The sequence below is a fragment of the Parasedimentitalea maritima genome (genome assembly GCF_005771405.1).
GTDB lineage: Bacteria > Pseudomonadota > Alphaproteobacteria > Rhodobacterales > Rhodobacteraceae > Parasedimentitalea > Parasedimentitalea maritima.
The window spans coordinates 1-55161 of the sequence record NZ_VAUA01000003.1 but is presented as its reverse complement, the minus strand read 5'-3'; the positions used below and the strand labels follow the sequence as shown (position 1 = coordinate 55161).

The 55161-nt window shown below is 54.3% G+C and carries 56 protein-coding genes, 2 tRNA genes and 2 pseudogenes (1 of these 60 only partly in view); 22 read left to right on the top strand and 38 right to left on the bottom strand.

The features are described from left to right. Both FEE96_RS06475 and FEE96_RS06470 read right to left on the bottom strand, forming a co-directional pair. Positions 1–1242 carry the 5' portion of a hybrid sensor histidine kinase/response regulator gene (locus FEE96_RS06475; RefSeq protein ID WP_138162213.1) on the bottom strand. The gene continues 753 nt to the left of window position 1, outside the view, so 1242 of the gene's 1995 nt are visible here — the first part of the coding sequence; it begins with the start codon at positions 1240–1242; the stop codon falls past the left edge of the window. A 285-nt stretch (positions 1243–1527) separates the two neighbouring features. Beyond that, on the bottom strand, positions 1528–3069 hold the full coding sequence (locus tag FEE96_RS06470) for an adenylate/guanylate cyclase domain-containing protein (protein ID WP_138162212.1): 1542 nt from the start codon (positions 3067–3069) through the stop codon (positions 1528–1530). A 142-nt stretch (positions 3070–3211) separates the two neighbouring features. On the opposite strand from FEE96_RS06470, the gene FEE96_RS06465 reads away from it, so the two are divergent. Further along, on the top strand, positions 3212–3538 hold the full coding sequence (locus FEE96_RS06465; protein ID WP_138162211.1) for a hypothetical protein: 327 nt from the start codon (positions 3212–3214) through the stop codon (positions 3536–3538). Positions 3539–3603: 65 nt separating this feature from the next. Here the strand turns inward: FEE96_RS06465 and FEE96_RS06460 are convergent, their stop codons facing one another. The 3 genes from FEE96_RS06460 to FEE96_RS06450 all read right to left on the bottom strand — a co-directional run bounded on the left by FEE96_RS06460 (position 3604) and on the right by FEE96_RS06450 (position 5682). Beyond that, the gene (locus FEE96_RS06460) at positions 3604–4620 is read right to left on the bottom strand and encodes a Hint domain-containing protein (RefSeq protein ID WP_138162210.1); all 1017 of its coding nucleotides are present in this window, start codon (positions 4618–4620) and stop codon (positions 3604–3606) included. 331 nt (positions 4621–4951) lie between these two features. Further along, the gene (locus FEE96_RS06455) at positions 4952–5374 is read right to left on the bottom strand and encodes an SRPBCC family protein (protein ID WP_138162209.1); all 423 of its coding nucleotides are present in this window, start codon (positions 5372–5374) and stop codon (positions 4952–4954) included. Next, positions 5371–5682 (bottom strand): ArsR/SmtB family transcription factor, encoded by a 312-nt coding sequence (locus FEE96_RS06450; RefSeq protein WP_138162208.1) that lies wholly within the window; start codon positions 5680–5682, stop codon positions 5371–5373. Before FEE96_RS06450 ends, FEE96_RS06455 begins: the two co-directional genes overlap by 4 nt. Positions 5683–5801: 119 nt before the next feature. On the opposite strand from FEE96_RS06450, the gene FEE96_RS06445 reads away from it, so the two are divergent. Then, positions 5802–6275 carry an MmcB family DNA repair protein gene (locus FEE96_RS06445; RefSeq protein WP_138162597.1) on the top strand — a complete coding sequence of 158 codons (474 nt, stop codon included), beginning with the start codon at positions 5802–5804 and terminating at the stop codon, positions 6273–6275. 71 nt (positions 6276–6346) lie between these two features. On the opposite strand, the gene FEE96_RS24040 is transcribed toward FEE96_RS06445, so the two are convergent. The 3 genes from FEE96_RS24040 to FEE96_RS06430 all read right to left on the bottom strand — a co-directional run bounded on the left by FEE96_RS24040 (position 6347) and on the right by FEE96_RS06430 (position 8782). Beyond that, the gene (locus tag FEE96_RS24040; RefSeq protein ID WP_138162207.1) at positions 6347–7921 is read right to left on the bottom strand and encodes a methyl-accepting chemotaxis protein; all 1575 of its coding nucleotides are present in this window, start codon (positions 7919–7921) and stop codon (positions 6347–6349) included. Beyond that, positions 7909–8208 carry a hypothetical protein gene (locus tag FEE96_RS06435; RefSeq protein ID WP_138162206.1) on the bottom strand — a complete coding sequence of 100 codons (300 nt, stop codon included), beginning with the start codon at positions 8206–8208 and terminating at the stop codon, positions 7909–7911. The genes FEE96_RS24040 and FEE96_RS06435 overlap by 13 nt, the downstream gene beginning before the upstream one ends. A gap of 385 nt (positions 8209–8593) precedes the next feature. After that, entirely contained in the window at positions 8594–8782 is a 189-nt protein-coding gene (locus FEE96_RS06430; protein WP_138162205.1) for a DUF6324 family protein, read from the bottom strand. Between the two features lie 88 nt (positions 8783–8870). Here FEE96_RS06430 and FEE96_RS06425 point away from each other — a divergent pair, with 88 nt between their 5' ends. After that, positions 8871–9353, top strand: coding sequence for a GNAT family N-acetyltransferase (locus tag FEE96_RS06425; RefSeq protein ID WP_138162204.1), 483 nt, complete (start codon positions 8871–8873; stop codon positions 9351–9353). Between the two features lie 43 nt (positions 9354–9396). Beyond that, positions 9397–9473, top strand: a tRNA-His gene (locus FEE96_RS06420). A gap of 54 nt (positions 9474–9527) precedes the next feature. On the opposite strand, the gene FEE96_RS23670 is transcribed toward FEE96_RS06420, so the two are convergent. Next, on the bottom strand, positions 9528–9863 hold the full coding sequence (locus FEE96_RS23670) for a hypothetical protein (RefSeq protein WP_212744748.1): 336 nt from the start codon (positions 9861–9863) through the stop codon (positions 9528–9530). 180 nt (positions 9864–10043) lie between these two features. Between FEE96_RS23670 and FEE96_RS06410 the strand changes: the two genes are divergently transcribed. After that, positions 10044–10628, top strand: a complete 585-nt coding sequence (locus FEE96_RS06410) for a hypothetical protein (RefSeq protein WP_138162203.1) — start codon at positions 10044–10046, stop codon at positions 10626–10628. Between the two features lie 15 nt (positions 10629–10643). Here the strand turns inward: FEE96_RS06410 and FEE96_RS06405 are convergent, their stop codons facing one another. Further along, on the bottom strand, positions 10644–10943 hold the full coding sequence (locus FEE96_RS06405; RefSeq protein WP_138162202.1) for a DUF6476 family protein: 300 nt from the start codon (positions 10941–10943) through the stop codon (positions 10644–10646). On the opposite strand from FEE96_RS06405, the gene FEE96_RS06400 reads away from it, so the two are divergent. After that, the gene (locus tag FEE96_RS06400) at positions 10942–11979 is read left to right on the top strand and encodes an RluA family pseudouridine synthase (RefSeq protein ID WP_138162201.1); all 1038 of its coding nucleotides are present in this window, start codon (positions 10942–10944) and stop codon (positions 11977–11979) included. The genes FEE96_RS06405 and FEE96_RS06400 overlap by 2 nt on opposite strands. Positions 11980–12063: 84 nt before the next feature. Here the strand turns inward: FEE96_RS06400 and FEE96_RS06395 are convergent, their stop codons facing one another. Continuing rightward, positions 12064–12486: a hypothetical protein gene (locus FEE96_RS06395; protein ID WP_138162200.1), complete on the bottom strand. Its 423-nt coding sequence runs from the start codon at positions 12484–12486 to the stop codon at positions 12064–12066. A 101-nt stretch (positions 12487–12587) separates the two neighbouring features. On the opposite strand from FEE96_RS06395, the gene FEE96_RS06390 reads away from it, so the two are divergent. Both FEE96_RS06390 and rpoH read left to right on the top strand, forming a co-directional pair. Continuing rightward, positions 12588–13406 (top strand): LysR family transcriptional regulator, encoded by an 819-nt coding sequence (locus tag FEE96_RS06390; protein WP_138162199.1) that lies wholly within the window; start codon positions 12588–12590, stop codon positions 13404–13406. Between the two features lie 172 nt (positions 13407–13578). Beyond that, positions 13579–14475: an RNA polymerase sigma factor RpoH gene (gene rpoH, locus FEE96_RS06385; protein WP_138162198.1), complete on the top strand. Its 897-nt coding sequence runs from the start codon at positions 13579–13581 to the stop codon at positions 14473–14475. A 400-nt stretch (positions 14476–14875) separates the two neighbouring features. On the opposite strand, the gene FEE96_RS06380 is transcribed toward rpoH, so the two are convergent. After that, entirely contained in the window at positions 14876–16048 is a 1173-nt protein-coding gene (locus tag FEE96_RS06380) for a dipeptidase (RefSeq protein ID WP_138162197.1), read from the bottom strand. 134 nt (positions 16049–16182) lie between these two features. Here FEE96_RS06380 and FEE96_RS06375 point away from each other — a divergent pair, with 134 nt between their 5' ends. Both FEE96_RS06375 and FEE96_RS06370 read left to right on the top strand, forming a co-directional pair. Next, a complete protein-coding gene (locus tag FEE96_RS06375; protein ID WP_138162196.1) occupies positions 16183–17157 on the top strand; it encodes a Gfo/Idh/MocA family protein in 975 nt (324 codons plus the stop codon). Positions 17158–17188: 31 nt separating this feature from the next. Beyond that, a pseudogene (locus tag FEE96_RS06370) lies at positions 17189–17458 on the top strand (DksA/TraR family C4-type zinc finger protein). Positions 17459–17462: 4 nt separating this feature from the next. Here FEE96_RS06370 and FEE96_RS06365 read toward each other — a convergent pair. From FEE96_RS06365 to FEE96_RS06335, 8 genes are all read right to left on the bottom strand, one after another. Continuing rightward, on the bottom strand, positions 17463–18461 hold the full coding sequence (locus FEE96_RS06365) for a hypothetical protein (protein ID WP_138162195.1): 999 nt from the start codon (positions 18459–18461) through the stop codon (positions 17463–17465). Between the two features lie 91 nt (positions 18462–18552). Continuing rightward, a complete protein-coding gene (locus FEE96_RS06360; RefSeq protein ID WP_138162194.1) occupies positions 18553–19038 on the bottom strand; it encodes a GNAT family N-acetyltransferase in 486 nt (161 codons plus the stop codon). A 171-nt stretch (positions 19039–19209) separates the two neighbouring features. After that, the gene (locus tag FEE96_RS06355; protein ID WP_138162193.1) at positions 19210–19509 is read right to left on the bottom strand and encodes a YciI family protein; all 300 of its coding nucleotides are present in this window, start codon (positions 19507–19509) and stop codon (positions 19210–19212) included. Between the two features lie 141 nt (positions 19510–19650). Beyond that, entirely contained in the window at positions 19651–19974 is a 324-nt protein-coding gene (locus FEE96_RS24200) for a GFA family protein (RefSeq protein ID WP_484237544.1), read from the bottom strand. A gap of 96 nt (positions 19975–20070) precedes the next feature. Next, a complete protein-coding gene (locus FEE96_RS06350; protein WP_138162192.1) occupies positions 20071–21891 on the bottom strand; it encodes a M3 family oligoendopeptidase in 1821 nt (606 codons plus the stop codon). Positions 21892–22177: 286 nt separating this feature from the next. Further along, entirely contained in the window at positions 22178–22699 is a 522-nt protein-coding gene (locus FEE96_RS06345) for a DUF3291 domain-containing protein (RefSeq protein ID WP_138162191.1), read from the bottom strand. A gap of 165 nt (positions 22700–22864) precedes the next feature. Beyond that, positions 22865–23824, bottom strand: coding sequence for an alpha/beta hydrolase (locus FEE96_RS06340; RefSeq protein ID WP_138162190.1), 960 nt, complete (start codon positions 23822–23824; stop codon positions 22865–22867). Next, the gene (locus FEE96_RS06335) at positions 23824–24114 is read right to left on the bottom strand and encodes an SCP2 sterol-binding domain-containing protein (protein WP_138162189.1); all 291 of its coding nucleotides are present in this window, start codon (positions 24112–24114) and stop codon (positions 23824–23826) included. Before FEE96_RS06335 ends, FEE96_RS06340 begins: the two co-directional genes overlap by 1 nt. A 98-nt stretch (positions 24115–24212) precedes the next feature. Between FEE96_RS06335 and FEE96_RS06330 the strand changes: the two genes are divergently transcribed. The 6 genes from FEE96_RS06330 to FEE96_RS06305 all read left to right on the top strand — a co-directional run bounded on the left by FEE96_RS06330 (position 24213) and on the right by FEE96_RS06305 (position 30218). After that, complete coding sequence (locus tag FEE96_RS06330; RefSeq protein WP_138162188.1) at positions 24213–24782, top strand: tetratricopeptide repeat protein; 570 nt, start codon at positions 24213–24215, stop codon at positions 24780–24782. Between the two features lie 14 nt (positions 24783–24796). Then, entirely contained in the window at positions 24797–27697 is a 2901-nt protein-coding gene (locus FEE96_RS06325) for a helicase-related protein (protein ID WP_138162187.1), read from the top strand. Between the two features lie 4 nt (positions 27698–27701). Further along, a complete protein-coding gene (locus FEE96_RS06320; RefSeq protein WP_138162186.1) occupies positions 27702–28076 on the top strand; it encodes an RNA-binding S4 domain-containing protein in 375 nt (124 codons plus the stop codon). A gap of 63 nt (positions 28077–28139) precedes the next feature. Then, complete coding sequence (gene fdxA, locus FEE96_RS06315; protein WP_138162185.1) at positions 28140–28478, top strand: ferredoxin FdxA; 339 nt, start codon at positions 28140–28142, stop codon at positions 28476–28478. A 320-nt stretch (positions 28479–28798) separates the two neighbouring features. After that, entirely contained in the window at positions 28799–29320 is a 522-nt protein-coding gene (locus FEE96_RS06310) for a CarD family transcriptional regulator (protein WP_138162184.1), read from the top strand. A gap of 124 nt (positions 29321–29444) precedes the next feature. After that, positions 29445–30218 (top strand): potassium channel family protein, encoded by a 774-nt coding sequence (locus tag FEE96_RS06305; protein ID WP_138162183.1) that lies wholly within the window; start codon positions 29445–29447, stop codon positions 30216–30218. A 34-nt stretch (positions 30219–30252) separates the two neighbouring features. Here the strand turns inward: FEE96_RS06305 and cobS are convergent, their stop codons facing one another. Next, a complete protein-coding gene (gene cobS / locus FEE96_RS06300; protein ID WP_138162182.1) occupies positions 30253–31002 on the bottom strand; it encodes an adenosylcobinamide-GDP ribazoletransferase in 750 nt (249 codons plus the stop codon). A 99-nt stretch (positions 31003–31101) separates the two neighbouring features. Between cobS and cobT the strand changes: the two genes are divergently transcribed. Continuing rightward, positions 31102–32118, top strand: a complete 1017-nt coding sequence (cobT, locus tag FEE96_RS06295) for a nicotinate-nucleotide--dimethylbenzimidazole phosphoribosyltransferase (RefSeq protein WP_138162181.1) — start codon at positions 31102–31104, stop codon at positions 32116–32118. A gap of 31 nt (positions 32119–32149) precedes the next feature. On the opposite strand, the gene FEE96_RS06290 is transcribed toward cobT, so the two are convergent. The 5 genes from FEE96_RS06290 to FEE96_RS06270 form a co-directional block, all read right to left on the bottom strand. Next, entirely contained in the window at positions 32150–34039 is a 1890-nt protein-coding gene (locus FEE96_RS06290) for a monovalent cation:proton antiporter-2 (CPA2) family protein (RefSeq protein ID WP_138162596.1), read from the bottom strand. A gap of 78 nt (positions 34040–34117) precedes the next feature. Continuing rightward, positions 34118–35338 (bottom strand): PAS domain-containing protein, encoded by a 1221-nt coding sequence (locus FEE96_RS06285; protein WP_138162180.1) that lies wholly within the window; start codon positions 35336–35338, stop codon positions 34118–34120. 237 nt (positions 35339–35575) lie between these two features. Continuing rightward, positions 35576–36799 (bottom strand): PAS domain-containing protein, encoded by a 1224-nt coding sequence (locus tag FEE96_RS06280; RefSeq protein ID WP_138162179.1) that lies wholly within the window; start codon positions 36797–36799, stop codon positions 35576–35578. Positions 36800–36917: 118 nt separating this feature from the next. Beyond that, the gene (locus tag FEE96_RS06275; protein WP_138162178.1) at positions 36918–38138 is read right to left on the bottom strand and encodes a PAS domain-containing protein; all 1221 of its coding nucleotides are present in this window, start codon (positions 38136–38138) and stop codon (positions 36918–36920) included. 75 nt (positions 38139–38213) lie between these two features. Continuing rightward, on the bottom strand, positions 38214–38669 hold the full coding sequence (locus FEE96_RS06270) for an Lrp/AsnC family transcriptional regulator (protein WP_138162177.1): 456 nt from the start codon (positions 38667–38669) through the stop codon (positions 38214–38216). Between the two features lie 145 nt (positions 38670–38814). Here FEE96_RS06270 and hppD point away from each other — a divergent pair, with 145 nt between their 5' ends. After that, complete coding sequence (gene hppD, locus FEE96_RS06265; RefSeq protein ID WP_138162176.1) at positions 38815–39909, top strand: 4-hydroxyphenylpyruvate dioxygenase; 1095 nt, start codon at positions 38815–38817, stop codon at positions 39907–39909. 78 nt (positions 39910–39987) lie between these two features. Here hppD and FEE96_RS06260 read toward each other — a convergent pair whose 3' ends face one another. Beyond that, positions 39988–42528 carry a hypothetical protein gene (locus tag FEE96_RS06260; RefSeq protein ID WP_138162175.1) on the bottom strand — a complete coding sequence of 847 codons (2541 nt, stop codon included), beginning with the start codon at positions 42526–42528 and terminating at the stop codon, positions 39988–39990. Between the two features lie 171 nt (positions 42529–42699). On the opposite strand from FEE96_RS06260, the gene FEE96_RS06255 reads away from it, so the two are divergent. Beyond that, positions 42700–43416, top strand: coding sequence for an SIMPL domain-containing protein (locus tag FEE96_RS06255; protein ID WP_138162174.1), 717 nt, complete (start codon positions 42700–42702; stop codon positions 43414–43416). A gap of 53 nt (positions 43417–43469) precedes the next feature. On the opposite strand, the gene FEE96_RS06250 is transcribed toward FEE96_RS06255, so the two are convergent. Together FEE96_RS06250 and FEE96_RS06245 are read right to left on the bottom strand one after the other, a co-directional pair. Continuing rightward, complete coding sequence (locus FEE96_RS06250; RefSeq protein ID WP_138162173.1) at positions 43470–44762, bottom strand: O-acetylhomoserine aminocarboxypropyltransferase/cysteine synthase family protein; 1293 nt, start codon at positions 44760–44762, stop codon at positions 43470–43472. 199 nt (positions 44763–44961) lie between these two features. Beyond that, positions 44962–45951, bottom strand: coding sequence for a hypothetical protein (locus tag FEE96_RS06245; protein ID WP_138162172.1), 990 nt, complete (start codon positions 45949–45951; stop codon positions 44962–44964). A gap of 143 nt (positions 45952–46094) precedes the next feature. Between FEE96_RS06245 and FEE96_RS06240 the strand changes: the two genes are divergently transcribed. After that, positions 46095–46577, top strand: coding sequence for a hypothetical protein (locus FEE96_RS06240; protein WP_138162171.1), 483 nt, complete (start codon positions 46095–46097; stop codon positions 46575–46577). Between the two features lie 48 nt (positions 46578–46625). On the opposite strand, the gene FEE96_RS06235 is transcribed toward FEE96_RS06240, so the two are convergent. The 7 genes from FEE96_RS06235 to FEE96_RS06205 all read right to left on the bottom strand — a co-directional run bounded on the left by FEE96_RS06235 (position 46626) and on the right by FEE96_RS06205 (position 53224). Continuing rightward, positions 46626–47885 carry a TRAP transporter large permease gene (locus FEE96_RS06235; RefSeq protein ID WP_138162170.1) on the bottom strand — a complete coding sequence of 420 codons (1260 nt, stop codon included), beginning with the start codon at positions 47883–47885 and terminating at the stop codon, positions 46626–46628. Then, positions 47882–48418: a TRAP transporter small permease gene (locus tag FEE96_RS06230; RefSeq protein ID WP_138162169.1), complete on the bottom strand. Its 537-nt coding sequence runs from the start codon at positions 48416–48418 to the stop codon at positions 47882–47884. Before FEE96_RS06230 ends, FEE96_RS06235 begins: the two co-directional genes overlap by 4 nt. 102 nt (positions 48419–48520) lie before the next feature. Beyond that, entirely contained in the window at positions 48521–49507 is a 987-nt protein-coding gene (locus FEE96_RS06225) for a TRAP transporter substrate-binding protein (RefSeq protein WP_138162168.1), read from the bottom strand. Positions 49508–49786: 279 nt separating this feature from the next. Further along, on the bottom strand, positions 49787–50875 hold the full coding sequence (modC, locus tag FEE96_RS06220) for a molybdenum ABC transporter ATP-binding protein (RefSeq protein ID WP_138162167.1): 1089 nt from the start codon (positions 50873–50875) through the stop codon (positions 49787–49789). After that, positions 50872–51567: a molybdate ABC transporter permease subunit gene (gene modB / locus FEE96_RS06215; RefSeq protein ID WP_138162166.1), complete on the bottom strand. Its 696-nt coding sequence runs from the start codon at positions 51565–51567 to the stop codon at positions 50872–50874. Before modB ends, modC begins: the two co-directional genes overlap by 4 nt. Then, entirely contained in the window at positions 51567–52265 is a 699-nt protein-coding gene (modA, locus tag FEE96_RS06210) for a molybdate ABC transporter substrate-binding protein (RefSeq protein WP_246079325.1), read from the bottom strand. The genes modB and modA overlap by 1 nt, the downstream gene beginning before the upstream one ends. Positions 52266–52348: 83 nt before the next feature. Beyond that, a complete protein-coding gene (locus tag FEE96_RS06205) occupies positions 52349–53224 on the bottom strand; it encodes a hypothetical protein (RefSeq protein WP_138162164.1) in 876 nt (291 codons plus the stop codon). Between the two features lie 176 nt (positions 53225–53400). Here FEE96_RS06205 and FEE96_RS06200 point away from each other — a divergent pair. Together FEE96_RS06200 and FEE96_RS06195 are read left to right on the top strand one after the other, a co-directional pair. Next, positions 53401–53476, top strand: a tRNA-Thr gene (locus FEE96_RS06200). Positions 53477–53948: 472 nt separating this feature from the next. Beyond that, complete coding sequence (locus FEE96_RS06195) at positions 53949–54407, top strand: terminase small subunit (protein WP_138162163.1); 459 nt, start codon at positions 53949–53951, stop codon at positions 54405–54407. A 138-nt stretch (positions 54408–54545) separates the two neighbouring features. On the opposite strand, the gene FEE96_RS06190 is transcribed toward FEE96_RS06195, so the two are convergent. Together FEE96_RS06190 and FEE96_RS06185 are read right to left on the bottom strand one after the other, a co-directional pair. Continuing rightward, entirely contained in the window at positions 54546–55028 is a 483-nt protein-coding gene (locus FEE96_RS06190; protein WP_138162162.1) for a hypothetical protein, read from the bottom strand. 49 nt (positions 55029–55077) lie between these two features. Next, positions 55078–55161: pseudogene (locus FEE96_RS06185) on the bottom strand (IS481 family transposase); the annotation flags it as partial.

The following is a 55161-nucleotide window of genomic DNA, read 5'->3' as shown; positions in this document are numbered from 1 at the left end:
GTCTCTGGCGTTTACCAGTAGGTTCAAAAGAGCGCTTTCGGTCGAACTAACATCAACCATGGTGGGACTTAACTCTTCCGACAGTGATGTTTCGATTTCGATATTCGATGGTAAGGTGCGCCCAGCCCAATTGCGGGTCTCCTCCACCAACTTGTTGAGATCAATCACACTGGGGTCCAGGCTTGCCTTGCTTGCAAAGGCCAACATGCTACGTGTCAAATCGGCCCCGCGCTGAGCTGCGGTAAGGCAATTATCTATCAGGGACAGATGGCCTTCATCGATTTCTTCATCGCGTAACATCTCTAGGCTGAACATGATTGCCGCCAATAGATTGTTAAAATCGTGCGCCATACCACCCGTTAGCTGCCCAATGCTGTCAAGCTTCTGGGCGCGGTCAGCTATTTTCCTTTGGGCCTCCAGCTGCTCTTGTGCTTGGACTTCTTTGGTTACATCGAGCACAAACCCGTCTGTATAGGTGTATCCATCTTTGTGTTTGTACGCTTTTGTATTGGTCTCTAACCATTTTTGCTCGCCAGCATATGTGGTGATCCTGAAGCGAAATGAATAGGCTTCAAAATTCTCCAGCGCTTTGCGTACTTTCTTGGAGAAATCTTTTATATCGTCAGTGTTCACCATGGGTTCTGTAAGGCCCCTGATGTCACACATGTCTTTTGCTGAGACTCCCCAAATCTCTGCAGTCTGCGGGCTTGCGTAGACAACTTTTGGGAAATTGGTGTCGTGGTAGGGAAATTCTGAACCATCAAACCTGCGGCTAATTACAGCGCCGGGTAAATTGGAAATAATCCGCTCTAACCGTTCCTCAGCTTCAGCACGTTCTCTCTCGGCCTGACGTTGTTTGGTAATATCACGAACCACCAGAACCATTTCGTCGGATCCAGAGAGCGGGCAGAGATGTGCCTCCCGATCCCACCTCTTTCCCTCCAGATCTATGTGGTATTCCCAAGTCACAACATCCTGCGCGTCATGTTGCTGGCGCATGTGTTCCTTGAACAGGGCGGATGGAGCCGGCGGGAGGATATCGGCGACGTTACTGCCAATGTAAGCAACAGGATCATCAATAAGGCTAACCCCCGGGCGAACTCGATAGCTCAGAATAGTTCCCTGTTGGTCGATGAGAAAATAGTTGTCAGGCAGCGCGGCAAATAGGGCGGACAGTTGCACGGTGCGCTGATCCTTATTCGAGCCGTTGAAGCCAGGTTTTTCGTTGGCCTTTTTTACCATTCCACACCTCAAATACCTGCCATCGGACAAGCAATCAGATTGGCAGCACCCTAAACGGAGGTATCCTCTTCATCTCTTTCTTCCTGTACGCACAAATGAAGCTCTCCAATATATGTTAACCCGTATTAACCAAGGTCAAGTTCTGCACGCGTGTAGGCGGGTATGCAGTTCGGATTGAAACCAAGGTTGTAGGACAGTAACTTGGTGCCGTTCGCCATGAGACGAAGGGGAGAGCTGTGTTTTGCGACCATTGCCGAGGTGGGTCTGCAGATCTTTGAGAGAACTCTACTGGTGATCCTTCAGCAGTTTTTCGAGCGCTTCGCGTGTGTGGTCATCAAGTTGATCTAAATTTACTGTCATGCGCCGCCCGTCCGCCGTGGTTTCGCTAAGCGGTGCGCGGTTGCGACCGGGGTCCACTACATAGGGAATGACCTCGCGGGCTATGCCCTTGAACCGCATCGGGGGCAATTGGCGGGCGCTGACGATGTCACGGACATGGGCGTAGGTTTCGTAACTCATGACGATGCCCCCTGGCTCAGCCGAGGCTTCTAGTCGCGCTGCGAGGTTCGCCTCGGCACCGATGATGGTGTAATCCATCCGGGCCTCTGAGCCAAAGTTACCGACGTTGCAGTAGCCGGTGTTGATACCAATGCGGGCACGGAATGGATGTTCGATGCCCTGCGCCCGCCATTGGCCTGCCAATTCGCCCAAACGCTCTTGCATTTCCTGTGCCATACGCAGGCAGGCGCGGGCGTCTTCAGATGTGCCTTTTGTTTCGGGGTCTCCAAAAAAGGCGACGATGGCATCGCCGATGAACTTGTCGATAGTTGCGCCATGTTTTTCGGCAATCGCTGACATTTCGCTGAAATACTCGTTCAACAATGCCGTCAATTCTTCGGGCTGCAGGGTTTCTGTCGTCTGGGTGAAATCTTTGATGTCCGAGAAAAATACAGTCAGCTTTTTGCGCTCAGTGGAGATCGACGCATCACTCTCGCCGGAAAAAATGGAGCGATAGACCTGTGGTGACAGATAGCGCGAGATCTTCATCGAAATGCCAGCCAGAAACTCGTTGTTTTGTGCCAGCTCTTCACTTTGCGATTTAAACTTGGCGGCCAGACGCAATTGATATCGGGAGAACAGGATGCCAAAGGTTCCTGCCGCGATCATGTAGAGCAATAGATACTTTAGGGCTAAAAGGTTCGATGCAATGGGCTGGCGAACGGTGAAAGACTGCATGCCCAGAATGTCACTTTGCTGCAGGTCAGACGAGGCTGCGCCTAGGCTATCTGACTCACAATCGGCGCAGTTTTCAACTACAACAACAGGGGTGACCATGGATACGGCGTGATCCCATGGACTATCGTTGGCCTTGAAGAAAATGTGATCATCGGGAAAGCCATTGCGGAACCTGTCCAGGGCTCTTTTTTCAGCTTCGGATAATTCGGAAGGCGCGTGATCGGCATAAGGCGTATCCGTGAGAAAGCGATATTCGAAATTGAAGCCTTGGTGGTCCTGATCCGAGTTGATCATTTCGCCCAGCTCAATCGAAAGAGAGTCCAGATGTGGAATGGACCCTTCGTCTTCGTGGTGATCATGTTTGGCTACGGTTGGTGAATCCGAAGCCAATTGGTCGATGACATTGTGTGTGTAGTAGACGCGTAGGTTGTCCATGACAGAGTGAAGCGCGGCGGTCTGACGACGGATACTTTGATCTGTTATCGCCATGACATCGAGCCAGACAGCAAGCGGAAGAGCAAAAACGGCCACCGTGACCAAGACCGAAACGAGATGAGGATACTTGAGAAGCAACTGGCTAATGCGTTTCACTGACTGTCCCTCTTTTAGTGTGCCTGCGGCACTTGGTCAGAGTATAACGGGTGGAGAGATAAAATCCGCCGAAATTTTCTTATTTGGCTGGACCTTGGTCTGCAGAGTGCTAACCTCTGATCTGCTAAACGGAGACACATAAATGCCTAAGCTGATCACGCTCTATATTCGCAATGTGGCCATTGGGTTTGCCATCGCGGCGGCCTTTGTTGGGATGCTGTTGTGGTTCAATGTGATGAACCTGTGGCATCTGGTCTCTACCAGTGATGCGGGGCTACTGGCGGTGTTTATCCTGTGGTTCATGAATGGAATTGTGTTTGCCGGTGTGCAGTTTGGTTGGGCGGTGATGGCACTGGCTGAAAAGGACAGTGGTCCGCGTGGTGGTACACCTGCAGCGCATGAATTTCTGGCCATTCCGGTGCCTGTTAAATCCTCTGACCGAAAGGCGCAGCATTTTCGCAACCGCTAATTCGGTCGCTGCACAAGCTCAAGACCACCTGACCCGATTGAGCCTATGCTCAGGCCGTTGAGACGCTATGCGGCTTTGTTTCTGACCTGTTTTTGGGGGGGATTTCTGATCCCCATAGTCGTTGCAAGAAGTGCCGCTTCAGTTGTGGTCAGCATCAGGCGAGAGCTGTGCATCTTCTGTGTAGCCGGGACAATCTGAGCGATTTCCTCCCTTGCCTGAAGGCCAATCAATCCTTTGGCCACGTCACCAAGATACAGGCTCTCAGTCGAAAGACCGTCTGCAAGTAAAACGTCGTGCTGCGCCAATAGAATATGGTAGTACGTCACCGATTTTCGGTTTTCGATGTGGATTTTCGTGTTGTTTATTAGTGATTTGGCCGGAACCCAGACCTCATTTTCGCCAAAATGCAGATCGGCTTGTTTTGAGCTGAGCATTATTCTGTGCTGTTGGGAAACGACCAGCGTTTGTTCATTGTCGAGCAGTCCTGGATTGATCACAACGGGCGCTGACTTTCCTACACCCAGAATGGTTCGCTTACCCATCCACAGTATCTTTTGCGGACCATTGTCCAGCGTTGTGACCATGTGCCCGGGCCGCAGATCATCCACGCGCGTTAACCCGTCCGGCGTTCTAAGACATGTACCGGCTGCAAAGCACGGATATAGGTAGCTATCGGCATCTTGTTCAGATGTATAGAAACCGGGCGGGTTGGAAGCGCCGCCATTGTCCCAGAACCATTGTTCCAGATCAAAATTCGGCGTCCATACCATCTGGTACAACTCGCCAGAGTTTGAGTTGATCCCTTCGAATACAATCGCGCCTTGTTCTGTCCCCAGGTAGTCACTCCGAATGATCATGGCATCTTCCATCGTGCCGCCGCCGTGGCCGCTCCAGGACAGATCGTAAGTTTCGCCCACTTCGAACAGGGCTGGATTTTCGTCCCCCATGTTTGACGTGATTGTTAAATCCCGGGTCGAGTTCGGTGGATAGTCAAAGGTGCTATAGTAGGAATCAAAATTGACATTCGTTCCACTTGATGCAGCGAATTCATAGTCAGGTGGTGTGAAAGTAAAAACGGGCATCTTTTGATCTCCTGAGAGGTCAAAGTGTCTGATTTACATTTCAATTTCGTGAATTTTTACTGTGTTTTTTTGATACACCTTCACAATCAATAAGCACCAAGAAAGTGTTCGTAAATTGGTGTAGGTGTGGCGGGACCACCAGAGTTCAACCGTCAGACATTTGATTCCCGAGGACCTGTATGTACAGGTGGGCGCCAGGTAATTGGACCAGGATCCAAACAGAGCCAGCTCCCTTGGAAATGCTTAAGGCCACTGGAATGCTTGTCTGTCACGAGAGGGGCAGAACCCGCCACGCCCCTATTTAGGCGCTGACGGGAGCTACGACAAGGGGTCAGGCGGTAACTTCGTGGATTGAGGCCCGCATTCGGCTGATATGATCGTCCCAGCCTTTATCCAGGGCCAGCATCAGATCAAAGGCTTCGGCCTGTTGTGGCAGGCCGCTGTGCTCTAGCGCCAACCGGGTGCCACCAGCCACTGGGGTCAGTGTCCATTTTACCAGGCTAACCGCGTCGCCCATCGGTTTGACGGTGAACGAATACTCCAGATATTCCGGCGGATGGGCCACCAGGACTTCGCCCCAGATCAGTTTGTCGCCGCTTTCAGTGCCATACATCGCCAGTGGTTCACCCTGTTTCATCGGGACTTTGGGGGCGTGGAACCAAAGCGCCAGTTTGTCTGGGTCGGTCAGGTATTCCCAGACAACTGTTGGTTCAGCTTTCAGGTAAATGGATTTGTTCAGGGTCAGGTCAGTCATTGTATGTCCTTTTCAATAAGTGTTTTCAGGGCGCCAAGACGGTCATCCCAGAAGGTGTCAAAGTAGTTCAGCCAGTCAAAAACCGGCGCCATGCCGTCAGGGTTCAGCGAGTTGATCCGCTCGCGTCCATTGGCCTGGATGCGGATCAGGTTGCCCTCGTGCAGGATGGTCAGGTGCTTTTTGACCGCAGGGCGGGTGATGTCGAATTGCTCGGACACTTCGCCGATGGTCATGTCGCGGGTAGCTAAGAGTTGCAGGATATCGCGGCGGGTTGGGTCGGCCAGAGCCCGGAAGGTAAGTTGGGACATGTCAGTCTCTCGCGTTGATATGAAACCATTTGGTGTTCAATTGATATGATGCCAAATGGTTTCATGTCAAGCGCTATCAGGTATTGTCTTTTGTTCTTGAAATGTTCACATTGCCAGTCATGACCGTAGATCTACAGCCAGGACAAAAACTAGCACGAGGCGTGGCGCGCTATCTGCTGAGCTTGGGCTATGTTTCGGTTGAGGAATTTGTCCCAGCAAAAGGGTTGCGGGTGGATGTGATGGCGCTGGGTCCAAAGGGGGAGATCTGGGTGATTGAATGCAAATCCAGCCGCGCGGATTTTCAGTCAGACAGCAAATGGCAGGGATATCTGGAGTGGTGTGACCGGTACTTTTGGGCAGTGGATACGGAGTTTCCGACTGATTTATTACCTGAAGGTACTGGGCTGATTATCGCGGATGCCTATGATGCTGAGGTGATCCGTATGGCCCCCAAAGACAAGCTCGCAGCAGCACGGCGTAAAAAGCTGACGTTGAAAATTGCCCGTGATGCAGCTCGGCGATTGCACTGCCTGCGAGATCCCCGCCCAGGTCAGGACAGTGGGTTGATCATGCGGGGAAATGGTGGGGCCTAACAGAGTGCTCTCCGGGCATCTGACTGTGATCGCCAGATGCCCGAATGTGTTCTTAGGTGCTTGTTAAGGCGTCAGGCGGCCTCTGCGTTGACCATTGGAGGGAACTGATCCAATTGAAAACGTCCCATCAGTTCGGACAGTTTCACAGCGTCCGAGTGTAGCAAATGACCTGCGGCTGTGGCTTCTTCCACCATGGCGGCGTTCTGTTGGGTCACCTGATCCAGTTGAGATACACCAGTGTTGATTTCCCCCAACCCGGTTGATTGCTCAACGGCGCCTTCGGCGATGTTGGAAATCAACTGCGAAATATGGTTGACCCGTTGCACAATGTTGCTGATGGAGTCACCAGCTTTGCCAACAAGACCAACCCCGTGATCTACCTGCTGCGAACTTTCGGTGATCAGGGCTTTGATCTCGGTCGCGGCGTCTGCTGAGCGCTGCGCAAGTCCTCTGACCTCGGATGCAACCACGGCAAATCCCTTGCCTGCATCACCAGCCCGGGCCGCTTCGACCCCGGCATTCAGGGCCAGCAGGTTGGTCTGAAATGCGATGTCATCGATGACGCTGATAATCTGAGCAATCTGGGCGGATGACGTTTCGATGGCGGTCATTGCAGAGACAGCTTCTTTTACGATCTTACCGCTGCTTTCTGCCTCAGTGCGTGCTTCACCCATGGTGTTTTCAACGTTACGCGCACCTTCGGCTGCTGATGTGACCGAGACAGTCAATTCTTCCAGCGCGGCAGCGGTCTCTTCCAGAGTTGCAGCCTGGCTTTCCGTGCGGGTGGACAGGTCATCAGAGGCGCGGCTTATTTCCATGGCACCGTTGTTGATACTGTTGGTCGATTCCATGACTTGTTCAATGGTCTCTTTTAGAGTGCCCAGGGTGGTGTTGAAATTCTCTCGCAGCTGGTCATATTCTGCAGGGAAACTCTCTTCGATGGTGCAGTCTAACCGCCCACTTGCCATTTCGCCCAAGTGTTCACCGACAACAGCAACAACATGTTCCGCGTCTTTCTGGCTTTGGGTTGCCATAGCCTGAGCTTGCTCGGCGGCAGCGGCCTGTTCACGTGCCATGTCCTGTTGGCGTTTCAGTTCTGCATCGGCAGCATTGCTTTTCAACATGCTGATCAAAAGCACCCCAGATTCAAGAAGAACGATGACTGCGTGCAATACGGTGCGTTGCAGATTCTGCATCAGGTCTCCGCTGGGGTAGACCAGCTTGGGCAGTAAGATGCTGAAGGAAATGTGGTGCAAAGCAACCAGCACAGTTGCAAAGATAAGCGCTCGCGGGTTTGAAAGTGTAGACACGATCGCAAGTGTAGCAAAGAAAAGCATATGCGCATCAAGCTGCCAGGCGTGGCCGCTTAGGGCGACCGTAAACAGAATGCAGTGGCCAACGAAACAAAAGCTCAACACATAGTCTCGTGTTGAATGGGGCATCATCTTTGAAGCATAGGCCAAGCCGCCAAGGGTCAGGCTTAGGACAGCAAGCAACATCCAGTTTGCAGCGTCATTCAGATAGAAAGCCGCAAGCGCAGGGGCGGGCATCAAAAGCCAGCTGGAGATCTGCTGAATTCTGCGTTCGCTTGCAAGGTGGGGTGTTGGGGTGTCCTGATTTCCCGTTGCGGGAGTCAAATTGAACATAGTTCTAAAACCTTTTTTCCATCGATAACCAGCCAAGCTCCGTTTGAGTAAAGGCGGTCGACACTTTGAGCGCTGTCTAACGCAACAAGGATTCCAAGAGGTGCGCGCTCCGGCGCAATTTCCTGTACACCCGCCTGAGCGGCGATGCGTGCAGCATTTCCGCCCCAGGGCGCGGCAATCACCAAGGCAATGTCACCCGCTTGAGGCCTTCCCTGAGAGAACAGCGTCAAAATTGGCGCGCTGATCACCAAAGCCGTCGCGGCAGTGATTAGAATGGCATTTGACATTGCTTTCCCTTCGAAAAGGAGCCTTGCAGGGAAAACGTTTTGAAATCGTTTAGAACAGTGACAAACTTCGGTCGTTAATTTGTTAAAGTTTTATAAGTCAAGGTAATCAGGGTTTTGTATAGATCGCAGCCAGCGTTTACACGTTTTTTGCCGCACTTGGCTTGTTAGCCACAGCTGCCATTGGCTTCAACGTTGATGTGGAAATCACAGGCGCTGAAACCGCAATTCGGCAAAGCTGGTGGGACTAGCAAACAGCAGTGGGTCGTCTTTGGTCGAGCTGCGACGCAACTGAAATGCCCACAGGCCGTGGCACCGGGCCCTGCGGCCTGACCACGTTCTAGGCGGGGTAAAACAGTCCGATAGTGTGGTGATCCGGGGGGTGGCCTTAGCCCTTGACCTGACGGGCAGCCTGTGCGGCAGCGCGGATCTCTTCTGCGATTTCTTCAGCTTCTTCGGGCTCGAAATCCATCGGGATCTCTACCCCACCGGCTTCGATGAAAATGCGCACCATACCTGCATCGGTTGGGCCAATTTGCATATTTGCCTCGATGTCACGTTCGCTGTTGATACCCATTTTGCACTCCTGAAGTCACTGGTGGCTGATTGCAGGTGCTACCGCGCGCACCATTGAAAGACAAGCATGCTTCGGTGTTTGATAGCATATGGTTGATGTGAGTTTACGCCGATTCGTTGCTGGCGATTTGCACTGGCTGGCTGCGCGCCACCAGGATCTATATGCGCGCGAGGAAGGATTTGATGCCAGCTATGGCGAGTTGATAGCCGGGGTTTTGCATCAATTTTGCAGTGCACATGACCCACTATGTGAAAAAGGGTGGATAGCCGCCAAAGGTTCACAGAGGATTGGCAGCATTTTTTGTATCAGGGAAACCAAAGAAGTTGCCCGATTGCGATTGTTTCTACTTACCCCCGAGGCCCGAGGTCAGGGATTGGGGCAACGTCTGTTGCGTGATTGTATGGGGTTTTCGCGACAAGCGGGATATCGCGAGATGGTCTTGCGGACTCATAAAAGCCGACGCACCTCTGGGTCATTGTACCGGGCATTCGGCTGGCAGAAGACCGAAACGAAACCTGTGTTTTCCTTCGGAGCAAATTTGATTGAACAAACTTGGCGTGTTATGCTCTAACCCCCTTGCATTTGCCTGGGGGGTTGGCTAAATCGCCCTCAGTGCCGCCATAGCTCAGTAGGTTAGAGCGCCTGATTGTGGATCAGGAGGTCCCCCGTTCGAGCCGGGGTGGTGGTACCACTTCACTTAAAAGTATCAAAAAGTGATCCGGCTGCTACGTTTGTGGCAGCGGATTCAGTTTCCTGTGGTTGTGGTTGTGGTTGCACTGCCACTGCTGCCTGTGACAACGACCAGAGTTGTTACGACCGCTACTAACCCAACTTCTACCGCGGGGGTTAGCCCAGTTCCCTGCAACTCGTTTGGGAGCGATTCATTTGGGACATTCTGCCGACAAGTCACTTGTAGCAGTCCGCCGGGAATATACTGCGCTGAAACAGGTGTTCCGGCACCACAGGCCAAACGAGATTTGGCTTCGTTCAGCGCCTGATCCACCCCCTGTGCATTGGCTATTTGAGTTGTTGCCATTACGGCTGCGCCAATCACAATAGCATTAATATATTCCTTTAACATAAATCTCATCCCTTATTGGCGTTTATTGGGTTATGATAGCCGGGAAACTGCATTGAGGTAATCACCGATATTTGTGTTGTTCTCCAACTTCCGCTTTGTTGCCGAATGTTTCACGGTAATGAATCGAATTTGATCGATGCGGTGTTGGTTTTTCGTTTAACGTAATGAGGAGTTTGGGTAATGTCGAAATGTTTCCATTTTATTGGTCTGGCACTCGGCGTGCTCTCTGTTGGTCACTTGCCAATGGGGGCTCGGGCGCAGGGAAGTGCCAGTGTTTTATATACAGTTGTGGTTCCTGCGGGAGAATTCGGCTCGGTCAATTTTACCCGCCAGCTGGTCTCCAGCTTGGCATCAGCTAAGGTTTTCTGCGGCGGGATAGACAAATCGGCGTACAGGGTTGATTGCCTGGCAGAACGGCTGCAAGTCGTGTCTGACACAATTCCCGAAGGCAGCGATTATGATGAAGTGCGTCAGGTTTTGAACGAAACATCAGCGGATTTGGCCCGGCTTGCGCGCACAAATAGGGACACAAGCCTGCCATCAGCACCGGCTTCGCGTCGCACTGATTCGGCAGATCGGACGACACGGGCCCTCACGCCGGTCTCCAGTGCGGCACAGGCTGAGGTTGGGCGACAGGCGATTGCTATTCTTGAAGAGGCTCAGACACAGCTGCTGCGCAGCGCCGAAGGGTCCAATAGCCGGTCCATTCAATATGCCCAGATTTCTCAGGCTATAGATTCAACCAAAGTGTTGTTGCGCTCTTAATTCTATAGGCCTGTTTTATTCAATGGTAATGGTTTGACGCAGATCACCGCTGTCCGCATCCAGAATTAGAATCTGGTTGCGATCACTGACCACAGCGATCCAGCCGTTGCCAAAGGTCACAGCCGTAGGTGTCGTGCCATCGGGCAGGGTGATGCTGTCGGGAAGTGTCACGCCTTTATCAGACAAACGGATGACAAGCAGGCTGATAACCACTACAAGCCCGCCAATCATGACCGCGGTGAGCGTGGTCACCAGCCGTCGCAGGAATTTCAGCTGTGGTGGCTCTTGGATTTCGGGGTCAGAAGGACGTGTCATGAGCAGCCGCCAGATTGAGTTTGTCATCGCGGATAACCCGCCTAACCGGCTTGATAAGGCGCTTTCGCGGGATGTGCCAGCAGAAGCAACCCTGTCACGCACCCGGCTGGCCAGGCTGATTGTCGCTGGATCCGTCACGGTGGATGGCGTTGTGGTCGATGATCCCAAGGCCAAGGTGGCCGAAGACGCGGTGATTGTTGTCAGCGTCGAAGAGGCCGAAGATAGCCACATTGGTCCCGAAGAGATCCCATTGGATGTTGTCTATGAAGACGACGACCTGATTGTGATCAATAAGCCCGTTGGCATGGTGGTGCATCCGGCACCGGGCACGCCGTCGGGCACCTTGGTCAATGCTTTGCTGCATCACTGTGGTGAAAACCTGTCAGGGGTAGGGGGCGTGAAACGCCCTGGTATTGTGCACCGTATCGATAAGGAGACCAGCGGGCTGTTGGTGGTGGCCAAGTCGGATGTTGCCCATCAGGGGCTGGCAAAGCAGTTCGAAAAGCACACTGTTGAGCGGTACTACCGGGCCATTTGTTACGGTGTGCCGGATGCCAACGATCCCCGTCTGCGCGGAATCAAAGGCACCAGTTTTGAGCCAGGCAATATTCTGAAGTTGACCACTCAGTTGGCACGACACAAACACGACCGCCAACGTCAGGCGGTGATGTTTCAGGGCGGGCGCCATGCGGTGACGAGGGCGCGGATTGTTGAACCCTTTGGCAACCCAGGTGTTGTCGCGCTGATCGAATGCTGGCTGGAAACTGGCCGCACCCATCAGATCCGGGTTCATATGGCACACGCAGGTCACGGTTTGGTGGGCGACCCGACTTATGGTGGCAAGCGCAAGCTGGCGGCTAAGTCATTGGTCCCGGCGGCACATGACGCGCTGCGCGCCTTCCCACGTCAGGCACTGCACGCGGCGGTTCTGGGGTTTGTGCATCCGGTTACCGGTGAGGAAATGCGGTTTGAAGCGCCAATGCCGGAAGACATGGAAGCGCTGATGGCGAAGCTGCGGCTTTCGACTGGGGCTTGATTTCAGAACCTTGCGGCTAAAATGAACCGCTTCGGGCAGAGCCTGAAGCAGGGATGAGGGTGAGCATCCTGTAAACTATGGCGGTTAGGCTTGGGGAGCCTCGTCGACATTGACGATGTTGGTTACAGTCTCGCGGAAATAGTCCACCTGGCCGTTGCTCTCGTGGGACAAGATAAGGGTCACACTCGTGCAGATACGCCCGCGCACCCCGTAAAAGAACTTTTGCTCAAAGGTGGTGAACATCCAGCCGTCTTGCGGCAGCGCCTGGGTTGTGATTGCCAATGCTTCGGTGCCTTTCGGAAAAATGTCAGAGGCCAAACGGGTGAGAATTTTGCCAATATCTTTCATACCTTTGCCGACTTGCCAGCTCACGTCTGATTCATCGCGAAAGTGGTCGATGCGAAAGTCGATGTCAGGCGCCATATAGCTGATCAGTGTAGGGTCGTTGGCGACAAACTTGCGCAGTAAACTTTCAATGGCGCTGGTAGGGGATTGGTTCGGGAGCATTGAGACATTCCTTTGGTTGTACTTGCAGTAATCAAAGAAGTGGCAGAACTTTCAGATATAAGATATTCTGGCGTTAACTATAGGCAGTATAGGCGTTAGCTATGTTAGAACTGACACCGCTGAAGTATTTTCTGAGCGCTTTTGAAACCGGTTCGTTCAGCCATGCGGCCAAGGCAAATGGGGTGAGCCAGCCGACGATCTCGGCCGCGATCCAAAAGCTGGAGGGGGTGATCGGGGGCAGCTTGTTCCATCGTCATCGACGCGGGTTGACCGCGACCCCACTGGGCGATCGGCTTTATGCCGAGGTGGCAGGAAGCGTTGCCCAACTCAGCGGGGTGGTACATCGACTACAGCCAGAGACCCGCCGCGATCTGCGGATATATTGCCACCCGGATGTGCTGCTCAGCCCGTTTGCAGCAGGGATAAACTTGCTGAAGCGGGCCCACCCAGAGCTGTTCCTTGGCTTTACGCCGCATGTTGACGAGGCTGATTTGGCGTTTGTTTGTGATGGATGTGCTCCGGAGGGCCATATGTTTCAGCCGCTGCGCCGTGATCCCTATGGGGTCGCACTGAATCGGCAGCATCCGCTTGCTGACGGGGAGAGCGTCGATCTGGCCGAATTGGCAGCGGAGGCGCGGATTCACCGCCCCTATTGTCCCCATGCCGACAGGTTGCCGAGCGAGCCCGATCTGCCTCCATTGCCGCCGGCCCAAGCGGTTCATGATCAACAGGTCCTGGACCTTGTGGCGGCGGGGCTTGGCATTGCCTTTGTTCCGATGTCGCACGACGGTGCGCACACAGATGTCGTGCTACGGCTCTTGCGCAATGCGCCGCAGGTCTTTCGAACACTTGGGATTTCCGCCCGAAAGACCGTATTTGCGCGCGACTGCGCACAGTTCTTGATTGAAGTAACGCAGTAGCCTGAGAGCAGAACATAATTTGGCAACTTTTTGCACATCCCTGTGAAGCAGGTCACAGACGGTGTTTCCCGTGATAGGTTATCAGAAAGTTACAGCACCCCTTGAAAGGGACACAGTGCTGACCCATATGCTGATATGTTAAGTCCTTATACATTAGGGAGAGGCACACCAAATGGCGAACTATAAGAACCTACCGGCCCCAACACCCGAAGGCGGTCTAAACCGCTATATGCAGGAAATTCGTAAGTTTCCGCTGCTGGAGCCAGAAGAAGAATACATGCTGGCCAAGGCCTGGGTGGAAAAGGAAGACAGCGGTGCGGCGCACCGTATGGTCACCTCGCACCTGCGGTTGGCAGCAAAAATTGCTATGGGATATCGCGGCTATGGGTTGCCCCAGGCCGAAGTGATTTCAGAGGCCAACGTTGGCCTGATGCAGGCTGTTAAGCGGTTTGACCCGGAAAAGGGCTTCCGTCTGGCGACCTATGCAATGTGGTGGATCCGTGCCTCGATCCAGGAATACGTCCTGCGCTCGTGGTCGATGGTGAAACTGGGCACAACCTCGGCGCAGAAGAAGTTGTTCTTTAACCTGCGAAAAGCCAAGGCCCGTATCGGTGCGTTGGAAGATGGCGATATGCGCCCTGAGAACGTCAAGCGGATCGCCACTGATCTGGGTGTGACCGAGGCCGAGGTGATCTCGATGAACCGGCGGATGTCGGGTGGGGATGCGTCGCTGAATGCCACGGTTGGGTCCGAAGGCGAAGGCACAATGCAGTGGCAGGATTGGCTGGAAGACGAAGACGCTGATCAGGCTGGCGATTATGAGGCACGCGACGAGCTGGAAGCACGGCGTGAGCTGCTGGCAGCAGCGATGGATGTGCTGAACGACCGTGAGAAGGATATTCTGACCCAGCGTCGTTTGGCGGAAAAGGCCAAAACTCTGGAAGAGCTGAGCGGGCAATATAATGTTAGCCGCGAGCGGATCCGTCAGATCGAGGTGCGCGCTTTTGAGAAGCTGCAAACCAAGATGCGTGAATTGGCACAGGCCAAAGGTATGATGGCCACAGCCTGATCCGGGTGCATCGATGTTGAATAGAAAAGGGCGGTGCAATAGCATCGCCCTTTTTCATGCCCGTTCTCAATTCTAAACCTGAGATCGTCTAAACGCACCGGACAGAAAAGCACGAAGGCTGGCGGGGTAGCTGGCTATTGTGCGAAAGATCACCGGCTGGCGAGGGTTATATGCCCTGGCTGGCGTGGCTGGCTGAAATCATCATGTAAGAGTGGGTGTCTGGCTGTCTGGCTGGCCCAAGGGGCTGGCTGGAGGAGCTGGAGGCCGGATGATTCTGGCTTGCTATGTGTTCTGTCATCTTGGTAACTGCATGGTGGAGAGGCGTCAATAAAAAACCTTACAAATCAAATAGTTGACTGTAATTGTCGGGAATTGATTTCGGGCAGAAAACCTATGTCAATTATTCCAGTCGCGCCCTCAGCACGCGCAGCATGTTCTCGCCTGCTACTTTGCGGATCTGCCCCTCGGTTAGTCCGGCGTCCATCATCGCCTGAGTCAGGGCCGCCAGTTCCGAGGTGTCAAACGAAGTCTGCACTGACCCGTCAAAATCCGACCCTAGCGAGACCGCATCTTCACCCACCATTTCGATGGCGGTTTTGATCGTTTCGGCCACACCGGCCGGGCTATCGTCGCAGGTCACATCCGCCCAGTAACCAATACCAATTACACCACCAGTGGCGGCGATCTCTTGCATCAGGTCATCTGGGAAATTGCGCTTTACCTCACAGTTTTTGTAAATTCCGGTATGAGACACCACCAATGGAATATCCGTCATCCTCAGTACATCCCGTGCCAGCTGTGGGCTGGAATGAGCGACATCCAATATCAGCCCACGATCCACCACAGCCTGCACCACTTTGCGGCCAAAATCAGTCAACCCGGCATTGCCACTGCCATGCAAAGAGCCCCCCAGTTCATTGTCAAAGAAATGTTGGAGTGCAACCATCCGGTACCCGGCGTTCTGTAGCCCCTGTAGGTTGCTCAGGTCACCCTCTAGCGGATGTGCGCCTTCGATCCCTAGAAGGCCGCCAACAACTGGCACTCCAGCCAGTTTCAAGGCCATGAGAGCGTCAAGGTCGGCTTCTGTTCGAATGATCCGCAACCGACCCTCGGAACGGGCCTGTACCCTGTGCAGTTTTTCGGCCTGATACAGGGCGCGCTGATACAGCGATCCCCAGGTGCGCGGTGGCCACATCTGGACCAGGGCCAACAGGGTGATATTGTCCATCGCATCTGTATCGTTGTGATCATAGTTCTGACCTGCCGGGGACTTGGTCACAGCGGTGAACATTTGCAGCGCGACGTTGCCTTCGATCAGGCGCGGGATGTCTACATGGCCCCGGTCACCCCGCTTGCTCAAATCGCGGTTCCACAGCAACGGGTCGGCATGCCAATCACCGATAAGAAGATCGTTGTGCAGCTTTGCTGCCTCGGGTGAGATTGGGTAGGGGGCATGTTCAGCCACCAGGTTGCGGTTTTTTTCCAAGTAGCCTGGCAGGAATATCAAACCGGCGATCACAGCAATGGCGGCGAGGATCAGCAACCGGCCCAGCCATTTTCCAAATTTGCGCATCCAAATCACCTGTACTGTCGTTTTTTGTTCAGCCTAAGGCAGCGAAGAAGCGGCGCAAAGCAAAACATCAGGTCAAGATCCCTTGCTGCCGACCACAACCAAGGTAAGCTGGCGGTTCAATCAGGAGGAACATGATGCAAAGACCGGTCAGGTGGGGAATTTTAGGGGCGGCTAAGTTTGCGCGTCAATATATGGCACCTGCGATTCACGCGGCTGAAGGGGCGCAATTGGTGGCGTTGGCAACCTCTAGCCCTGAAAAAGCAGAGCCATTCCAGGCGTTCTGCCCGGACCTCAACGTTTATGATGACTATGATGCGCTTTTGGCAGATCCTAGCATCGATGCGGTTTACGTACCGCTGCCCAATCATCTGCATGTCGAGTGGAGCCTGAAGGCGATGGCCGCAGGCAAACATGTGTTGTGCGAGAAACCGATGACCATGCGGGCAGTTGAGTTCGATCAGTTGATTGCCAAGCGTGACGAGACCGGTGTGCTGGCGGCCGAAGCTTACATGATCGCGCACCATCCGCAGTGGCAGATGGTGAAGCGGTTGATTGACGAGGGCGCCATTGGCAAGCTGGCGCATGTCAGCGGTAAGTTTTCCTACGATAACCGCACGGATTTGGGTAACATCCGCAACAAGGCAGAGACCGGCGGCGGAGGATTGCGTGACATCGGTGTCTATGTTTTCGGCGGAGCTCGCTATGCCACAGGTCAGGAACCTGACGAGATCTCGGCCCGTATCCGTTGGGAAAATGGTGTCGACACACTGACAGAAGTGCAGGCGAAGTTTCCCGGTTTTTCCTATTCCGCCTATGTCAGCATTCGCATGCATCCCTACCAAGAGATGGTATTTCACGGCGAAACTGGTGTGATCCGCTTGACGGCCCCGTTTAATGCGCGGGTCTTTGGCGAGGCACGGGTAGAGCTGCATCGCGCCGGGTTAGAGGTGCAGGTGACGCGCTTTCCGGGGGATGATCATTACAAACTGCAGGTCGAAGCCTTTGGGCGCTCGGTGCGTGACGGTGTCGACTACCCGTGTCCGCTAGAATTCTCGCGCGGGACGCAGGTGATGATCGATAGGGTGTTAGAGGTGGCAACGCCTCTCTGAGCGCGCGTGTGGGTATTCTGGAGGAACTGCTATGGCAGGTGGATGGGCAAAAGACGGTGCAGTTAGCGAACAGATCGAGGCGTCAATCAGTGATGAGTTGGCACGGATGCAGACCCGTAAGGTTCCGGTGGGGGACAGCCTGACCCATTGCGCTGACTGTGAGGACCCCATCCCCGAACGGCGCCGGGCTGCAATCCCCGGCGTCAAGCTGTGAGTTGAATGCCAGCAGGAACGGGATGGGGTCTACAAGGCACGCGGTGGGTTCAACCGGCGTGGGTCTAAGGATAGCCAGCTGAAGTAGGCTGTCAGAAGGGCAGGAAATCTCTCTTCAAACTCGCAAACACTGGATGGTCAGGAAGAAAAATACCTTGCTCCACTTCTCTCATGGACCCGAGTTCGCTGTTGACCGGTCGAGGCACGCCGAAGAAACCACCACGCGCAAACGCCCGGCGGAGGTAAGTTGTGAAGGGTATTTTGATACCCTCTGCGGTTATGAGTGGGTCGAGCGACGTTGAAGGGAAATCGAATGAGACGTCTTCAGCACCGCTAATATTGGCCTTATGTTCAAAACTGGCGGCGATCCCACCTACGTATGCCAAGCCACCAGCGGACAAAATCTGAGGTTCGGCCTCTTCGTCCGTCAATGTCATAGACAGATATTCAAAACTAACAGTGAGGGGATCCCAATCGCCAAGACGAGACAGGACGGGGTCACTGGCATGTGGGTGAGGTTTGCGGTCTTGGTCATCCAGTTCTTGTTCAAGTTGGATTTGCTGTTCTGTTTTTTCCGGCGCGTAGGTTTCAACTGCAGCGCTCAAACTATTTGCAATAGAGAGCCATTCTTCCGAGCTGAAACCAGCGGATGACTTGAAACCTTCTGGGCGCGGGTTTTTCTTAAGGGCATCCAGATCTATGGCGGTTGATGGAGGAAACCGTTGCACCAAATCCAAGGTGCCGACAATCTGGCCAAAGCGTTCTAATGCAAGAGGAAATGGTGAGAGATCTTTGTCAAATACGTAAAGATCACCAAAGTCGGCTTCTAGAGACGCCTTGCAAAGCGCAACCTGGTCTACCGCACTCTGACGCGGAGAAACTGGCGGCCCATAGCGGCCAGACTCGCACTCAAACCGGTAACCTGTTTCGCGAAGGCGTTGGATTAACAGATCGGAATTATGTGCAACACGTTCGAATGTCTGCCGTAATACGTCTTCTGCATCCTCGCGATCAACGGTGAAGGCACGCTGCCAATGGCTTCCCTGCTCGAACGCAATCGATTCAGAAGAAGACGCCCAGTTCTGATCCATCTCTCGCCAGACCTCTGCATACTGCCCGGCAGCGTATTTTTTCGAAAAAGATGTCATGATGCCTAACCGTTAAGGAGAAAAATGAATTGTTTTAAGCGGTCTGCGACAAGCTCATCCGCATAATGTGCTGTGGCCCAGCCAGACCACCGTTGAACAAGTCACCCGTGTCGACAAAACCTGCTTTGCGGTAGCAGGCGTAAGCTGCCGGGTTGGCGAGATTGACCGTCAAAACAATCGACGGGGCCGCTGGATAGAGGTCTGGCAGATAGGTTTGCAAGGCTTTGGCCGTTGCAACGCCATATCCTTTACCCTGTTGCGCACTGTCGATCTTGAACGCACGCAGGCCTAATTCACCGTCATGTGCAAAATCATTGTTCAACGCGAAACCGCGGTCGATTTTGAAAAAACCTACTGCGCGCGTGGGGTCAAAGGCTGCGTGGAAATCAACGGCCTCTTCGGTTTCAGCAAATGCTTGCTGAATGGTCCCACCATAGATGGCTTGATCGGCTGAAACCTGGATATGGCGAACCAGATCGAGGTCCTGTTTGGAAATGCTGCGCAGCTCAATTGCGGTCATAAGGGCTCCTTGGCGGCTATTTGACCACATGGGTGCAAAGCGCTGATAATCGGATTGAGGAAGCTGCATAACAGGTGCTCTTGCCGGTCAGTTCAAGCGAGAACATCCCCAAACAGGCGAGCCGGATTATAGAAAGGGTCATTCACATATCGATTGCTTAAATAGCTATTGTTACAGCACGGCTGTCTGATCTTCGAGGAGCTTGCCCCATGTATAGATCTGATAGGAGCGGTATTCAGAAAAATAGAAGGGGTCATTGATAACAAGCTGTTCGACCTCGGTTTTGGTCTCCGCCTCAACCACCCAAAGCGCGCCGCAGAAATCGCGATCTATTTCTGGCTTCAAGCCGCCACCGATCAAAAGTTCTGGGTGGTTTTTTGCATAAGAAACGTGTGCATCACGCAGGTCTTGCCTGGCCCGAACACCCAGCATTTGCGGCGTGTCTTCAAATATTACCACCCAACGTGCCATGTCTTCTCCTCTTGATGTACAACAAGAGTAAGAATGAGTTAGAGTGAGAGTAGGGCCACGGAATTTAGAAGAATAGGTCCAGAGGTATGTGCGCAGAAAACTCTGAGGTGGATTGAAAAACGGTGTGATAGTCATTGTAGTCTACGGTTTGTGACCGTCATATTCGGGAACTCCCTCAAGTTCACTAAGCTCTATATTCCGCATGTTGATGCCACATCTCGTTTGTTCACTGTCGATGTCGAGCCAATGTGTTAGCACCCCGCAATGCTGGCAGCGATGGAACGTTATCATCCGATCCCCCCACACATAGGTGTCGGTCGATCCGAATATGGTGATGTGTCCTGGTACGTAATAGGCCCAGAGCGCGCCGTATCGTCTGCAAATGGAACAGCTGCACCGATTTAGCTTAGTCGGAGGGCCGGGGAGCTTAATTGTGACCTGTCCACAGTGGCATTGGGTTTTCATGACCTGTCCTTGGACTTGGGTGCGTAATTTGATTTTGGGCAAAAGGTCAGGCGCGGCCCGGCGGAACCGCCGGGCCTAAAAGGGGCAAGAAAGATCTTAATCTTCCATCGCTTCCAGCTCATCAATGAAGCCGGAAATCATTGACAGGCCTTTGTCCCAGAATTTCGGGTCTGAGGCGTCCAGCCCAAATGGGGCCAGCAGTTCTTTGTGGTGCTTAGATCCACCGGCTTTGAGCATGTCGAAATACTTGTCCTCGAAACCCTCGTCGCCCTCGGCGTAGACCGAGTAGAGCGCGTTCACCAGGCCGTCGCCAAAGGCATAGGCGTAGACGTAAAAGGGCGAGTGGACGAAGTGCGGGATATAGGCCCAGAAGGTTTCATAGCCTTCCATGAAGTCAAAACACTCGCCAAGGCTTTCAGCCTGAACTGACATCCACAAGGCGTTGATGTCGTCTGGGGTCAGTTCACCTTCGGCGCGGGCGGCGTGTAATTTGCACTCAAAATCGTAGAACGCGATCTGGCGGACCACGGTGTTGATCATGTCCTCGACCTTGCCCGCCAGCAGAATTTTGCGCTGCTCTTTGGTTTCGGCCTTGTCCAGCATCTTTCGGAAGGTGAGCATTTCACCAAAAACGCTAGCCGTTTCGGCTAGGGTCAGCGGGGTCGATGACAGCATTTCGCCCTGATCAGCGGCCAGCACCTGATGCACCCCGTGGCCGAGTTCATGCGCCAGGGTCATTACATCGCGGGGTTTGCCCAGATAGTTCAGCATCACATAGGGGTGCACGTCGGTGACGGTGGGGTGGGCAAAGGCGCCCGGGGCTTTGCCGGGTTTGACGCCTGCGTCGATCCAGCCCTTGGAAAAGAAGGGCTTGGTCAATTTGCCCATGCGCGGATCAAAGGCGGTATAGGCCTCCATGACCGTCTGTTCGGCTTCGGCCCAGCTGACGGTGCGGGTGTCTTCCATTGGCAGCGGCGCGTTGCGGTCCCAGACCTGCATGCGGTCTAAGCCCAGCCATTTGCGTTTCAGGTCGTAATAGCGGTGCGACAGCTTGGGGTAGGCGGCAACAACGGCACTGCGCAGGGCTTCGACCACTTCGGGCTCTACATCGTTGGACAGGTGGCGACCCATCTGGGCACTGGGCATCTCGCGCCAGCGATCGATGATTTCTTTTTCTTTAGCTTGAGTATTATGAACGCGGGCAAAGATCTTGATGTTGTCCTGAAACACCCTCGCCAACTCGCGGCTGGCAGCTTCGCGTTTGGAGCGGTCCTGTTCTGTCAGGAAGTTCAGGGTGCCTTCGATGTTCAGCTCTTCACCGTCGATGGTAAAGGTGAGGCCGGCGATGGTTTCATCAAACAGCCGTTCCCATGCGTCGCCGACCACACCCAGATCGTGCAGGAACTTTTCCAGCTCGTCGGACAGCTGATAGGGTTTCATCGCGCGGATGCGATCGAATACAGGTTTGTAGCGGGCCAGATCAGTGTTGGCGTCGAAATGAGCAGCAAGCACAGCGTCGTCAATGCGGTTGATTTCCAGCGTGAAGAACACCAGCGGTGTGGTGAAAACCGTGATGGACTCTTGCATGTCGGACATGAATTTGGCGCGGTCGGCATCTGTGGTCAGCTGATAATAGCGCAGCCCGGCATAGGACATGATGCGGCCAGCGATGCCGTTGATTTTTTCGTTACGCAGCACGCAGTTCAACAGGCCAGCAGCGTCTTGATCTGCCAGTTTGCCTTCGTAATCCTTAGCAAAGGCGGCACATTCATTTTCCAGCCATTCCAGATCCCGCTTCAGTTCTGGGGCGTCTTCGCTGGCATAGAGATCGGTCAGGTCCCATTCGGGAAGGTCGCCGAATTGGTCGGATCCAGAGGCGGCATTGGCGTCGCGGACGGGGAAGGGAAGTTGAAACATGTGTCACCTCGATGTCTTGTGTTCGCAAAACATCTAAGTTGCGCGCGGGCGGATCACAAGCCGGAGCAACAGCTAGAAAATGCCACTTTCATAAGGCTAGCCAAGGTTTTGGACTGAAGGCGGTAATTCAATCTGTTCCAAGCTCACGAGATGAGGCTCTTCGCACGAAAGCTGCTGTGCAAAGACAAGAGGGAATTTACCACTGCTCATGTACTGTTGGGCACTGGTTTTGAGCGTGTTCAGCTGCACTGAACACGCAAGTCCGCAAGCGGTTTTAGTTGATTTCTTACGCCTTAGCCTGCGCCCGCTGAACCTTTTTCTTGTCGAGTTTGGTGGGAGTGCCGTCAGGATCAAATGGGGTTTTGAATGTGAAAGCCGCGGGCGATGATCCGTGTTCGTGCAGGTATTCAAGTTTTGCCACACCATCAACCCATTGCGGGTATTCGCCACCTTTGTGCCACCACAATACAAGCGGTGGCCATCTTGGAGTTTCAAACCACTCGCGACCACGAGCCAAAGCCGTTGCGTGCAAGCCAAAATAGGTGAAGCTGGATAAAGATTCCAAATCAGTCCAAAGCGATAAAGTGGCTGGCGAAAACCCATCGCCTCGCTCCTCGTCGAACTTCGGATAAACCTCTTGTCCCCAGGGTTCGGGACCGGGATCGGACGCGTATCCAGATCGGGCGATCAATCCACTGGCGTGATCAAGTGTTTCAAATACGGGGTCATTTAAGGCATGAAACCCATCATTTTCCGGGTCTTCGGAAGGGCGGATGAACATCCCAAATGTGTAAAGTGCAAGTCGCATGAATGTAAAAAATACTCTCTAAAATGTCATGCCTATTTCCCGCGATCGGAGTTCACCTGTCAATGATTTGAACGCAAAGAGATGTTTATAAAACATTGGGTGTTCACCAACGATTGGCGGACGCGTTGAACAACAAAGGCATTGCTGAACGGATGTAGATGCCAGCTAGCGGTATTGGTCAAAGAGACTGCACATCTGGTCAAACACCGCTTTTCGGACAGCGGGTGTTTCCATCATGACCTCGTGCTGCACATCGTCTAACAGAACCAATTCGCCGCCCGGCCAACGCGCCATGCGGTCATGCACAGCAGGACAGTCGACAATCTGTTCCTGCGCTCCCAAAAAGGTGATGCAGGGCAGGGCAGGTGAAGCCATTGCGGCAAGTTCTGTGCAGTCCTTTAGTCCTTCGCCCAGCCAACTGATGGTTGGGCCACCAAGTACGAGATCTGGCTGTGCAGTCATTTGATCGTGCATGAACTGATATGTTTCCGGATCGTTGGTCAGAGTGTTGCCTTCAAACGGATTGGCCAGCACATAGTTTTGCAGCCCCATGGTTGGAACAAGTTTCCCTCCCAGCCCAATTGCGGGGCCGATTTTCCCCATGAGTTTACCTATTGGGCGCATCACAGGGGAGATATGGATACCCCACATTGGTCCGGTGAAGATACAGGCATTTACCGGCAGCCCCTTTATCAAAGCGCGCAAACCGATTGCGCCACCCATTGAGTGGCCGATCAGGAAATAGGGTTTTGGCAGGGCAAGCCTGTCGGTTAGATCCAGGGTTGCGGCGACATCCTTTTGGAAGTTGGGAAAGTGATCAATGTGCCCCAACTGGCGTTCGGGCAGCATCCGGTCGGCCAAACCTTGACCACGCCAGTCAACAGTTACGGTGGCATAGCCACGCTCAGCCAGATCTGCGGCAGCTGGCCCGTATTTTTCGATGTATTCGGTGCGTCCCGGGAACAACAAAACGGTACCCTTGGTCGCAGTCTTTGCCTGCCAATGGCCTACACGGATGCGCAGGCCATCGCTGGTGGTCACCCAATGGGCCTGGCCACCAGCCGGTCCTTTGGCGATATCGGCAAAGAACGGGGCGGGCTGCAGATCCATCGGGCGCGCGTCCATTAGGCCAGAACCGCCGCAAGTTTCATGGCTGTACCCATGTCACCATCAATGCTGAGCTTGCCGGACATAAAGGCGCTGGTGGGGTTCAGTTCGCCGCTGAGGATGTCCTCAAATGTTTCCGCATCAGCTGAAAGTGTTACGTCAGCCTCGTCATCGCTGACCCGTGCACCGGAGCTATCTATGACGATGGCACCCAACCCATTGATTTCAAATTTTGCCGAGGCGTCGAATTCTCCACCAGTAAACTTGTCGTTTAGCGCATCTGCAGCCTTGGCAAGTATATCGCTCATCTTGTGTCCTTAATTCTGATCTGCACTTACACGTCTATGTGACGGCGGTTCCGTCAGCACTAGAATTCGTGGCAAGCGTCGTTACACTGGCTTGTATCATGGTCTTAAAATCTCTGAACCTCAAAGCTATCGTGGCGGCAACGCTGCTGACAGTCACTTTTTTCTCGCCTTTTACGGCAAATGCACAGGATTCTACCGATGAGTCCGCCTTACTGGAGGCGCTTGCCGAGGCAGATTCGGCTGCGGCACTTGCATTAGACCGGCAGTTGCAGGCGTTGTGGGGGAATAGTGGTTCGGCGGCGATGGATCTGTTGCTGAAACGCAGTCTGGACGCGATTGAACGTGGCGATATGAAACAGGCGGTCGAACATCTGACTGCGCTGACCGATCATGCGCCGAATTTTGCCTTTGGCTGGTATCAGCGTGCGCGTGTCTACTACCTGACCGAACGATACGGCCCAGCGGTAGCGGATCTGGAGCGGGCGTTGTTTTTGAACCCAAATGACTACAACGCAATTTTCGCGCTGGGCAATGTGTTCGAACATTTTCGCGACCCGGAGCGGGCCTATCAGTCCTATCTGCGCGCTCAGGCTATACATCCGCATCACGGTGACGTAACCAGTGCGCTGGAACGACTAAAGCCTGCAATTGTGGGCGAAGAACTGTAATTAGGGCTGATGCAATGACGAGCGCATCTCGGGTTGTGGCCGTCCTAGGCCCGACCAACACTGGCAAAACTCATTACGCGATCGAACGTATGTTGGGGCACCGCACCGGGGTGATCGGCTTGCCGTTGCGGCTGCTGGCGCGCGAGGTCTATGACAAAATTGTCGCGATTCGAGGCCCTTCGGTGGTGGCATTGCTGACGGGTGAAGAACGGATTGTGCCACCGCGTACAAAGTACTGGGTCTGCACCGTCGAATCGATGCCCGAAGGCATGGGGTGCGATTTTCTCGCCATTGACGAGATCCAGTTGTGCGCTGATCCAGAGCGGGGCCATGTCTTTACCAACCGGCTGTTGCGGGCCAGAGGATTGAACGAGACGTTGTTTATGGGCTCGGACACGATGCGTGGCCCTATAGCGGCGCTGGTGCCCGACGTGCAGTTTATGCACCGCGAGCGTATGTCCCAATTGGTGTACTCTGGCTCCAAAAAGATAAGCCGAATGCCGCCACGCAGCGCCGTTGTTGGGTTTTCGGTGGATAATGTTTATGCCATTGCCGAGTTGATCCGTCGTCAAAAAGGCGGCGCAGCGGTGGTGATGGGGGCGCTCAGTCCGCGCACCCGTAATGCGCAGGTTGAAATGTATCAGAACGGCGAAGTTGACTACCTCGTCGCCACCGATGCCATTGGCATGGGGCTGAACCTCGATATCGACCACGTTGCCTTTTCTTCGGTGATCAAATTTGATGGCCAGCGCATGCGCCCACTGGCGCCAAATGAGTTGGCTCAGATCGCAGGTCGTGCTGGGCGCGGGATGAGCCATGGGAGCTTTGGTGTTACCGGAGACGCGCGCCCCCTGGACGATCAGGTTGCAGGTTCGATCATGGATCACCAGTTTGATCCGCTTAAAAAGCTGAACTGGCGCTCGGCGAATCTGCAATTTGGCACGCCAGAGGCGCTTATCCGCTCATTGGAAGTCAGTCCGACAGGTGAGCATTTGGTCAAGGCGCGTGAGGCAGACGACCTGCGCACGTTGAAAATGTTGTCGCAAGACCCGCTGGTTACAGCCCGTGCCCGCTCTGGACCCGGTGTTAAGCTGCTCTGGGATGTTTGCAGAATACCCGATTTTCGAGGGGTGTCACATGCCGAACACACCAATCTTTTAGGGCTTATTTTTGATCATTTGGTCGAACGAGGTGCGATCCCGGATGACTGGGTGGCCCGGCAGATCAAATTGATTGACCGCACCGACGGCAATATCGATACTTTGTCCAAGCGGTTGGCCTTTATTCGTACGTGGACTTATGTTTCACAAAGGAAAGGATGGCTTCGTGACGAAAGTCATTGGCGTGGGCAAACCCGCGCTGTAGAAGACAGATTGTCGGACGCATTGCACGAGCGTCTGACTCAGCGATTTGTGGACCGGCGCACATCCGTGCTTTTGCGCCGGCTCAAACAGAAGGAGGCCCTCTTGGCCGAAGTGAATGATAAAGGTGACGTGACCGTCGAAGGTGAATTCGTTGGTCGGCTGGAAGGGTTCCGGTTCTCACCGGACAAAAGCGCACAGGGGGCCGAGGCAAAAGCCTTGAAAACCGCCTCGATGCAGGCTTTGGCGCCGCAGTTCCATCTGCGCGCGGACCGCTTTTATAATGCACCCGATACCGAAATTGATTTTACCGAACAGGGGGGATTGATGTGGGGCGAACATGCTGTTGGCAAATTGACTGCTGGCGCCGACCCATTGAACCCGACAATTACTGTTTTTGTGGACGATGCTGCGGGCGCTGATGTGGCCCAAAAAGTTGAACGCCGGTTGCAACATTTCATCAGCCGCAAGGTTGCAGCCCTGTTCGAACCACTGCAAAACCTGCAGAACGACGCTGAACTGACTGGTCTGGCGCGGGGCTTCGCCTTTCGCATGGTCGAAGGTTTGGGCATCCTGCCGCGTGCTGAAGTTGCACAAGAGGTCAAGGACCTGGACCAGGAATCGCGTGGCGCTCTGCGCAAGCACGGCATTCGGTTTGGCCAGTTCACCATTTTCATGCCCCTGTTGCTAAAGCCCGCACCGACGCGTCTGCGCCTGGTTTTGTGGTCGCTGGCGCAGGGCTTGCAGGAATTTCCCGAGGCACCGCCTCCGGGATTGGTCACTGTGCCTACGCCGGCCAACGCGCCCAAGGGCTATGATACCATGTGTGGCTACCGTGCTGCGGGTGAGCGCTCGATTCGTATCGACATGCTGGAACGTCTGGCGGACATGCTGCGTGGCGAAGACAGCCGTGGTGGATTTGAGGCCAAGGCGGATATGCTGTCGATCACCGGTATGACGCTGGAACAGTTTGCAGATCTGATGACTGGTCTGGGCTATAAGGCTGAAAAAGGTGAGCGGGCAAAAGTGAAAGCCGTAGCTGCACCCGAACCTGTAGCGGCCAGTGGCTCTGACGATGCAGCTGTAGTGAATACGGATGGCGAACAGTCACCATCTGCGGAAACTGCCGCAACCGCCGAGGCGCCAGCCGAGGCAACTGAGACCACCGAGGTGGCAGCCGAGGCCCCGAAAGCCGATGTCGCAGCAGAAGAAGCTGCCAATATTGAAGCTGTTGAACCCGTAGTTTCAGACGTAGCTGAAGCTGCACCTGAAATGGAACAGTTCTTTACCTTCACCTGGGGTCGCACCAATCGTCAGGGGGGTGGTCAACGTGGCCAGCGCCGTGAACAGAATGAAGGTGGTGGTGCAGGTCGCGGTGGTAAACCTCAGGGTAAAGGTCGTGGTGGCAAACCGCAGGGCAAAGGTGGCAAGAAGGGCGCGCGTTCTCAGCAGAACGCTAAAACTTTCTCATCACGTCCTCCGAAGCCGGAAAAGAAGATCGATCCTGACAACCCCTTTGCGGCAGCGCTGATGGGGCTGAAGCAGGGCAAGTGATCTGATGTCGGACGCGGCGCTTAAGATCCGAATTGATAAATGGCTGTGGCAGGCGCGGTTCTTCAAGACCCGTAGCCTGGCCAGTAAACAGATCAGTGCGGGTCATGTTCGCCTCAACGGCACTAAAATCTCTAAGCCGGCGCAGATGGTTGCGCCGGACGATGTGCTAACCTTTACTCAGGGGAGGCAGGTTCGGGTGGTTCGCGTTCAGGCCATCGGCACGCGACGTGGACCTGCCCCTGAGGCTCAGGCATTGTACTTTGATATGACTGAAAAGCGAACGGATGTTCCGCGCAACCCCAGCTTTGAGGGAAAAGGTCGGCCTGGTAAGAAAGATCGCCGCGCACTTGATCTTAGCCGCAAACATGACGTGTATTGACATCTTGCAGTGTCGGCGGCTCTGATTTAGCTAGGCGACAATCGACATTCGGGACCGAGCTTCATGACCTACATCGTTACGGATAACTGTATCGCCTGCAAATACACCGACTGTGTCGAGGTATGTCCGGTGGATTGTTTTTACGAAGGCGAAAACTTTCTAGTGATTCATCCTGATGAATGTATCGATTGTGGTGTTTGCGAGCCGGAGTGCCCGGCTGATGCAATCCGCCCTGACACAGAGCCAGACATGGACAAATGGGTCGAGTTTAACCGCAAGTATGCCGAATTGTGGCCGGTGATCATCTCCAAAAAAGACCCCATGCCTGGTGCCGAAGAAAAAGACGGTGAAACCGGTAAGTTGGAGAAGTATTTCTCCGAAGCGCCCGGCGAGGGCGGCTAAAGCTCACCCCTACCGATTCGCTCTGCTTTGTGCTGATGAGCTGTCAGAAAGCGTATAGCAGCGCTGAAGATACAAGTTTTCACCATCCTTTGCTGGTGCTTGGCTTTTGGTAGGGCGTTTTTTGTGCTATACTGATGGGGCAAATATACTCACCGACCGGTCTTCATCCCGATCGTGCGCCTTTTCTTGTGCACATCTGGTTGGTTTTACCACGTCATAATCTGGGTTCTCAGGTCACAATATGTGGCCCGTCCAGATTGAGTGTTTGGTGTGATCGGTTTTTGGCCCGTGCGGCCGATTGATAGTAAGGAAAGATCTGAATGAGTAAATCGAAGAAGCTCGACTTCCGCCCGAATGAGTTTGTGGTCTACCCGGCCCATGGCGTTGGCCAAATCATCTCAGTCGAAGAGCAGGAAGTAGCCGGCTTTGCGCTGGAGCTGTTCGTGATCACCTTTGAAAAGGACAAGATGACACTGCGGGTGCCAACCAACAAAGCAGTCGAAGTGGGTATGCGCTCGCTGAGCTCGCCTGATGTGATCGCACATGCGATGAAGACCCTGAAAGGTAAGGCCAAGGTTAAACGTGCTATGTGGTCTCGCCGGGCTCAGGAATATGAGCAAAAAATCAACTCGGGTGATCTGATCGCCATTGCCGAAGTGGTCCGCGACCTGCACCGTACCGATGATCAGCGCGAGCAAAGCTATTCCGAACGTCAGCTGTATGAGGCTGCACTGGAACGGCTAACGCGCGAAGTGGCCGCTGTTGCTGGTGGTGACGAGATCCTCGCCGCCAAACAGGTTGGTGATGTACTGGCATCCCGTGCACCCGCTGCTGCAGCCTGATAAACTGCTACTTTAGTTCTAAAAAGGGCCGTGCCGCGTGGTGTGGCCCTTTTTGTATCTGGCCCTGTCTTTTGTGACGCCATAACATATCACCCTTAGAGGACGTTGGAAAACCGGAGCGCTGATGGTGAAGCTCAAGAAAAAGCTGCGAGTTCTATATCGAGGCCGGTCCCATGCCGCAGTTCGGTTTCGTTATGGGCTGATCGCGTTTGATGTCGTTACCATCCTGTTTTTTATTGCAACTTCACATATTGAACATGGTTTGGGTCTTGTCGGGCTAAGTGCTCTGGTCGGGGTGGTCATTGCCGTAGACCTAGCTGCGCGATTGTGGATCGACCCGGACCCCTGGGCTCTGTTGAAGCGGATCTATTCGATCGCTGATGTCTTGGTCGTGTTGTCGTTGCTGTTGGATCCGTTTTTGGCTGGGAACTTGGCATTTCTGCGTATCCTGCGGTTGCTCAGGCTTATCCATTCCTATCATTTGGTCCGCGATTTGCGTCGTGACAGCCGGTTCTTCAGTGCCCATGAAGACGCGGTGATCGCCGCTATCAATTTGTTCGTGTTTGTTTTTGTGACGGCCACGGCCGTGTTGGTCTTCTTTATCGACAGCACAAGCACGCCGACGCCCTACATTGATGCGCTGTATTTTACTGTGGCGACACTGACGACCACTGGCTATGGGGATGTGACGCTGGATACTGCGGTTGGTAAGCTGTTTTCAGTCTTTATCATGGCCGTTGGTGTCGCGCTTTTTGTTCGGTTGGCGCAGACGCTGTTTCACCCTCAAAAGGTGAAACACACCTGTAAGGATTGCGGCCTTATGCGCCATGACCTTGATGCGGTGCATTGCAAGCATTGTGGCAGTCTGGTCAAGATCCGCACGCTGGGTGTGGAATAGTCGTTGTCAATTTGAGCAACACAATCCAAAGCAGCTAGAGAACCAGCAGCAGGAGCAATCCTGAGAGTTCAGCGAGTTGTTGGCTGGTGCCCAGCACGTCCCCTGTTTGGCCGCCAATTTTCCTGCGGGCCAGAATGGCAAGGCCAACAGTGGTTGCTGAGAGCATCGCAAAAATCGCGATTGTGATGCTGCCAATCATCAGTGCCGAAAGAAAAACGGCCAGTGAGATGCCTATGATGCAGGGAAATACTTCAGGGCGTCCCACGGATTGGGAGAGCCCGTTTTTGCGGGCGTTCGGCAAAGCGACCATCAGAACCGGCATCGTTGCGCGGCTGAGTAGGGATAAGGCCAGAACTGGCCAAATGCCGCCCATGGGTAGCAGTGCAGACAGGGCCAGCCAACGCAGCCCAAGTGACATGATCAGCGCCAGTACACCATAGGTGCCAATCTGGCTGTCCTTCATGATCTCTAACCGGCGTTCCGTTGTGAAGCCGCCCCAAAACCCATCAGCTGTGTCGGCCAACCCGTCTTCGTGCATCGCTCCGGTTAAAACAATTTGGACAACCAGCAACAGTCCGGCAGCGGCAGGCGCAGGCAAGCCCAACCAGAGGGCTAACGAAGCTGTGGCGCAGGCGGGTAGGGTGATGGCCAGCCCGGCCAGTGGAAAGGCCCATACGGCCTGAGCCTGCCGCTGAAACCAGGGTTCGGGCAACTTGGGGAGCGGTAAGCGGGTCAGGAGAACCAGGGCCAGTGCAATATCCCGGATGATGTCGTTTTTTCGCATTTGCGGGCCTCTTGCGGGACTTGCGGTATGGTGTGCAGGGGTTAAACAGTCTGCATCCGCAATACCCGCGTCCCCCCCTTTGATGCAACGAGGCATTTTATGCTACCAGAGCTGACCGATCTTGATCACTTCCGTTCCCTGCTTGCCCAGGCGCCAGCCGCTGACCCAGCGGCGCAGGCTGCTGCGGCTGAACGCAACGGCCAATTGACCAAACCGCCCGGAGCGCTGGCGCGGTTAGAGGATCTGGCAATCTGGTATGGTGGTTGGCGCGGAACAGGGCGTCCAAGTATCGAAAAACCGCAAGTGATTATTTTTGCCGGCAATCATGGCGTCACGGCTCAGGGCGTTTCTGCGTTCCCGGCTGAGGTCACCGCGCAGATGGTGATCAACTTTGAACACGGTGGGGCAGCGATCAATCAGTTGGCCAAACTGGCCGGAGCACGGATGGATGTTCAGGCGCTGGACCTAGACAGACCAACCGGGGACTTCACCAAAGGTGTTGCAATGGAGGACGCCGACTTGTTGGCAGCCCTGCAGGCCGGGTGGGGATTGGTTGATCCAAACGCCGATCTGTTGGTGGTTGGCGAGATGGGCATTGGTAACACTACCCCCGCGGCGGCACTGGCTTGTGTGTTGTTTGGCGGCGAGGCAGCTGACTGGACCGGTCGTGGCACCGGCGTTGACGATGCTGGTCTGGCGAACAAAACCCGTGTGGTGGCTGAAGGCGTCGCCTTACATCAGGGCGCAATCAAAGATGGCGTGGATGCGCTGGGGTGTCTGGGGGGGCGTGAAATCGCCGCCATGGCAGGCGCAATTGCGGCTGCGCGCATGTTGCGTATCCCGGTCATTCTGGATGGGTTCATTTGCTGTGCGGCTGCGGCCTGTCTGGCGCAAAGTTCAGATGGTGCGTTGGATCACTGTGTCGCGGGCCATCAGAGCGCAGAGGGCGCGCATCCTGTGCTTCTGGCCAAACTGGGGAAAGAGCCACTGCTGTCGCTGGGGTTACGGCTTGGCGAAGGATCAGGCGCGGCATTGGCTATTCAGATCCTGAAGGGCGCAGTGGCCTGCCATAGCGGTATGGCAACCTTTGCCGAAGCTGGTGTCACCGACGGTTGATTGCCGTTTCCAAATTCAGAAACAGGCGCTGCTACACCTGTTTCTGATCCTTCAGCTCGGCCAGTTCAAGCAGAGCTGTTTCCAGATCTTTCTCTAACTCTCGCGCACGGGCGATATAGGCTTTGTTCAGACTGGATGGGACGCCGGGCTTCCAGTAGTCGGCAAGATCGCGGACAGTCATCCGGTCATGGGCATAGAAGGTCTGTTCAGCCTGTGCAGCCTCGTATTCACTGAGACCGATGTTCTCCAGTACATAGCGCCCTGCGCGCAGGGAACTGTCGAATACCTCGCGCACGATGTCATTGGCGCCTGCCTGGTAAAGCTCGAACACATGGGTGCGATCACGGGCGCGGGCGATGATATGTAAGTCGGGCCTAACCTTGCGCACCTGACTGATCATCTGGATCGTCTTCTTGGGATCATCCAGCGCCACCACCAGTACCCGCGCCTTGGCCAGACCTGCGGCTTTGAGCAGTTCAGGACGGGTTGGATCACCAAGGAAGCCTTTGACCCCATAGCGCCGCATCAACTGGATGGCCTTCATATCGTAGTCCAGCACCACGGTTTTGATGCCACTGGCGCTGACCAGTCGGTTGACGATCTGACCAAAGCGGCCGATGCCAGCGATGATGACGGGGCCTTCTTCGTCGATCTCATCTGGCTCTTGCTCAGTTTTTGCCTCTCCAAGCCGTTTGGAGAGAATATCGTAGGTGATGAACAGAAGGGGCGTGATCAGCATCGATAAGGCGACGATCAGCAATAGCTTTTCTGTCAGCGCAGGTGGGATGACGTCGAGTTGCCGTGAGAAGGACAACAGTACAAATCCAAATTCGCCAGCCTGGGCCAACCCCAGCGTGAACAGCCAGCGATTGCGTCGCTTCAGGCCGAAGGCGCGGCCTACGAAGTACAAAATCGTGCCCTTGGCCAGGATCACCAGCAGTGCCAATCCGATCAAATCACCGGGGTCGGCCAAAAACAGCTGGTAGTTTATGCCTGCGCCCACGGTGATAAAGAAAAGCCCCAGCAACAAGCCCTTGAAGGGTGTTAAATCGCTTTCCAGTTCATGCCGAAATTCAGAGTTGGCCAGTACAACGCCCGCCAAGAAAGCGCCAAGGGCAGGGGAAAGCCCGACCAGAGTCATCAGAAATGAGATGCCCACAACAATCAGCAGGGCCAGCGCGGTGTACATTTCGCGCAGGTTGGCGGCGTGGATGTAGCGAAAAACCGGGCGGGTCAGATAGATGCCCGCCAGCACTATCATTCCAATCGCGCCGAGGGTGACCAATGTAACGGCCCATCCGGGCAGGCCATCAACCAGTGACAGTCCGGGGCCGTGACCGGAGGCATGGTCTGTCACGACGCTTGCTGCGCGCTTAATTGATCCGTCTTCATTGATTTGCAGAACCGATTTCACGGCAAGCAATGGTAAGAAGGCCAGAATAGGGATGACTGCGATGTCCTGCGTCAGCAGCACAGAGAAGCTAGCCCGGCCACCACCAGTCTGCATCAACCCCTTTTCTGACAGGGTTTGCAGCACGATAGCTGTCGAAGACAGGGAAAGGGCCAAGCCGATTGCGAGTGCAACCTGCCAGGTCTCGCCTGCAACCATGGCCGCCGCCATCAACGCCAGTGTGCTGAGCAGAACTTGCAGCCCGCCCAAACCTATCAGTTTGTGCCGCATAGCCCAAAGTGCGCGTGGCTCCAACTCCAGACCGATCAGAAACAACATCATGACCACGCCAAATTCAGCAAAGTGCTGCAGGTCGCGCGTTTCCGAGCCAACCAGCCCAAGAACAGGGCCGATGATGATCCCGGCGGCCAGATAGCCCAATACAGATCCCAACCCAAGGCGTGCGGCGATTGGGACGGCAATCACCGCCGCTGCAAGGTAAACAGAGGCTTGGTAAAGAAAGGTTTCCATGTTGTTGGTATCGCAAGGCCCAGTGGCATTGGCAATGGGCTTGCCATCCAAGATTGCCAATCCTGGATGGCAAAAGGTCTAGTGGTCGCGTGCGCGGATTTCGGTGCTTAATTGGGCGATATGGCCGAGCTGCGCCGATATGCGCTCCTGAAACACGCCAAGCTGATCGATGATGGCAGTAAGCGCATCCCCTTCGGTGGAAAGCCTTGCGCTCTCAATTTTGCAGAGCACGCGGGTTGAGCTGAGACCCAGGAAATGGCGGTGCATAACTTCGCAGGCTGAAAGGATCCGCTGTGCCTCGACGCTCACTTCTTTCAAGCCATCGTCGGCCTGAAGATTTTGGCGGGCAATCAATTTTCCGAGAACCGCGCGCTCGCGATCCATATCAACCCCATCCATTGATCGGCGTTCCGTCTTAATGTGGCTGTCACATTCTTCGAGAATGCGCGCGACACATTGGACAAACATACTATGGCTAATTGTACCTTTGATGACTGAGAAGTTACTGTTTTCACCCAAGACATTGCGTTCAAACCATTCCGACATCTCGCGGGACATGGTGCCATAGTTCTGCGACAGGACTGTCACGGGGCCACCGGCAGGTTCGATGCGGGACGCAATGACACGCAGATTGTGCGGGATGGTACGCATCGCTTCAAACTCTTGCACCAGTGCGTCAGTTTCCTGGGTCAACTCCTCGGCGTTTGATAGCATTGAGAGCGAGTCGCTGATGCCTTGGTCAGGCTTTCTGTTCAGACCTGTATCGCGCGCGATCAGTTCCTGGCTTAAAGCGTGAGCCGCAAATGTTGGGTAATCAGGGAATCCCAATTCGTTTAGCCGAGCCAGCAACCGTTTTGCGCTGTCTTCCGGGCTGAGGTTTTCTACCTGCTCGGCTTTGAGCAGGGTGGCGTATTCTTCCTCAATAATGGCAAACGTCGAACTGGTGGGTTTGATCCGCGCCGACAGATAGCCGCCTTCACAGGGCATGGCCATGGAGAACACCCAATAATACAACCCGTCTTTGGTTTGGTTTTTAACGTAGGCACCGATGCTTTTGCCACGTTTTAGTGTGTCCCAGAACAGCCAGAAGACACCCTTGGGCATATCTGGATGGCGGATCAGTTTGTGGGGGGCACCGTGCAGTTCTGACCAAGGATAGTTTGAAACCTCTGCAAATATGTGGTTGCCAGCCTGAATGACGCCACGGTCATCAGTGCGAGAGAAGAAGACTTCTTTCAACTTGAACTGGGCTTCACCACGCACAGGGCGGGTATCGATACGGCGTTCGATGTACGACACTTTGGTATTCCGGTATTGTTACTTGTTCCTCCTCCCTTCTATCTTGGGGTCCTTTTTGAGAGATTAACTGTCAGGTGTCTTCGCCTTGGGTGCGACACTATTTCCCCGCACTCAATGAGTGGGAATTTTGATGGGAACACATTGTTAAGCCTTTTGTACCGAACCTAAAAAGTAAAACCCTGCTGCATTCGGATAAATGCAGCAGGGTTTTTCCGCAGGTGTGCGCCGCAACGGTTGTCAGTCGTTTTCAGAGGCCCGAATTGCGGTGCTCAACTGTCCGATACGGTCAAGTTGCGCCGAAATGCGAGCCTGAAACACACCAAGTTGGTCAATGATTGTGGTCAGGGTTTCGCCGTCTCGCGACAAACGCGCACTTTCGATCTTACACAGCACGCGGGTAGAACTGAGCCCTAGAAAATGTCGGTGCATGACAGTGCAGGCGTTCAGGATGCGGTCGGCTTCAATGCTGACATCACGCAGGCCAGTCTCAGCCTTGTCTGCCTGCCGGGAAATAAGGCTGGCAAGCAATTCGTGTTCTCTTTCAAGATCAATATGGCCATGGTCGTTTTGTTCTGTCGAAAGCTGTTTGTCGCAATCCCTGAGGATAGAGGCCAGACATTCGGCAAACATACTCAGATTAACAGTGCTCTTGATGGCAGAGAAGTTACTATTTTCACCAAGCACATGTTTCTCAAACCATTCAGACATGTCGCGCGACATGGTGCCGTAGTTCTGTGACAGCACGGTAACGGGGCCGCCGGCCGGTTCGATCCGCGATGCAATGACGCGAAGATTGTGCGGGATGGTGCGCATCGCTTCAAATTCCTGAACCAGGGATTCGGTTTCCTGGGTCAGCTCTTCAGCACTTTCGAGCATGCTGTGAAATTTTTTGATTTTCAGGTTGGGCGGATTGCCCAGCCCGGTATCACGTGCAACCAACTCTTGACTCAACGCATGGGTCGACAGTTTTTCATACTCATCAAACCCCAGTTCGGTCAGACGCTCCAGCAACCGTTTTGCGCTGTCCTCAGGGCTCAGCCCTTCTTCGGCCTCAGCAGTAAGAAGTTTGGCGTACTCAGCCTCGACTGTGGCAAACAGTTCGCTGGTGGGTTTTATGCGTGCAGATAGATAACCGCCCTCACAGGGTGTTACGACTGCAAATACCCAGTATGACAACCCATCCTTGGCCTGGTTTTTGACATAGGCACCAATGGACTCGCCGCGTTTCAAGCGGTCCCATAAGAGCCAAAACACACCTTTCGGCATGTCTGGATGACGGATCAGTTTATGTGGCGCGCCATGTAGTTCGTCCCAATCATAGTGGGCTACACGGCTGAAAACTGAATTCCCGGACTCGATAACGCCACGTTCATCTGTACGAGAGAAAAAGACTTCCTCAAGTTTAAATGGGGCATCGCCACGGGAAGGGCGGACTTCGATTTTGCGATCTACAAATGACACGTTGCGATTCCGGAGTTGTTAAAAGGCACTACCTGTTCCTAACAACTGAATCTTTTTGGAGAATTAATGCTTGGTATTCATTGCGAGCGACAAAAACTGACTTGTCGCCCGCTGGACGCTAATGATCTGAGGCCTGAATTGCAGTGCTAAGATGGGCAATGCGTTCTAATTGCGATGAAATTCGTGCTTGAAAGATCCCAAGCTGATCGATGATTGCAGTCAGTGCTTCGCCTTCTGTGGGTAGTCGAGCACTTTCAATTTTACACAATACGCGGGTTGAACTAAGCCCAAGGAAGTGGCGATGCATCACATTGCAGGCAGTTAGAATGCGGTCGGCTTCGAAATTTACGTTCGCCAATCCGTCGCGCGCGCTTTTACGCTGATTTTTGACCAAATCCCCTAAGATCTTGCGTTCCTGTTGCATATTGATGCCCTCAATATCACGTTTTTCTTTTTGTAGCTGGGTGTCGCATTCGATCATTATTCGGGCCATGCATTCGACAAACATGCTGTTATTGACGGTGCCCTTGATGGCTGCAAAATTGCTGTTTTCCCCCAGCACATGTGTTGCAAACCAATCAGACATGTCACGCGACATCGTCCCATAATTTTGGGACAACACAGTTACTGGCCCGCCAGCTGGTTCAATGCGTGAGGCGATGACACGAAGATTGTGTGGGATAGTCCGCATCGCTTCGAACTCTTGTACCAGACCTTCGGTTTCTTTCACCAATTCGTCTGCGTGATCGAGTTTGGTGCGAAATTCGGTAATTTTTGGGTCTGGAAACGCACTCAACCCCGCATCTCTAGCGGTCAGTTCCTCAGCAAGGGCGTAGGCTGCGAAGCTATGGTAATCGTCAAACCCGAGCGCCTTCAATCTCTCCAAAAGACGCGTGGCACTCTCCTCTGGGCTCAGCTCCTCTTTTTTTTCTGCTTCAAGAAGTGCGTCGTATTCAGACATCACGGTCGTGAAGAGTGAGCTACTGGGCTTGATGCGTGCAGATAGGTAGCCATCGCTTGTGTGGGCAACCACTGCAAACACCCAATAGTGTAGCCCATCCTTGGCTTTGTTTTTGACATAGGCCCCCATAAAGCGGCCACTTTTGAGAGTGTCCCAGAACAGATGAAAAACACCACGCGGCATATCCGGGTGGCGGATGATGTTATGAGGTTTGGCCAGAAGGTCTTTGGCCTCGTAATGCGCAACACGGTGGAACACATAATTGTAGGCGCGGATGATACCACGGTCATCGGTGCGTGAGAAAAACACCTCATTTAGTCCAAAGGGAGCTTCTCCAGACGTGGGGCGGGCTTCCTGACGGCGGTCATGAAAAGACATAAGCGATTCCGATACAACTTTAACTGGTTATGGAATCAACCTATGGGATAAGTGCTCAAGTTTTATTAATCGATCTCATGTCGGCAGCGGTGCGTCGCGTTTCAGTTGATCCATCACGATTTGGCTTTGTACGCGAGACACGGCTGGATGAGGCAGCAGCACCTCGTGCAGCAGCGTGTTTAATCCAGGCAGGTCAGCACAATAGACCCGCAACAGATAATCCGCTTCGCCGGTCATGGTCCAGGCCGAGGTGATTTCGGGTCGGGTGCTAATTAAAGTGGCAAAGCTGGCTGATTGTTTTGGGCCGTGGCTGCCAAGGTGCACTTGCACAAAACCCTGAACCTGCAATCCAAGCTTTGTAGCGTCAAGCCGGGCGGAATACCCCTGGATAAATCCCTCACTTTCCAGACGCTGCCGACGGCGTCCGGCCTGACTGGGAGAAAGGTTAAGAAGCTCGCCCAATTGTTGCGCCGTCAGGTGAGCATCTGCCTGTAAAGCAGCGAGGAGTTTGGTGTCAGTGGCGTCTAGCATGTGCGTACTTTCGTCATGAAATGTCACTTTAGCATAAAATTTGCGTGTCGATAGTGCTTGAGGTGACAAACTATGCGCAAAACAAGCATCTGAATTGCGATATTATGTGTGTAACCAATGTAACGCGCAAGCAGGAGGCCACATTATGGGTCCGTTCCCACACACCGCTCCAAAATCCACCATCTCGGATGAAAACCCCGCAGGTACTGACGGTTTCGAATTTGTCGAATTCGCCAGCCCTGAGCCACAAGAACTGCGCGAGCTGTTTGCACGCATGGGCTATGCGTTGACTGGCCGTCACAAAAGCAAAAACGTTGAGTTGTGGCAGCAAGGGGATGTGACATACATTCTAAATGCAGAGCCTGGGAGTTTTGCTGCGCGTTTTGTTGACGAACATGGTCCCTGCGCCCCTGCGATGGGGTGGCGGGTCGTCGACGCAAAACAGGCCTATGACCACGCTGTGTCAAAAGGCGCAGAGCCCTATGACGCAGCCGACAAGACAATGAATGTACCGGCGATCAAAGGCATCGGTGGCTCGCTTATCTATTTCATTGACCAGTATTCCGACACCTCGCCGTTCAACGAAGAGTTTGACTGGCTGTGCGAGTCAAAGCCTCGTGGTGATGGCTTCTTCTACCTGGATCACTTGACCCACAATGTGTTCAAAGGAAATATGGACAAGTGGTTCCATTTCTACGGAGAGCTGTTCAATTTCAAGGAAATCCGGTTCTTCGATATTCAAGGCAAGTACACAGGCCTGCGCAGCCGCGCTCTGACCTCGCCATGTGGACGCATCCGTATTCCGATCAACGAGGATAGCGGTGAAACCGGTCAGATTGTTGCCTATTTGAAGAAATACAAAGGCGAGGGAATCCAACACATCGCTGTGGGTTCTGATGATATCTATACCAGCACCGATAAGATCGCTGACAAGGGTTTGAAGTTCATGCCGGGTCCGAATGAGACTTACTATGATCTGTCGTACGACAGGGTCGTGGGCCATGACGAGCCAAAAGAGCTGATGATGAAGCATGGCATTCTGATCGACGGTGAAGGCGTAGACGAAGGCGGTGAAACTAAAATCCTGCTGCAAATCTTTTCGAAGACAGTGATTGGACCGATCTTCTTTGAGTTCATTCAGCGCAAAGGCGATGATGGTTTTGGTGAGGGCAACTTTAAGGCGTTGTTTGAATCGATTGAACGTGAGCAGATCGCAAATGGCGAGATCGAGACTGCCTAACTAGGCACGATTGACTACCTGTCAAGAACGGACCCAGGAGCTAAAGCTTCTGGGTTCTTTGCTTTTAGGGGCAGTTGATTAGCCGTTGGGGATCTTTAGGGTGACGTTTCGACCGCCTTTTTGATAGCGCAATTCAGCGTCGCCTATGGCGACCACTTGCCCGCCGTCAATTCTATCTCCAACCTTGACCTTCTTGTAACGGCCCGAGGACAGCCGAACCAGTGCACGGCGGTTTGACGGCGTTCCGTAAACACCAATCAGATTGACTTTGCGCAGGTTGATCGAGTTCTCCAACGTGGCCTGTCGGGCTACGGATGCCGACGTCGGGATCGAGGGAGTTACTGTTTCAGGGGCGATGGCCGCGGCTGCTGCTTCAGCTGCTGGTCGGGTCAAAACGCCCGCAGTTGAGGCGGAGGCCGAGGCTGGGATGTTTTCCGTATTGCGCTGAGCCCGGTCGACAAGGTTGGCAAAATTTACAGGGCGGGCTTTAGGGACAACCGATGTGGCAATGGCCTGCGCTGTGGTGGGTAGGCTATCCTCGTTGGCGGGACGTGAGCTGGCGGGACGCGCGCGTGGGCGTTTCTGACCCAGTTCGGCCAAGCTGAGGCCTCCCAATTGTGCGCGTTCGGCCTGTTCTACCAGATCATCTGGTCGGGCGCGGGGACGTAGTAGCGCCAAGACAGCCTGTTGCTCGTCAATTTGTGCTTCGGCTTCAGGGTCGGGACGATTGGGGGTGGGTGGTGGTACGCGGCTGGGGCGGCCGAGATACACTATAACACCGTCGGGATTCAGGGTGCCTTCGGGAGTGGCTCGAACCAATCCGCGTTCATCGAGATCAAACGCGTTGCCTGCGGCGACAGGAGAGGTGATGAAATCCAGTTCGGCGTCTGTGGTGAAATCGGTCGTTGCTGGCAGGGCAACGGCATCCTGAGACAAGTCTGTATTGTCAATTGAAGCGACATATAGGTCGCTCAGTCCAATTACTGCGGGTAACTCGGGAACGTCAGGTAAGCTTTGCCAAATTCCGGTGGCGGCATATTGCGCAGCCTGTGACAGCTCGGGGCGTTCGACCTCTTCTGCAATACCATCAGCAACGGCTTCGGGATCTAGATCCGTTTGGATCGGCTGCCGTAGGGCGTCCAGAACTGCGCTGTCGGTGCCAGAAAGGCTGGCTGTTTCTGTTTCGATGGCAACCGGCGGGACGGCTAGAACAGACAGGTTTTCAGGGAGGGCGCTGACTTGCGGTGCGAGAATTTCTGGAACCTGATCTGGAACCGTGTTGACCTCGGGAACCGGAGGCGCGCGCGGTCCATCAGGTTGTGTTTCAGAGATTGGTTGCTGGTCTGGTGTTACGCTAGGATCAGGCCCTGAGGCGCTCACTTCCGGGCCAAAGAAAAAAATCGACCCTTTGGTATAGACCGCCCAGGCCGCTGCCGCAGCCATGAACAGCAAAAGTACCGCAATCAATGCCAGCCCCAGAAACTTTGGCTTGCCACCAACTTGCTGCGGCTCACGTAGGGCAAAGGGGTCACTACCCAACCCATCGCGAGATGGCTGCTTTACCGCAGTGGGCTGAATGCCGGATACTGTCCTTACCTTAGCTGTCTTGTTTGCAACCTTCGGCGTCTGTCTACGGCTCAAAAAGGCGGTATTGTCGGGAGTCGAAACTGGCGGAGCAACCTTGGACTGTTCATCAGGCCCGGTGACAGATGGAGCCGAAACTTGCAGTAAGGGCGCGTCGCTAGGTTCTGCAGGGCCGGATGCCTGTGCCGTGGGAGATAATTCTGGATGTTCCGGAGACGTGGCTGCTGGGGACGGGGGCTTGATAGGCAATTCGTCCGCGAGCGGCTCACGGCTGGCACCCTGTAGCGGGGGGGCAATCGCCGCATCCTGCTTACCCCGGCGGCTGCTAAAGCCGGGGATCGGCACAGGTTTGGGTTCATCAGCAGCCTCTTCGATTGAAGGGGCACCTGCAGCGGTTGGCGAAACTGGTTCGTCCAGCCCAGGCTTTGCTTCGGCTTTCTCCGTCGTTTCGACTTTGGGCGCAGCCTGTTTTTTGTTTTCAGGAGGTGTCTGAGGGAATTCGGCAGGGCCAACGTTTACAACAGCTATGCCATCCGGTTCTATTTCGATGCCACGAACAGCGCGCGTTGTACCAAAGAAGGGTTCGCCAAGGAAATCCATGTCCCCTGGTGCCGCTACAAAGCTGGTGGGGATAAACCCGTGGTCGCTGGCAAAGGTTTCAGCTTCGTCCAGAGTTTCGATGGCAACCGCTGCCACATGGGTCAACTCGCCGTCTTGCGAGAGGTCAAAGGCCAGCTCGTCGACTGGATAAGGGGTCGCGCCATCCAGCGCAGCGCGCGCCATGTCCATTCGCACACCGTCATCCACATCACCGGTGTCGATGGTTAGGTAACGTATCTGACCATTGGGGATGATCAGCTTGCAAGATATCGGTCCTGTGTCCAGTTGTTGTGCTAATGTTTGCAGATCGGTCAGAGCCACGCTCAAGTCTGGAACGTCTAAGCCCACACTGCCGACCAGCCGCCAGCCTCCGGCGGCCCGGTGCAAGAGAGAGATGCCATCCGGAGACAGCGATAATGCAAAGCCCGGTTTCATGATGTGGTTAGACCATCCAAATCGTTAGTGTCCAAGACAGTGTTGCAACCATATCGGCTTGCACTGCAACTCTAAAGCAGGAGACCGCCGAGGAAAAGGAAAACAGACATAAATGATCTTGTCAGAGTTGATTGGCGTCCTCATTTATCAGTTTTGAAAAGGAGATTTAGTATGAACAGCAAGAAATTCGTTATTTCCGCTCTGGTGCTGATGTTGTCTTCAGGCGCGGCTTGGGCGGTTGAACCCATTGTACGGCGTCAAATATCTGTTTCTGGAGACGCGAGCATACAAGTTCCACCGTCGCTTGCCTTGATAACACTGGGTGTTACCGATCGGGCAGACGAGGCCGTTGATGCGATGTCCGCAGTGTCAAAATCGATGGTCGCGGTAGTTGATCAATTGCAGAGTGTTGGGATTAAGCCTGAGGATATGCAAACCCAGCAGATTTCAGTGAATCCAAACTGGACGAAAGCGGGGTCGCTTAGTGGTGGGAATGATCGCAAGATTACCAGTTTTACAGCCAGCAACACGTTACAATTGAGAGTGCGTGATCTTGATAAGCTGGGCGAGGTTCTGGATCAGGTCCTACGGGCAGGTGCCAATGAATTTCGGGGATTACAGTTTGGCGTCGTGGATCCAAGCGAAGTGCAGGACCAGATCCGTGGTGCTGCCGTTAAGGATGCCATCCGAAAGGCTGAACAGCTGGCGACTGCCGCAGGGGTGACCCTGGGGCCCGTGCAATCAATCACCGATCAGGGCGGCAGCGGTGGATACCCTATGGCAATGGAAATGGCGCGAAGCAGTGCCATGCCTATCGAAGCGGGAGAGTTGAGTTTCTCATACACTGTTTCGGTGGTGTTTAGTATCGCCGAAACGGTAGCGGAATAAGAGAAAAGGCCGGGCGATTTGCCCGGCCTTTCACGTTTTCGGCGTAGGTACGATCAGCCGCAGGCTTTGGCCAGAGCCTGATCGAGATCCGCAATCAAATCCTTGGAATCTTCGGTTCCAATCGATAGTCGAACCACGTTGGGACCTGCACCAGCAGCCTCTTGCTGCTCCGGTGACAGCTGGCGGTGCGTGGTCGAGGCTGAGTGGATGATCAGCGACCGCGTGTCACCGAGGTTTGCCACATGGCTGAAAATTTCCAGCGAATTTACCAGCTCGACGCAGGCGTCATATCCGCCTTTGACTGCAAAGGTGAAAAGCCCACCAGCGCCTTTGGGGTAACAGGTTTGTGCCCGATCATAATACGGCGACGATGGCAGGCCAGCATAGGTGACATAGTCAACTCTTGGATCTGCCTCTAGCCAGGTTGCCACGGTCACAGCATTTTCCACATGACGCTGCATCCGCAGACTGAGGGTTTCAATGCCCATCAGCGTATAGTGCGCAGCCTGTGGGTTCATTGTCATGCCCAGATCACGCAGGCCGATGGCAATGCCATGAAAGGTGAAAGCCAGAGCCCCAAAGGTTTCGTGGAACTTCAGCCCATGATAGGCTGTTTCCGGTTCGCTGAGAGAGGGGAACTTGTCATTTGCGGACCAGTCAAACTGGCCTGAGTCAACAATGCAACCACCCGTGACGGTGCCGTTGCCCGTCAGGTATTTGGTGGTTGAATGGACCACCAATGTGGCGCCTTGCTTGATTGGGTTGCACAGGTAGGGTGTGGCCGAGGTGTTGTCGACAATCAGCGGAATGCCTGCCGCATCTGAGACATCAGCCAAGGCCCGAATATCGGTGACATAGCCGCCTGGATTGGCAATGGATTCACAGAATACTGCACGGGTGTTTTCATCAATTGCGGCCGCCACAGCGTCCAGATCGTCGGTGTCGACAAACTTGGCTTCCCAGCCAAAGCGCTTGATGGTCTGGCTCAGTTGAGTGACGGTGCCACCGTAGAGCCGGGTCGAGGCAACGACGTTGCAACCGGGCTGCATCAGTGGGAACAGCGCCATGATCTGTGCGGCGTGACCTGACGAACAACACACAGCCCCAACGCCGCCTTCAAGGGTCGCGATCCGCTCTTGCAGAACTGCCACTGTGGGGTTGGTCAAACGCGAGTAGATGAATCCAACTTCTTGAAGGTTGAACAGCGCTGCTGCGTGATCCGCATCGCGGAACACATAAGCCGTGGTTTGATAAATTGGAGTTTGCCGGGCGCCGGTGGCCGGATCCGGCTTGGCACCGGCGTGAATTTGTAATGTGTCAAACCCGTAGGTGGGAGCTTCGGTCATATGGCTGTCTCCATTAACAAAGTAACTATCATTTTGGGTGTAAGGCACCCAACGGCCTGGCACAACGAAAACGGGTGAAATTGGAACAGTCTGACCGACCTACCCCGCAAAGTAGGAATAGTTTCCGTCGATCTCTCACCCATTTCAAGCGTTCTGAACGGGTGAAAGATGGGGAATTGCTAGGCGCAAATCTACCCGGTCACCGCATCCAGAACCCGGCCTTTTTGATTTGATTGCGGATCGCCTGTTCACGCCGGGGCAGGTGGTCGCGGTCGAACATCACCCGTACTTTTTCGCCGCGCCCCTGATAGACCATGCGTTTGATCGGATCTGACCCTTTTAGAACTTTCTTGATCTTGTTGGGCGCACAAATCTGTTCAAGCACTTCAACCACACGATCGCTTTCGCGTGCGTAGAGCATCGGCAGAAGACGGTAGTGACAGCTGACGTCGCCATCCAGATAGCCCGTGGGCAGGGCATCGCGGCCGCCACCAAAGGAATGAATGACCAGTGGCAGAACAACCTGATCCAGCCAGGGGTTCAGTTCTTGCCCAATGAGTTCCGGTGGAAGGTCATTTTGGACGGATTGAGCGTATTCTAGAAAACGTGCGCCAAACACCTGTGGACAGGCGCCGTAGAAAAAACCGGCGTTGAAATAGAGATAGCGTTGCCAGTATTCGTCTGGCTGGCTCAGATCCAGGCTGCTGTCAAAATCCAATCCAAAGCGGGTGTAAAGCGCGCGCCATATCTCTGTATAGCCGGGGCCATAGAGGGTTGGCTTGGGCCAAGTCCCCTCGCGGCGAAGTGAGGCCGACGGGCGTGAGAAATCAAAAGGCACTGACATCAAGTCGCCGGTGATCAGTGTATCCGTGTCAAAGAACACAAAAGGTTCGTCCCTGGGCATGGCCTGCAAGGCTTCGATTTTGTTTCCATAGGGGTATTCCTGGCCAAACACCTTGTTCTCAAACGGTAGAATTTCTGCGCCGAGTTGCTCAAGTGTGGCCAATACATCGGCGTCGCGGATACTTGGGTTGCCGCGCCAGTTGGGGCCGGGCTGGGGAACGGCGATAAACAGGCGGCCATCGAAGTCGGGCGAGCAATGCCGCAGGGATGCTGCAAACAGCATTGCTTCGTATTGCAGCCGACCGGATTGGCCTACAATTACTATGTTAAAGGGTTTATTGCCCATACCATTCCCGTTTGCCACCTGTTGTTTGGGGCCATTGTTGCCTGTTGCCCAGACTATAGGTGTGGCGTCAGTTGTCCAAAAGACTACAATTGAATTCAGCGGATGTTTTTATTTGCCCTGCGTTATTTTTGGGAGTTTGCGATATGTTTGATCTTTTTTTGGCAGCAATTGCTGCAACAATTCAGTCCATTGGGGATGGTGTGTCGACGGGTTCGGTGACTGTAGCCCCAGTATCTGAGGTTGCATTGGTGGCCGAACCACAGGTGCCTTCTGGGCAATTCACCACTGCGGCCGAAGTGAAACCTATTTTGGGAATGACCCAAGGCAATTGGATTTCGGTGCGCGAATTTGACGGGCAGGATCTGTTGTATGTGACACATATTTGGTCATGGCGCTGTGGATTGGTTCAAATGGAACTGGGCGTGAATGGGGCGCCTCCTGAAATCTGGCCGTTGCCAGAGTGTCATCTGGACCAAGGCGCGCCCAATGGGATCACCGAAGCAGATGGTCTGCCGTATCGCAGTTACGAACTTGGCTCTATCACGCAGATCGAGGTTCACCTTACTTACGACGACTTGTCGAAGGAGCAGGTTGTGTTCAATCGGATGGGGCAGCCTCAAAACTAAGGGCAGGGCCGCAATTGGCAAGCGGTGCCATGTGGCACCGCTAAGATTTTAGATCAGCGCAGTGCTGAGAAAAGGGAAATAGCTGAGCAGGATTAGGATCAGTGTCACTGCCAGCAAGAACGGCCAAAGTGCCACAAAGATGGTGAAAGGGCGCACCCCGGACATGGCCGAGGCGATATACAACCCGACCCCAACCGGGGGCGTCAGTAGTCCCAGCACCAGATTTAGACAGATCACCACGCCAAACTGGAATGGATCGATGTCGTAGTTGTTCATCGCAATTGGCAGCAGGATCGGGGTCACCAAAATTAGGGCTGCAATCCCATCAATCAACATGCCGACAAACAGCAAACAGGCGTTGACGATCAGCAGGAAGGTGAACGGGTCCGAGGTCACGGATGAGATGAAATGTGCTAGTTTTTGCGGCAGCTCTTCATAAATGACCACCCAACCAAATACATTGGCAGCGGCAATCATGAAGATCACCAGTGATGAATTGGTAGCGGTCCGTACAAACAGTTTTCCTAAATTTCGTGGAGAGATTTCGCGGTAGATCAACCAGCCAACACCAAAGGCAATCAGTGAGGCAACAGCGGCGCTCTCGGTTGGGGTGGCGATACCAAACAGGATGCCACCAACAATGGCCAGGGGGATCAGAAAGGCGGGCAGGGAACTGCGCAATGCCGCGATGGCCTCGGGACCGGACATCCATGTACCGCGTGGAAATTGTTGTTTCAGACCGATCAGGGCGACAACAACAAAAAATGTGCTCGCCATGATCAGGCCGGGAATGATGCCTGCAATGAACAGATCTCCAATAGGCAGTTGTGCCAACACGCCATAGATAACAAACAGCATCGACGGTGGGATCACGGGGGCCAGCAACCCGCCAGCTGCGGTGGTTGCAGCGGCAAAGCCGGGATCATAGCCCTCTTTTGTCATCGCTGGCACCATAGCGCGCGACATAACAGCAATTTGGCTGGCGGCGGAGCCGATGATGGCAGCCATGAACATATTGGCCAGCAGGTTGATATAGGCCAGCCCGCCCCGAAACCCGCCAACAAACACCCGCGCAGCGTGGACCAACCGCTGGGTCATGCCGCCTTCGTTCATCAACTCACCGGTTAGGATGAACAGTGGGATTGCCATCAATCCATAATTCTCGACCCCTGCAAACATCTGCTGTGAGAAGCTGTCATATAGAACGGTATTGCCGCTGTCATAGATGTACCACAGCGCGGTCAGGGAGAGCACCAGAGCAATCGGAACAGAAGCAAACAGCAGGATCAGAAACAGAAGCGGTGTCATGGGGTGTCTTCCTCAGCTGGGGCTGGGTGGAATAGGTTGGCTGTCGCATGAAGCAGAGCGCCAAATGCAAAGACTGGTACCACGAGCCAGACCCAGATTTTTTTGATCCCCAGGGTATTGGTGGGCTCTGCGTAGACGAAGTTGAATGTAGCGCCTTGGAAGGCTTTGATGTCAAAGCCCTGCCTCGCCAGTTCCAGTGGCATGAACCAGCGCCAGCAGATCCAGATCAGCAACGCAGCAAAGACAAAGACAGTGAGATCGGCAAACCGGCCCAACACATAGCCAACGCGAGCGGGGGCAAGTTCCGGCACTAGAGTAACCGCAACGGCGCTGCGGTGATGTACCGCTGCAGAGGCTGCGAGAAAGCACATCCAGACCATGGCATAGATCGCGGCCTCATCGACCCAATAGATGGAGTTTCCCATCGCGCGGGTGACGACGTTTAGCAGGATTAGTCCGGATACAGATGCGGCGAGGGTTGCGGCGCAGAAAACTTCGACACGCGCCCAGGCTGTGGATGCCCGATACAGCATATGGCTGCCTCACTTTTTAGTTTGGGATGTCCGATCGTCGCGATGGACCGGTGTAACTTCAACGGGCCAAATTAGCTTTGGCCCGTTGGATAAAGTAAAGACTTACTTAGCTGCGTCAGCCGCTGCGCGCAGGTCGGGCAACGATGGTGCTTTGGCAGCCCAGATTGCCTCCCATTCGCCCATGACTGGGCCAAAGAACTCGGCATCCACAGTCATCACATTGATGCCAACACCGTTCAGGCTTTCGGTCCAGGCTGGAGACTTGGCAACATAGGCGTCCAGAGTGCTGTCCACGTGCTTGGCCATCAAGTCAGAGATCATCGCTTTGTCGTCATCAGACAGACCCGCATAAACCCGAGCGGAGACCAGACCCACCATTGGGAACATCATGTGGTTGGAAATCAGCAGAGTGTCAGCGTGCTCATAGTACTTCAGCACGTTGATCAGCTCGACATCCATGTCGATGGCATCAACCTGTCCATTCGCCAAAGCGTCATAAACCGCTGGTAGTGGCATTGGGGTCGGGGCTGCGCCAACCAGATTGTAGAAATCCAGAATTGGGTCAAAAGGAGTGATCCGCAGTTTCTGACCCTTAAGATCTTCAACCGATTTCACTTCGCCGCGTGTCAGGATCTGACGCATGCCGGCCGATCCATATCCAACACCCACAACGCCCGCTTCTTGGGGCAGGACATCCAGCATGCCCTTGGCTGTGTCTGATCGCAGGATTGCGGCGGCGTGCGTGATGTCATTGGCCAGATAAGGCGCATAAAATGCGCCGAGGTTGGGCACCCGGTTTGACACTTCCGCCACAGTCATAAACGCCATATCCAATGCGCCGGTCTGCAACTGCTGCAGCATCTGCGCCTCGTTGCCCAATTGGCGTGCAGGGAACACGGTAACGCTGTGCGCACCACCGGATTGCTCTGCCAGCTCAGCTCCAAAGGCTTTGGCAGCCTTGGTCCAGACGTGGGGTGGTGGGGTGATCAGGCCAAGACGAAAATCCTTGGCCTGGGCCGCAGTGGTGGCCAAAAGGGTTGCGGCAACCATTGTGGCGCCTTTGGCCAATGTTTTGAAATCCACTTTCATATTCTGTCTCCCTGATAGAATCATTGTTGTTTTTGGCGAGTTTACGCAGTCGAGCGGGCCTGGGTAGGGCTTTTTTCCTGACCCAGACCATTGGCACGTCAGTCTGGGAGATCTGCGCCACCCTTTGACTTGGAAAACCAATGAAATAAATTTTAAGCTTAAAGTAACGTCTCGGGTCAAGCAGTATTTTATGATAGCTGTTTAGATATCGGGTATATCAGTGTGCCTCTTGTCGTGATGCGCCATAGCCATCAGCTTGGAGAGGAAGGGTTTTATGCCTTAGCTGTGGCCAACGTCATGGCGTGCCACCGACACCGATTTAATCACTGCATAGCAAGACACGCCCGCCGCCAGCCCCAAAGCTTGCGCCGAGCGTCGGGTAATCCGCGCCAGCAAGTGGTCTTGTCCACATTGAAGCTGCACCACCACGCCGGGACCACCGCCCGCGCGGATTTCGGTAATTGTTGCGGACAAGATATTCAGCGCCGATAATCCTACGGGTCGTTCGCGCGACAGGATCACATCCTGGGCCAGAATGCGCACCCGGGTGCTTGCGCCGGTGGGCAGGTCGACTTGAGGCAGCATTAGAGTGCCACCTGATACAGCCAGCTCGGTCAGCCCATCGGTGTGATGGGTGGTCACGGTCGCAGGCAGCACAGCGCCGGCCTCGCGCAGGCCCAGTTGACGCACCATTCCAGGATCTGAAAAGACCTGTTCCGTGGGGCCGACCTGTGCCACCCGCCCCTGATCAAGCACCACCACCGTGTCGGCGAGCCTTGCAACCTCGGCCACAGAATGGCTCACGTAAAGAATAGGCAGGCCCGTCACATCTCGCAACTGTTCCAGATACGGCAGGATCTCTTCTTTGCGGCTTGTGTCCAATGCCGCCAAGGGTTCATCCATCAGCAGCATGCGAGGTTGCGACAAGAGCGCGCGACCAATGGCGACGCGCTGTTTTTCTCCACCGGACAGCCCGCCTGGGCGGCGGTTCAGCAGGGATGTGATGCCAAGCATGTCAGCGACATCTTCAAGTGCCGGACCAGTGTTGTCGCGCGGTGCAAAGCGACTACCGTAGGTCAGGTTGCCCAATACAGTCAGATGCGGGAACAATCGGGCGTCCTGAAATACATAGCCTAGGCGGCGGCGATGTGGCGCTACGTTTGTTCGGTGAGTGTGGTCAAACAACACTGAAGATTGCAGGGCAATGCGGCCTGACTGGGGTGTCAACAAACCGGCAACCGCATTGATCACCGTTGTTTTACCCGATCCGGACTGTCCAAACAGTGCGGTGATGCCTCCGGGCGCCTCAAATGCGACCTCGACCACAAGATCTCCCAGAGTATGGCGGATATCGACAGACAGGCTCATGTGCCGTTGACCCGTCTGGACGCGCGACGCGCCAGTATTTCGGAGGCAATTAACGCAGCCATCGCCAAGGCAACGGAAATGGCCACTAAACGCAGTGCGGCATCTTCACCACCAGGCACCTGTAGAAAACTGTAGACGGCGGAAGGTAGGGTTTGGGTCTGTCCGGGGATGTTAGCGATAAATGTGATGGTCGCGCCGAACTCCCCCATGGCCTTGGCAAAACCTAAAACCGCGCCAGCGATCAGACCGGGCAGGATCAATGGCAGGGTGACGGTGGCAAAGACCCAAAACCGCGAGGCCCCAAGTGTTGCTGCCGCCTGTTCCAGTTTGGGATCAACGGCTTCTATTGCCAATCGGATGGCCCGCACCATCAGTGGGAAACCCATAATGGCGGCGGCCAGTACCGCACCGGTCCAACGAAAAGCCAGCACCAGTCCAAAAGTTTGTTCAAGCCAAGCACCAACGGGCGCGCGGCGGCCAAAGCTGATCAACAACAGATACCCGGTTACCACCGGTGGCAGGAACAGCGGCAGATGAACAATTGCATTCAGCAGTTGCTTGCCGGGAAAACTCCAGCGCGCAAGGGCATGTGACACCAGGAGTGCGAAGGGCAGGTTCAGCAGCGTAGCCCAGATCGCGACCTTCAGCGACAATGCCACGGCCTGCCATTCCTCAGGTCCCAACCAATCCATTAGTCTTGCCCTTGCAATGGGCGAAAGCCATGGCGGGCAAACACCGCTTGTGCCGCATCGCTTCGCAGATAGTCATAGACGGCCTGCGCCTCGGGTGTGGCTGGATCGATCAGCGCCATCGGGTAGCGGATAGGGCTATGGGTTTGGGCTGGAAACAGACCCAACAGGCGCACGTGAGGTGATGCCCCCAGATCACTAGCGTAGACGATGCCCAATTGTGCTTCGCCTGTAGCTACCAATCGTAGTGCCGCGCGCACATTGTCGGTTTGGACAACTTTGCCCTGCACGTTTTCCCAGGCACCCAGTGACGTCAGTGCCTCGCGTCCGTAAATTCCCGCAGGGACCGCGTTCACCAGTGCCATCGCCAACACGCCATCGCCAAGTGTCGCAGCCAGTTCAAATCCGGGGGCAGGGGAGAGCGTAATGGAGCTATTCGGAGCCGCAATTAGGGCCAATTGATTGCTCAGCAGGTCAGTGCGGCTGCCTGGCATCAGCAATCCATCGTCTTCCAATACCTGCATCCAGGTAGTATTCGCGGATAGAAACAGCTGCGCTGGTGCGCCCAGACGAATTTGTCGGGTCAAAGCGGAACTGCCGCCATATGCAATATGCAATTTTCCGCCACCGTAGGACTGGGCCAACTCGTCCAGCGCGTTTTTAAGGCTGGCGGCTGCGAATAGTGTGACCTCCTCTGCCACTAACCATCCGGGCGCGAGCGAAACACAAACTACCAGAGCTAGGATAAAGCAATAGGAGCGGCGGAGCAGTGATAGCATAACGATCAGGGCGCTATCAGCGTTACGCCGGGGATGCGTTGTAGTTGATACATATCCTCGTCATAAATACTGGTCAGTGTTTCTATCAGCTCTTCGGTCCATCCCGGCAGGTCCAGCTCTTCTTCCAGGGCTTCTTCAATGGCAAACTTGTCAAGAAAAGCTGCATAGACACGACGCTTTTGCATTTCGCTCAGATCGCTATGCGCCTCTAGATAAGCGCGCAGTCGTGTTAGGCCTTCGGGGGACATAATTGTGGCTAACAGATCCAGATCACCTAGCAAGGTTTTGTGCGTCTCAACGCCAACCATGTCCCGCATGATCTGCCCCCATGTCAGGGGCATATCCTCATAACACCAGACAGTTAGTGGAATGACCGGCACCGCCTGTCGTAACCGGCCCATCATTTCTGACCAGCGTAGCTGCCGGGGATCGGTCTGTTTCATGACTTCGCGCAGCCGTTTTGGAGCGGCTTTTTGGAGGAGGGCAGGCAAAAATCCGGCAGGGTTGCGCAGACCCATAAAGATCTCGATTTGATCATGGGGGAAAAGCTGCTGCAGATCGCGCATCCGCTGCACCGCTTCCGGGTAGAGGCAATCACCTTCTAGCGCGTTGCGTTGTGATCCAAAAAAATGTGGATTGGACAACACCACGCGGTTGGCGTCTTCTTCGTCCAGAATGGCGTCCCACAGGACATCCCGCGAATCTGGAGCTGGTGACCCGGCCTCCAATGCGGCAAAGCAGTCTTTCAGCAAAGTCCGGTACTTTCCTGGACCAGGGACTGCTACACCTTGTTTAGAGAGATCTTCCTTGTTGCGCAGCAGACTTTTCAACAGGCGGTCTTCTTCGGTGGCATGAGCGCCGGTGTGAACAATAACCTGCATCTGAAAGCCGTATCTCCCGATGAATGCGATAGCTTGTCTTGACTAATGCCAGTGGCCGGTCAGGTCAAACGGCTTGGTGCTTGATAGCAGTTTTGAATTTTTTTCGCCAACTGGCCATTTAAGGTGATTTTGCGTCTTGCGCGTCTTTGAAAGAGAGGCTAATCCGTGCCTCGGAAGCCCCTATAGCTCAGCTGGTAGAGCAACTGATTTGTAATCAGTAGGTCCGCGGTTCGAGTCCGTGTGGGGGCACCATTCTATCCATTCAATTCAAATACTTAGGCCGCGTGCGCTTTGGTGCGCGATTTACTTCGTCGTAACTTTGCGGATGGGGCTGGGCCCGGTCAGCATGGTATCTCGCAATGAAAGCCCTGATATACGACCATCTCAACAGTCATGGGATAGATTGAGTGCATTGCTGTGCCACAGACAGGTCAATGTAGGTACCTGCGCCGCAGTCTGCCTGGTTTATGATTCTCCGTTCCACCCTCTAGGCTAGGAGATCCGCTTCGACGACAAGCGGGGGGGGGGGGACCTGGACCCGCCGACAGGAGTCCCGCCGTTCACGTTACCTCCCCAACCCCAGAAGCAAGCGAAGCGTAGAAAGGCAAACGGTTGGATCCTGCAGTTGGCCGTCCAATTTTGCGCCGCACCACATGTCTGCGGGACGAACGCGAGCGCCATCAAGGCTAACGTTAGCCCAATCACTTTGAAGGGGATCACAACTATGGCTAAAGCCGACTATGCTAAGCGCCATGCGTTCGCGACCGCATATGCCGAGTTAGGCAATGCTTCGAAAGCAGCTCGTTTTGCGGGTGTACCCAGTACTTCAGCTCACAGCATGGGCTACAAGTGGCTTCGCGACCCCCACGTTGCCTCGATGATCAAAGAGGCACTGGATGAACGTCTAAAGTCGCTCAGCCCAACGGCTCTGCAGGTCATTGAGCAACTGATGGTGTGTGAAATGACCCCGCCACACACGCGGTTGCAGGCCGCACGAGATGTTTTGGATCGACTTGGTTGGATACCTCCTAAGCGCCAGGACGCTGTGATGCCAACCGAACAAAAAGACATCACGGAACTAACTAGGGCAGAGCTTGAAGCGTTAGCTTCTGGAGATCCCTACATTCGGCTAGACGATGACGCGTTGGAGTTTCTGCACCACAGTTACCAAAAGCATTCGTGACAGAAATTTTTGCGTACTTCCCTGCCCAAAGCAACGCGATCAATGCAATTCTCTGAGCAAGTCGAGACATACATACATACTACTAAGGTTAGTAGTATGTATGTGATGCTCTCCTAACGCTGCGCACTGAGGCGGTTATTAATGTTCACTGTTCAGCCAAATATGAGTGGATGAAGTCACAACCAGCCCCAAGCCCACAAGTTGTGAAATTGCGTTATCGAGTGCGCGTCGCTTTTTGCTCGTGTCAGGCAAATCAAAAGCGTTTGCACCTTGTTTCCGAAAACCGGCCAAATCAGCCGCAATAACAGATTTCATTTCGCCAGTTTCTTCCGAAATCTCCTCACCTTGAGTTTCCAGAAATGCGGTCAATGCATCTAGGGCGGTCCGGTTGTTACCTTTCACCAGAGCATAGGCGTCCTTGCTTTCCTGGCATTCTACAAACTCGATCTGGGCAGAGGATTTCACCCCAGCGTCGCCCTCGGTTGGTTTCAGCTTAAAGGCGCAGACTAACCCAGCTTCGCGGTCTTTCTGTTTTTCAGCTGTGACCGTTGTAGTTTCAACGGACTTCTTCAGTCGAAGGACCGTGTCACAGGCTGCAAATAGCGATGAGTGGCCGCGCATTCCCCGATCTTGTAAGGTGCGGTTACCCGTGGTACATCCCGTTTGTTGACTATAGCTTTTCCCTGAGGACTTCGTAAGGCGTCTTTCCGTCGTGTGCGCCGTGAGGTCGGTGGAAGTTGTAAAAGCTCTCCCA

Excerpts from the sequence above, each read along its gene's own strand:
- FEE96_RS06335 (WP_138162189.1), bottom strand. The coding sequence starts at position 24,114 with ATGAGCGATATACTTGCCAAGGCTGCAGATGCGCTAAACGACAAGTTT.
- FEE96_RS06360 (WP_138162194.1), bottom strand. The coding sequence starts at position 19,038 with ATGACCGCAATTGAGCTGCGCAGCATTTCCAAACAGGACCTCGATCTG.
- FEE96_RS06320 (WP_138162186.1), top strand. The coding sequence starts at position 27,702 with ATGTCGGACGCGGCGCTTAAGATCCGAATTGATAAATGGCTGTGGCAG.
- FEE96_RS06340 (WP_138162190.1), bottom strand. The coding sequence starts at position 23,824 with ATGGACGCGCGCCCGATGGATCTGCAGCCCGCCCCGTTCTTTGCCGAT.
- FEE96_RS06430 (WP_138162205.1), bottom strand. The coding sequence starts at position 8,782 with ATGGGTATCAACAGCGAACGTGACATCGAGGCAAATATGCAAATTGGC.
- FEE96_RS06380 (WP_138162197.1), bottom strand. The coding sequence starts at position 16,048 with ATGCGCAAATTTGGAAAATGGCTGGGCCGGTTGCTGATCCTCGCCGCC.
- FEE96_RS06325 (WP_138162187.1), top strand. The coding sequence starts at position 24,797 with ATGACGAGCGCATCTCGGGTTGTGGCCGTCCTAGGCCCGACCAACACT.
- FEE96_RS06465 (WP_138162211.1), top strand. The coding sequence starts at position 3,212 with ATGCCTAAGCTGATCACGCTCTATATTCGCAATGTGGCCATTGGGTTT.
- modB (WP_138162166.1), bottom strand. The coding sequence starts at position 51,567 with ATGGATTGGTTGGGACCTGAGGAATGGCAGGCCGTGGCATTGTCGCTG.
- modC (WP_138162167.1), bottom strand. The coding sequence starts at position 50,875 with ATGAGCCTGTCTGTCGATATCCGCCATACTCTGGGAGATCTTGTGGTC.
- FEE96_RS06460 (WP_138162210.1), bottom strand. The coding sequence starts at position 4,620 with ATGCCCGTTTTTACTTTCACACCACCTGACTATGAATTCGCTGCATCA.
- FEE96_RS06345 (WP_138162191.1), bottom strand. The coding sequence starts at position 22,699 with ATGCGACTTGCACTTTACACATTTGGGATGTTCATCCGCCCTTCCGAA.
- FEE96_RS06410 (WP_138162203.1), top strand. The coding sequence starts at position 10,044 with ATGTCGAAATGTTTCCATTTTATTGGTCTGGCACTCGGCGTGCTCTCT.
- FEE96_RS06230 (WP_138162169.1), bottom strand. The coding sequence starts at position 48,418 with ATGCTGTATCGGGCATCCACAGCCTGGGCGCGTGTCGAAGTTTTCTGC.
- FEE96_RS06450 (WP_138162208.1), bottom strand. The coding sequence starts at position 5,682 with ATGTCCCAACTTACCTTCCGGGCTCTGGCCGACCCAACCCGCCGCGAT.
- FEE96_RS06455 (WP_138162209.1), bottom strand. The coding sequence starts at position 5,374 with ATGACTGACCTGACCCTGAACAAATCCATTTACCTGAAAGCTGAACCA.
- FEE96_RS06400 (WP_138162201.1), top strand. The coding sequence starts at position 10,942 with ATGAGCAGCCGCCAGATTGAGTTTGTCATCGCGGATAACCCGCCTAAC.
- hppD (WP_138162176.1), top strand. The coding sequence starts at position 38,815 with ATGGGTCCGTTCCCACACACCGCTCCAAAATCCACCATCTCGGATGAA.
- FEE96_RS06445 (WP_138162597.1), top strand. The coding sequence starts at position 5,802 with ATGACCGTAGATCTACAGCCAGGACAAAAACTAGCACGAGGCGTGGCG.
- FEE96_RS06425 (WP_138162204.1), top strand. The coding sequence starts at position 8,871 with ATGGTTGATGTGAGTTTACGCCGATTCGTTGCTGGCGATTTGCACTGG.
- FEE96_RS06435 (WP_138162206.1), bottom strand. The coding sequence starts at position 8,208 with ATGTCAAATGCCATTCTAATCACTGCCGCGACGGCTTTGGTGATCAGC.
- FEE96_RS06290 (WP_138162596.1), bottom strand. The coding sequence starts at position 34,039 with ATGGAAACCTTTCTTTACCAAGCCTCTGTTTACCTTGCAGCGGCGGTG.
- FEE96_RS24200 (WP_484237544.1), bottom strand. The coding sequence starts at position 19,974 with ATGAAAACCCAATGCCACTGTGGACAGGTCACAATTAAGCTCCCCGGC.
- FEE96_RS24040 (WP_138162207.1), bottom strand. The coding sequence starts at position 7,921 with ATGTTCAATTTGACTCCCGCAACGGGAAATCAGGACACCCCAACACCC.
- FEE96_RS06405 (WP_138162202.1), bottom strand. The coding sequence starts at position 10,943 with ATGACACGTCCTTCTGACCCCGAAATCCAAGAGCCACCACAGCTGAAA.
- FEE96_RS06190 (WP_138162162.1), bottom strand. The coding sequence starts at position 55,028 with ATGCGCGGCCACTCATCGCTATTTGCAGCCTGTGACACGGTCCTTCGA.
- FEE96_RS06390 (WP_138162199.1), top strand. The coding sequence starts at position 12,588 with ATGTTAGAACTGACACCGCTGAAGTATTTTCTGAGCGCTTTTGAAACC.
- FEE96_RS06365 (WP_138162195.1), bottom strand. The coding sequence starts at position 18,461 with ATGGATCAGAACTGGGCGTCTTCTTCTGAATCGATTGCGTTCGAGCAG.
- FEE96_RS06195 (WP_138162163.1), top strand. The coding sequence starts at position 53,949 with ATGGCTAAAGCCGACTATGCTAAGCGCCATGCGTTCGCGACCGCATAT.
- FEE96_RS06240 (WP_138162171.1), top strand. The coding sequence starts at position 46,095 with ATGTTTGATCTTTTTTTGGCAGCAATTGCTGCAACAATTCAGTCCATT.
- FEE96_RS06235 (WP_138162170.1), bottom strand. The coding sequence starts at position 47,885 with ATGACACCGCTTCTGTTTCTGATCCTGCTGTTTGCTTCTGTTCCGATT.
- FEE96_RS06330 (WP_138162188.1), top strand. The coding sequence starts at position 24,213 with ATGGTCTTAAAATCTCTGAACCTCAAAGCTATCGTGGCGGCAACGCTG.
- FEE96_RS06275 (WP_138162178.1), bottom strand. The coding sequence starts at position 38,138 with ATGTCTTTTCATGACCGCCGTCAGGAAGCCCGCCCCACGTCTGGAGAA.
- FEE96_RS06395 (WP_138162200.1), bottom strand. The coding sequence starts at position 12,486 with ATGCTCCCGAACCAATCCCCTACCAGCGCCATTGAAAGTTTACTGCGC.
- FEE96_RS06260 (WP_138162175.1), bottom strand. The coding sequence starts at position 42,528 with ATGAAACCGGGCTTTGCATTATCGCTGTCTCCGGATGGCATCTCTCTC.
- FEE96_RS06255 (WP_138162174.1), top strand. The coding sequence starts at position 42,700 with ATGAACAGCAAGAAATTCGTTATTTCCGCTCTGGTGCTGATGTTGTCT.
- FEE96_RS06305 (WP_138162183.1), top strand. The coding sequence starts at position 29,445 with ATGGTGAAGCTCAAGAAAAAGCTGCGAGTTCTATATCGAGGCCGGTCC.
- FEE96_RS06375 (WP_138162196.1), top strand. The coding sequence starts at position 16,183 with ATGCAAAGACCGGTCAGGTGGGGAATTTTAGGGGCGGCTAAGTTTGCG.
- FEE96_RS06270 (WP_138162177.1), bottom strand. The coding sequence starts at position 38,669 with ATGCTAGACGCCACTGACACCAAACTCCTCGCTGCTTTACAGGCAGAT.
- rpoH (WP_138162198.1), top strand. The coding sequence starts at position 13,579 with ATGGCGAACTATAAGAACCTACCGGCCCCAACACCCGAAGGCGGTCTA.
- fdxA (WP_138162185.1), top strand. The coding sequence starts at position 28,140 with ATGACCTACATCGTTACGGATAACTGTATCGCCTGCAAATACACCGAC.
- FEE96_RS06205 (WP_138162164.1), bottom strand. The coding sequence starts at position 53,224 with ATGCAGGTTATTGTTCACACCGGCGCTCATGCCACCGAAGAAGACCGC.
- FEE96_RS06310 (WP_138162184.1), top strand. The coding sequence starts at position 28,799 with ATGAGTAAATCGAAGAAGCTCGACTTCCGCCCGAATGAGTTTGTGGTC.
- cobT (WP_138162181.1), top strand. The coding sequence starts at position 31,102 with ATGCTACCAGAGCTGACCGATCTTGATCACTTCCGTTCCCTGCTTGCC.
- FEE96_RS06350 (WP_138162192.1), bottom strand. The coding sequence starts at position 21,891 with ATGTTTCAACTTCCCTTCCCCGTCCGCGACGCCAATGCCGCCTCTGGA.
- FEE96_RS06250 (WP_138162173.1), bottom strand. The coding sequence starts at position 44,762 with ATGACCGAAGCTCCCACCTACGGGTTTGACACATTACAAATTCACGCC.
- FEE96_RS06355 (WP_138162193.1), bottom strand. The coding sequence starts at position 19,509 with ATGGCACGTTGGGTGGTAATATTTGAAGACACGCCGCAAATGCTGGGT.
- FEE96_RS06225 (WP_138162168.1), bottom strand. The coding sequence starts at position 49,507 with ATGAAAGTGGATTTCAAAACATTGGCCAAAGGCGCCACAATGGTTGCC.
- FEE96_RS06245 (WP_138162172.1), bottom strand. The coding sequence starts at position 45,951 with ATGGGCAATAAACCCTTTAACATAGTAATTGTAGGCCAATCCGGTCGG.
- FEE96_RS23670 (WP_212744748.1), bottom strand. The coding sequence starts at position 9,863 with ATGTTAAAGGAATATATTAATGCTATTGTGATTGGCGCAGCCGTAATG.
- cobS (WP_138162182.1), bottom strand. The coding sequence starts at position 31,002 with ATGCGAAAAAACGACATCATCCGGGATATTGCACTGGCCCTGGTTCTC.